We start from the raw sequence: 55,696 nt of genomic DNA on the forward strand, positions 1-55,696 counted from the left end.
GGGCGCGTCCGCCTACGACGCGTCCAAGCACGGCCTGGGCGGCCTGATGAAGACACTGGCGCTCGAGCTTGCAGAGCACGGCATCACGGCCAACAGCGTGGCGCCGGGCGAGATCGCCACTCCCATGACCGGGCAGGAGGACGAGGACCCCACCACCAAGGACCGGCCCGGCGTGCCCTTGGGCAGGCCCGGTGATGCCCGGGAAATTGCGGCCGTCATCGCCTTCCTGGCTTCGCCCGCTTCCAGCTACGTCAACGGCGCGTCCTGGGCGGTGGACGGCGGCATGCTGCAGATGGGGCCGCAGGCCGGCTCGCACATCACCAGCCACGAGTGGCGCGAAGGGTAGCCTTCCGGGCAAGGTGACCTGCAGTCCGCATTACGAGCCGGGCAAGCGCTTTCCCCCGGGGCTGCTGGCATGATGGAGCGCATGCGCATTCTTATTGCTCCGGACAAGTTCAAGGGTTCCCTCACGGCAGCCGAGGCCGCAGCTGCCATTGCCGAAGGTGCCTTGCGGGTCTACCCTGACGCCGTCGCCACGCAGTTCCCCATTGCCGACGGCGGCGAGGGAACCCTCGAAGCGGCGGTGGCGGCGGGTTATGAGGAGCGCCTCAATGCGGTCGTGGGCCCCATCCTTGCGCCAATCGGGGCCGCGTGGGCGGTCAGAAAGGCCGACGACGGCAGGGTCACCGCCGTCATCGAGACGGCCCAGGCCTCCGGCCTTGCGGAAATGGAGCCCACCCCCGCCAACGCCCTCCGGGCCCACAGCTACGGTTGCGGGCAGCTCATTGCGGCCGCCCTGGAGGCCGGCGCCACCGAGATTGTGCTGGGCCTGGGCGGTTCGGCCATGACCGACGGCGGCAGCGGGGCACTGCGCGCCTTGGGCCTCAAGCCGCTGGACTCCGCGGGGAACGTGGTGCCCCTGGGCGGCGGCTCCCTCGCGGACGTCGCGGCGCTGGACACGAGCGGGCTGGATCCCCGGCTGGCCTCCGTCACCTTCCGCATCGCCGTCGACGTGCGCAATCCCCTCTACGGGCCGGAAGGTGCCGCCCATGTCTTCGCTCCGCAAAAGGGCGCGGACCCGGACGCTGTGGAACTCCTCGACGCCGGCCTCCGCAACTGGTCATCGGTCCTGCGCGAAGCAACCGGCCGGGACGTGAACGTCCCCGGGGCGGGCGCCGCCGGCGGCTTCCCGGCGTCGTTCCTTGCCTTCACCGACGCCGCGCTGGAAGGTGGCTTCTCGCTGGTTGCCGGACTTACAGGCCTGGCCGGACAGCTGGGCGGAGCGGACCTGGTCATCACCGGCGAAGGGTCCATGGACTCGCAGTCCCTGACCGGAAAAGCACCCATCGCGCTCGCGGACGCCGCCCGGGAGCGCGGGATTCCGGTGATCGTGGTGGCCGGGAGGATCCTGGTCACGCCCGGGGAGCTCGCAGAACACGGCGTGGTGGCCGCCGCGCAGCTGCTGGACGTGGCACCCACCCCGCAGGATGCCATCGAAAACGCCGCCAAGTACCTGGCCTGGGCAACAAGCCAGGTACTTGAGGGCGCCTAGCGAGCTAAACGATGGTGGTGTTGCGGCGCCGGCGCCAAATGAGCACCACAATCAGCGTTGCAAGGGCGATCGCACCGATAACCCAAGGGGCGAAATTGACCCTGGTGGACTCATTCTGCGCGGATTCCCCGGTTCCCGGATTTGCGGGGCCGGTGGAGGCGGTATCCCCGGGAGACGGCGTGGGAGAGGAAGCGCCCATGGCCCACACTCCTCCGGAGGATCCCGTACTTCCTTCGACGGCTGCAGGTGCGGAACCCGCAGCTGGGGAGGCGTGGGCCGCTCCCAGCGGGAGTACCGGGGCGGAGATCAGCAGCAGGGCAAAAAGGGTGGTTCTCAGGATGGTTCGCATGCGGTTTTCCTTTCGGCTGGTCCGGGCTTAGGCGCCGGTCTCGTAGTGTGGCTCGGCAACGGGCTTGGACTCCGGCGATCCCTTTTCCCGGAGGTAGACGGACGCGCCCACCAGGACGGCGACGGCCAAAAACTCGCTCTGCCAGTTTTGGAAGGACTCAAACCAGAAACGGCTGGTGCCCACGTATTGGAGCACGGTGACGCCGGCCTCCCCGTGGCTTTGCTGTTCCTCGTTGTACGCCGCGGTGCCGCCCAGGGCGTGCGCGGTGAATGAGCCCAGGAAGAGCAGGAACAGGAGGATGGACAGGGAGTGCTCGTAAAGCTTGAGGACTGCGCCCCCGTGCTTCACAGGCCACGGTGTGGCCTGCTTGATGGCCGCCTGGCGCGGATCCTCGTCCTGGGGTGCCTCCTTGCCCACGGGCTTGGATTCGGAGGAACCCTTTTGGAACAGGAAGACCGTCAGGACCACGTACATGGCCATCTGCAGGAATTCCGATTCCCAGTTCTCAAAGGTGGCCTCGACGAAATCGCCCGTGGCCAGGAACTCGAATACCGAGACGGCGGCTTGGCCGTGAGCCTGCTGCTCCTGGCTGTAGTTCGCCGCCCCCGTCAGGATCATCCCGCCGAAAAACGCGAGGAACAGTCCGGCATTCGCCAGGAACAGCCCGTGTTCCCTCATCCATTTGCCCATGGTCATCCTTCCTTCGAGCCGTCCGGCGCCGTGCCTTCAGCGGCGCGCTTGTTGAGGTGGATCGGGATGTAAACGAGCAGGACCACCATCACTGCCATCAGCGCCCCGCCGGCGGTAAGACCGGCCGACCGGCCGGCTGCCACATCGAAGACCAGCGCAGCCGTCCCTGCGCTCAGCAGGGCGATTCCGGCAAGGGTTATTTTGGCGATGGTATCCCCGCTGGACACAAGCGTTTCCTTGAGCCGCTTCCGGAACAGCCTGCGGTGCACGCTCACGGGCAGGAGGATGAGCGCCGTGGTCAGCGCCGCGATCACCACGTTGGTCAGGTACAGGCCCACCTGGAAATCGTCGAGGTCCTCAAACCGCTGCTGGAAGGGGAGCGTCAGCAGGAAACCGGCAAGGATCTGCACGCCCATCTGCAACACCCGCAACTCCTGCAGCAGTTCTGCCCAGTTGCGGTCCAGTTGCTCCTCACGGGTCTCATTCCGGCCCGACCGGCCCGTGTAATCCTCAACCTCGGACATCGCCTCTCCTTCCCGTGCCAGCCCCCTTGTTCTCTTTCTACTCTTCCCGTACCCAGAAACAAGGCCGACGTTGCGCCTGCGCCAACATTTGATAAGTTTACTGATTATTCGCACCGAACGGTGGACTTTGCTCCTCCGGCCGGGATAGCTTCGAAGGACCGGTGCACGGCGGGGCTCTTCGAAAACCGACACAGTGAGCAGGCGGACTATGAGCGACACAGACAAGCAGGCAGACCAGCCAAAGGATCCCCGGGGCGGCTACCACTCAGGCCCGTTCCCGGAGCAGGAACAGAAGCAGCCCGGCCTGACGGCCCCGATGGAACCCAAGCCGGACCACGGGGAATTGAGCTACGAGGGGCACGGGAAACTGCAGGGCAAGGCGGCCCTCATCACGGGCGGTGATTCCGGAATCGGCAAGGCCGCCGCCATCGCTTTCGCCCGGGAGGGGGCCGATGTGGCCATCTCCTACCTCCCCGAAGAGGAGGAGGACGCGCAGGACACCGCGGACTGGATCCGCAAGGCCGGCCAGCGGGTCCTCCTGTTTGCCGGAGACGGCCGGGAAGAGGAATTCAGTACGCGCATTGCAGAGGAGACCCTGTCCGGGTTCGGGCGGCTGGACGTGCTGGTGCTCAACGCGGCCTACCAGAAGAACCGCGAGAGCCTGGAGTCCCTGCCCACCGAGGAGTTCGACCGCGTCTTCAAGACCAACCTCTACTCGCTGCTCTGGACCGCGCGGGCAGCCGTGCCGCACCTCAAACCAGGTGCCTCCATCATCACCACGGCATCAATCCAGGCCTTCAACCCGTCGCCCGGCCTGATTGACTACGCCATGACCAAGGCCGCGCAGGTGGCCTTCACCAAAGCGCTGGCGCAGGAGCTTGGTCCCAAGGGCATCCGCGTTAACGCAGTGGCCCCCGGCCCCATCTGGACTCCACTGATCCCGGCAACGGAATGGCCGGAAAAGCTCCCGAAGTTCGGGCAGGACACCCCGTTGGAGCGTGCTGGCCAGCCGGCAGAACTTGCCGCCGCGTATGTACTGCTGGCTTCCGAGGACGGCTCCTACATCTCGGGGGCAGTCCTTCCGGTGACCGGGGGCAAGGGGCTCTGAAGCCGGGCTCCACAAAAATGAACGGGACCCAGCAGGCCAGCTTCATCCGACCAGACAACAGGAGGAAACCATGACGCAGGAAAACCAGCATGCCCAGCCCGAAACGGACCCGGGCGGTTACGGCACCCCCACCGCTGAGCAGGAAATGGGCGGGGTCCAGGGCTCAGGAGGCGGCTCCGGCACCGGCACGGAAGCTTCGGGAGGCGTGGAAACCAACGAGCCCCAGTCGGACGCCAGCGGGGATCCGGTACCCCACGACGTCGACCTTCCCTCCAGCGCCGCTGAGATCGACGAGTCCAACGATGACTCCCAGGGCTCCGCTCCCGTCTCGTCCGAGTCAGGGCAGGAAGCTGCCGGAATTCCGGACGGCAGCGGCAACGACCTCCCCAAGGAGAAGTCGCCCAATGACGAGGGCGGCGAGAGCTTCGACGCCGGATAGGCGCCTTCCGGGGCCGTCCGCGCCGGACGTTCTGGAGCTTTGGGACAGTCACTGAACGGAGGCCTCCGCCCCTGTGGTTCCCCGGGAACCGCAGGGGCGGAGGCCTTCGGCGTGCCGGGCATAGATCCGGGCGATGTGGGTAAAGAACAGGGCGGACCCTATTCGCAATCCATGCCGAGTGCAGGCGCCAGGAGGTTGGCTGTGAGCAGGAAATCGTCAGAACAGTGGGCACGGCGCGTTGATGCGGAGGCAAGCGTGGAAGTGGACGTCCTGCTGCCCACGTGCAACCGCCCGGCTGAACTTGCCGTAACCCTCGCGGGACTTGCCGCGCAGGCCGAGCCCGCGTTCGCCGTCGTGATCAGTGACCAGTCAACCGGGACCCCCGGCTGGGAGCACCCTGCCGCTGCCGCCATGGTGCGTGTCCTGCAAGCCCAGGGCAGGCCCGTCACCCTCCTCCGCCACCTGCCGCGGCGGGGCCTGGCGGAGCACCGCCAGTTCCTGCTGGAACAGTCAACCGCTGAAAAGTGCCTTTTCCTTGACGACGACGTGTGGCTGGAGCCCGGGGCGCTGGACCGGCTCAGCTGCGCCCTGGACAAGCTTGAGTGCGGCTTCGTGGGGATGGCGCCGCAGGGCCTGTCCTACCTGGAGGACAGGAGGCCCGAACAGACAGCGGTGTTCGAGGCATGGGAAGGGCCCGTCACTGCCGAGCGCATCCGCCCCGGGGACCCGGGCTTCGAACGGTGGCCCCTCCACAGTGCCGCAAACCTCAGCCACATCAGCGCCGACCTGGCCCTCCAGCCGGGGCAGTGGGTGCCCTATCGGGTGGCCTGGCTGGGCGGCTGCGCACTGTACCGCCGCGACGCGCTCAGCGAAGCGGGCGGGTTCGCGTTCTGGGACAGCCTGCCGCCCGGCCACGCCGGGGAGGACGTGGTGGCCCAATGGCGCGTGATGGAACGGTTCGGGGGTGCCGGGATCCTGCCTTCCGGGGCCGTCCATCTGGAGTCACCCACCACGGTGACCGACCGGCAGGTGGAGGCATACGACGTCGTGCTCGGCCAGGAACAGGCAGGCTGACAGGGCCTGCCCCTCCCTTCAGCCGCACAGGGGACGTATTCTTAGAAATAGGTTTTGCAGTAGGCCGGAGCGCTTCAACCAAGGCGTGGATCATGGCCGCTGAACCCACAGGGCAGCTAGGCTGGGGACCCTTTCCAGTACCCCCGGAACAGGTGTTTGACAGCAAGGACGTCGAAACCTATCTCTGGGATGTCACCCGTGACTTCATGGCGGACATCAAGGGCGACCAGCGCGGCATAACCTGGGCAGCCACGCTTTTCCGCCTGGGCCAGGCCCGCACCGTTGCCGCCAGCACGGAGAAGGCGCGCGAGGCTGACCAGGAGCAGTGCTCCTTCGCCGACGGGCCTGTTATGGAGGCCATCCGCAGCGGCGAGTTTGTGCTGCTGTCAGATGTCAGCCGGGACCGGCGCTGGCCGGGATATGCGAGTGCGGCTGCCAGCCACGGCGTGCAGTCGCTCCTGTCCATGCCCATCGCGTCCGAGGGCGGGACAAGCGCCGCCATCAACCTGTATGCGGCGTTTCCCCACGCCTTCACCAGTGACGACCTTCTCCGCAGCCGGAACTACGCTCACCAGGTGGCGCGTGCACTGCGGGTAGTGGTGCGCGTGGCGGAACGGGCCGAAGCGACGGCGGGGATCGCCGTCGTGCAAAGCTCCCTGGTCCTGGTGGACCTGGCGGTGCGCAGCCTCATGGATGAGTACGGGCTCAGCCGGGAGGGGGCGCTTCGGTTCCTGCAGACCCAGGCCCTGCACCATGAGCTTGACCTGCGCGATGCCGCCCTGAACGTTGTTGCGCCCGGCTCCGCAAGGGAAAGCCCCACGGCAGGGGATTCAGGCAGGGAACCCACAGGGCTGAGGCAGGGAACGCCCGACGGCGTGGCGGACTTCCGCCTGCTGCCCCCTGCCGAGCTGGACCAGCAGGCGGAAGCACCGCGCGGCAAGGCCGGACCGCGCAAGAAGTCATCGCACCCAGAAGGGAGGACGGCATGACCGCGCAGAAGCAGGAGCATCCGGCATGGGCTTCAGACGCCGGACATCATCCCTGGCACCGCTTTGTTGCACTCGGCGACTCGTTCACCGAGGGCGTCGGGGATCCCGAGCCGGGGAGCCAGGGCGGGCTGCGGGGCTGGGCCGACCGCGTGGCCGAGGAACTCAGTGTTGGCCAACCGGATTTTGCCTATGCCAACCTAGCGATCCGGGGCCTGCGGCTGCAGGAGATCCTCGACCAGCAGGTGGGCCCGGCGCTGGCAGCCAAGCCTGACCTGGTTACGCTGTCCGCCGGCGGGAACGACATCGTGTTCCGCCGCAGCGACCCGGACAAGTTGGCCGAAAAGATCGATGCCGGCGTGGAGCAGCTCGCCCGATCCGGGGCCACCGTGGTCCTTTTTGCCGGCCCCGATTGGGGCGCTACCCCGGTCTTCGGCCAGATACGCGGCAAGGTGGCAATCTTCAACGAGAACCTGCACATAGTGGCCGCCCGGCATGACGCTGTCATCGTTGACCTGTGGTGCCTGCGCGACCTCACCAGGCCCGGAATGTGGGATCCTGACCGGCTGCATTTCTCTCCGCTGGGCCACCACACCATAGCCATAGGGGTGCTGCAGGCACTCGCCGTTCCCCATGGCCTTGAACCGTTGCAGCCCAAGGCGCTCCCGCCTCGCAGCTGGAAGGAATCCCGGGCGCAGGACCTCGCCTGGGCCCGTGAATACCTTGTTCCCTGGGCAATCCGCCAGGTCAGGCACCCGACGGTGGCCCCGCCCGCTCCCAAACGGCCCCGGCCCGGGCCGGTTGTTGGCCATGGGCATTCGGCTGTGGGCCATCCGGGGGCCCTGCCCGCCGAGCCCCTGTCCCTGAAGAAGGCTTAGCGCTTCTTCGGAGCCCGCTTGGCGGCAGCGTTCACGGCTGCCTTGACGGCAGGGGGAAGGCCAGCCTGTTCCGTCTCCGGCTCTGCCACCGTGCCCCGGGCTTTCGCGATGGCCTTCATGCCGTGGTAGATCACCAGGGCTGCCGCCGAACCCAGCGCGATGCCGGTGAACTTGAGGTCGCCGATGGTCCAGGTGTAGTCCGCGATGCCAATGATCAGGGCCACGGCGGCGGTGGTCAGGTTCACCGGGTTGGAGAAGTTCACCTTGTTCTGCACCCAGATCTTCACGCCCAGGATGCCGATCATGCCGTAGAGCATCGTGGCTGCTCCGCCCAGGACGCCCGGCGGGACGGTGGCGATCAGTTCGCCGAACTTGGGGGAGAAGCTCAGCAGGATGGCGAAGGTGCCCGCCACCCAGTACGCCGCCGTCGAGTACACCTTGGTGGCGGCCATGACGCCGATGTTCTCAGCGTAGGTGGTGGTGCCGGAACCGCCGCCGAAGCCGGCAAGGACGGTGGCGGCGCCGTCGGCCATCAGCGCACGCCCGGAGACGCCGTCGAGGTTCTGCCCCGTCATGGCCGCGACCGACTTCACGTGGCCGATGTTCTCCGCCACAAGTACCAGGACCACGGGCACGAACAGTCCGAGCACGCCGATGTGGAACTCGGGGGTCTGGAACTGCGGGAGGCCGATCCAGGCTGCGGCGTCCATCTTGTCGTAGCTCACCTCGCCGCGCAGCATGGCCACGAGATAGCCAACCACCACGCCCACCAGGATGCTCAGGCGGCCCAGGATCCCGCGGAAGAGGACGCTGACCAGGATGATGGTGGCCAGCGTGACCACGGCGGTGACGGGCGCGGCGTCGAAATTGTTTTTCGCCGCAGGGGCAAGGTTGAGCCCGATCAGGGCCACGATTGCGCCCGTGACGATGGGCGGCATCAGCCGGTTGATCCAGCCCGCGCCGAATTTCTGCACAATGGCGCCCACCAGGGCCAGGGCGGCGCCGGCCAGCACCACGCCGCCCAGTGCCCCGGGGACGCCGAACTGCTGCTGGGACGCCATGATGGGCGCGATGAAGGCGAAGCTTGAGCCAAGGTAGCTGGGAACCCGGCCCTTGGTGATCACCAGGAACAGCAGGGTGCCGATGCCGGAGAAGAACAGGGTGGTGGCAGGCGGCATGCCCGTGATGATGGGCACCAGGAACGTGGCTCCGAACATGGCCACCACGTGCTGCATGCCGACGCCAATGGTGAGCGGCCAGGCCAGCCGCTCATCGGGGGCCACCACATGGCCGGGCTTAATCGACTTGCCGGTGCCGTGCAGCTTCCATTTGATTCCGAGCATGCTCATGGGCGGAGGCCTTTCAAGGGGGATGCCGCGGAGGGCGGAGATTAACTGGGACAAGGATACCGCCAGCGCCGGCCCGCGGTCTGCTGTGGTGGACGTCACCTGCCGTCACGGGAAGAGGGCGGAACTGGTTGAAGTTGCAAGTATGGAAAGCAAATAAGGCCGGCCCCGGGAAGCGGGGAGGCGCAGCGAAAGGTAAGCCCATGACCATTGCCCACGAAGAAGCCGTTATCGATGCGGCCGCGGTAGACGCCATTTTCGCCCAGGCCCGCACTGCCAACTCCTTCACCGGAGAGGTGACCGAGGAGCAGGCGCAGGCCATCTACGAGCTGACCAAGTTCGGCCCCACAGCGTTCAACTCCCAGCCGCTGCGCGTGACCTACGTCCGTTCCGATGAGGCCCGCGCCAGGCTGGTGGAGGCCCTCATGCCGGGCAACCGCGCCAAGACCGCTTCCGCCCCGCTGGTGGCAATCCTCAGCTACGACACCGACTGGGCGGGCCAGTGGGACAACTTCCTCCCCGGCTACAACGCCCCCAAGGCCATGTACGATGCCAACCCCGAGCTCGCGGCCGCCACAGGCAACAACAACGCCCACCTGCAGGCCGGCTACTTCATCCTGGCCGTCAGGTCCCTCGGGTTCGCCGCGGGCCCCATGACCGGCGCGGACTTCGGCGCCATCGATGAGGCCTTCTTCCCGGCAGGCGACCAGAAGAGCTTCCTGGTGGTCAACATCGGCCAGCCGGCCGAGGACGCCTGGGGCGAAGCGAAGCCCAAGTTCGCCTACGAGGACGTCGTCCGCACCGTCTAACCCTGCCCGCGGCCCTCTCTCACTTAATGCGCCTTTTTTCCGGGCAGGTTCAAGGGGTCGTTGCAACACCTGAGTGATTGGGGTGTTGTTGTGGGTTTTGGTCGGCCTGAGCTGTTGCAGTCGGTGGTGCGGGTTTTCTGGGAGGCGCGGTCTTCTGGGGCATCTGATGAGGTGGCGGCGGCGGTGGCCGGTATGTCCCTGTCTGCGGCCAGGTTGATCGTCCGTCAGCATGGTGGGGTGGATCCTGCGAAGAAGCCCCCGTGCGCGCGGTTCCTGTCCTTCGATGAGCGCGAGTTGATCGCTGTGTGGCGGGCGGCCGGGTGCGGCGTGCGGGAGATCGGCCGGCGTTTGGGCCGGAACCCGTCCACTGTCAGCAGGGAGCTGGGCAGGAACATCCGGAACGGGGGCAACCGTCCGTACCTGGCGTCCTCGGCGCAGAACCGTGCGCAGAAGCTGGCGCGCAGGCCTAAGGCACGGAAGCTGGCTTTCAACGAGGCCCTGGCGCTTTACGTCGCCGGAATGCTGACGGCGCGGGAACGGTTGTCCCCGGAGCAGATCAGCGCCCGGCTACGGATTGATTTCCCCGATGATGAAAGCATGCGCATCAGCCCGGAGACTATCTATCAGTGCATCTACATCCAGGGCCGCGGCGGGCTGAGAGCCGAGCTCGCCGCTGCTCTGCGCACCGGCCGGGCCGTGCGCCAGCCAAACCGGCGCGCGGGCATGCGAAGGCCCCGGGTCCCGAAAGAGTTGCTGATCAGTGAACGCCCCGCGGAAGCCGATGACCGGGCAGTGCCCGGGCACTGGGAGGGCGATCTGATCATCGGTACCCCTGGCGCCGGGGCGATCGGAACCCTCGTGGAACGCAGCAGCCGTTTCGTGATGCTCCTGCACCTGCCTAACGGACATACCGGCGAGCAGGTGCTGGCCGCCATCGAGGCAACCCTTCCGACCCTGCCGGCCCAGCTGCGCCGGTCCCTGACCTGGGACCAAGGCGCTGAGATGGTCGGCATTCACGAACGCGTCAGGATTGCCACGGCGCCGAGGTCTACTTCTGCGATCCTCACTCACCCTGGCAACGCGGCACGAACGAGAACACCAACGGACTCCTGCGACAGTACTTCCCCAAAGGCATGGACCTCACCACCGTCACCCGCGCAGACCTCGACTACGCTGCCGCAGGACTCAACGGACGCCTACGCAAAACCCTCGGCTGGAAAACACCCGCACAAGCCCTCCAGCAAATACTGGAAGAATCAGCAGCATAGGACGTGTTGCAACGACCACTTGAATCCGCCCCTGACGCTCTCTCACGCCCTGAGAGAGCGTTGGCGCTTAAGCCGCGTTAAGTGAGAGAGCGTCGGAGGGGGTGGGAGACTGGGGCTATGCCGATGCGGAACCTTATCCTGGTGGCCTTTGTCGAGCCGGTGGCGGACGGGCTGGTTTTCCCCCGCAGCGAATGGCCGCTGCACATCACCCTGGTGAGGTTCGACGTCGGCAGTCCTGCAGGTGCCGACCCCGCCGAACGCCTCGCCGGGCTGGCTGAACCGCCAGTGCTGGCGGCCCTGGGTGCCGGGCTGACGGTGGGTGAGGACGCAGGTTTCGGCCGGAACGGCGCGGTCCCCGTGAACCTCATCCAGCCGCAGCCGGATCTCCAGGCCCTGCACGAGCAGCTGGTCGCCGCCGTCGGCGGCCTGGGCGGCACAATCCTCACGCCCGCCCACACCATGTCCGGCTACAGGCCCCACGTCTCACACCACGGCCACAAGCGGCTGGACCCGGGGGACGCCGTCGTGCTCGACCGGATCGCACTGGTGGACATGGCGCCGGACGGTGACCGAACCGTCCGGCGCATCCTGAAGCTGTGGACGCTGGCGGAAACCGGGAACAGCGCCTAGGCGATGACGCTGTCCACCAGGGCCTTGGCTTCCGCCTGGACCTGCTTGAGGTGCTCCTCGCCCTTGAAGGACTCGGCGTAGATCTTGTAGACGTCCTCGGTGCCGGAGGGGCGCGCGGCGAACCAGGCGTTCTCCGTGACCACCTTCAACCCCCCGATGGACGCGCCGTTGCCGGGCGCCTCGGTGAGCTTGGCGGTGATCTCCTCACCTGCCAGGGACGTCGCCGTGACATCCGCGGCGGAGAGCTTGCCCAGCTTCGCCTTCTGCTCCCGGCTGGCCGCGGCGTCAATGCGGGCGTACACGGGCGCGCCGAACTGGTCCGTCAGGCCCTTGTAGAGCTGCGAGGGGGACTTGCCCGTGACCGCGGTGATTTCCGAGGCGAGCAGGGCGAGCAGGATGCCGTCCTTGTCCGTGGTCCAGACGCTGCCGTCCTTTTTGTTGAAGGAGGCGCCGGCCGATTCCTCGCCGCCGAAAGCGCCCTCGCCGGACAGCAGGCCGGGCACGAACCACTTGAAGCCGACCGGAACCTCCACAAGCTTGCGGCCCAGGCTTTCCGCCACGCGGTCGATGATCGAGGAGGAAACCAGGGTCTTGCCCACCACGGAGGCCGGGTTCCAGCCGCTGCGGTTGCGGTAGAGGTAGTCGATGGCCACCGCCAGGTAATGGTTGGGGTTCATCAGGCCGGCATCCGGGGTGACGATGCCGTGCCGGTCGGCGTCGGCGTCATTTCCGGTGGCGACGTCGAAGGCGGAGCCGTTGCCGCCGTCGGACATCCGCTTGATCAGCGACGCCATCGCGGACGGCGAGGAGCAGTCCATCCGGATCTTCTCGTCCCAGTCCAGGGTCATGAACGCCCACTGCGGATCCACGGTGGGGTTCACCACGGTGAGGTTGAGCTGGTGCCGCTCGCCGATCTCGCCCCAGTAGTCGACTGAGGCGCCGCCCATGGGGTCGGCACCGATGCGCACGCCGGCCTCGCGGATGGCGTCCAGGTCAAGGACGGACGGGAGATCGTCCACGTAGCTGCTGAGGAAGTCGAATTTGCCGGTGGTGTCCGCAGACTGGGCTTCAGCCAGGGGAACGCGCTTCACGCCGCGGAGGTCATTCTCGAGCAGTTCGTTGGCACGGTTGGCGATCCACCCGGTGGCATCGGAATCGGCCGGGCCGCCGTGCGGAGGGTTGTACTTGAAGCCGCCGTCGGCCGGCGGGTTGTGGCTGGGGGTGACCACGATGCCGTCCGCCTGGGGGGCGCCGGCCGCGGCCTTCCGGTTGTAGGTGAGGATGGCGTGGCTCAGGGCGGGCGTCGGCGTGTAGCCGTGCCGGGCGTCCACGAGGACCTGGACGCCGTTGGCCGCCAGGACCTCAAGCGCGGAGTTCTGCGCCGGCTCGCTCAGGGCATGCGTGTCCTTGGCCAGGAACAGCGGGCCGGTGATGCCCTGCCCCGCCCGGTACTCCACAATGGCCTGGGTGATGGCAACGATGTGTTTCTCGTTGAAGGACGCCTTGAGGCTGGAGCCGCGGTGCCCCGAGGTTCCGAAGACCACGCGCTGCCCTGGATCACCCAGATCCGGCGAGATGTCGTAATACGCATCGAGGAGCGCAGTGATGTCAACAAGGTCCTGGGGTTGGGCAACTGTGCCCGCGCGGCTAGCCATGCCACCAGCATGCCAGACGGCGGCCGGAGTCAAAACGATCCGTCCGGAATGCGGCCCGTGTGTCCGGCCTGTGACGAAATTACGTCATCAACCGAGTAGTCAAACTGAGTACCGACCCCGGAAAGTACTTATATACCGCCGCCTGCGTGCCCTGTTACGTTCGAGAAAATCCGGAAAAACATCCGCAAGCAGGGCACGACGGCGGGCGGCCGCCGTCGTCCTTCCGGCAGGGAAGCAGGGACGCCATGGGGGCAGGGGACGGGGCAGCCGAGCAGTCCAGGCTGGCCGCGGAGAGGGTGGCCAGGCTCAAGCGCCGGCTCGACGAAGCGGAGCGCGCCACGAAGCCGTGGGACGCGGGCGCAGAGGGCACTACGGCAGTGGCCGAGAAGCTCAGTGAACTGGTGCCGCGGGGCTGGTATGTGCTGAATGATGTCTACTGGCCAGGCCGGCCAAAGGCCAGCCTGGACCATGTTTTGGTGGGGCCGGGCGGCGTGGTTGTGGTGGATTCCAAGAACTGGACGGGCGAGGTCCGCGTTGCCTCGGGCGTGCTGTGGCAGGGGCGCTACGCCCGGACCCAGGCGGTGGAGGGGGCCCTTGCCCAGTGTGCGGCCGTGACGTCCGTGGTTGCTCCGGCGCACCGGAGGCTGGTGCGCCCGTTGATCTGCATGGCTGCCCAGCCGGACCTCTTTGGGGTGACGAATTCTGACGTGGCAGTGGCCGGAACCGGGCGCGTGGTGGGGGCCATAGAAGCCCTGCCCCCGGTCCTGGACCCTCAGGCCGTGGCGGGACTCTACGAACACCTCGGCCAGGAGCTGACCCACGAACAGGAGCCCGGCATCACCGCGCTGCGGAGCGTACGGCCCGGAACCGTGGTCCCGCCCGCCGGAACCACAGTCCCGCCCGCCGAAGCGACAGGAAGTGACCCAACAGGTCCTGCAGGTGGTGTCCGGAGGGCTGGCTCGCCGCCCCGGCCGGTGGTCCGGGGAAACTCCTCCGGGACCACGCCGGCCGCGAACAGCAGCCCGGTCCCGCCACACACTCCGGCCCTGCATGGTTCCCCCCGGCATGGTTCGCCCCGACGCAGTCCGGCCCGGCACGGTTCGGCCCGTCGTGGTTCGGCCCTGCACGGTGCCGGCCCGACCTCGCGCCAGCACGGTGCTGCCGGCGGGGGACGGCTGGCCCTGCTGGCCGCTTTTGTGATTTTTGCCGTGTACGTCTTGCCCTACTGGGGACAATAGATCCCCCAACCGGCCGGGAGTAGGCTGGATCAAAATCCTAGGGGGAAACCATGTCCGACCAGCCAAGCCAGCGTCCCGAATCCGGGCAGCCGGAGTCCCCGGCGCCGCCCGGCTTTGAGCCGCCCCGATCCGCCGGGCCATCCGGCAGCGGGATGCCGTCGCAGCCGCAGCACGGGCAGTACGGGCAGGGCGGTGATGGGCAAAATTCTTATGGCCAGGGCGGCTACGGGCAGGGCGTCTATGCACCGGACGGTTCCGGGCAGGACACCTACGGCGAGCCGGGCCAGTACGGCACACCGTACGGTCAGCAGCCAGGCCCGTATGCGCAGCCTGCCAGCCCCTACGGCCAGCCTGCCAGCCCGTACGGCCAGCCTGCCAGCCCCTACGGCCAGCAGCCGTACTACTACGGTATGCAGGCGGAGCCGAAGACGCTGAGCATTGCCAGCATGGTGTGCGGCATCGCCTCGGTGATCATGGGCTGGATCCTGATTCCCCAGGTCGCCGCGATCATCACCGGACACCTGGCCCTCAAGCGGGAACCGGCCGGCAGGGGCATGTCCATCGCCGGCCTCGTCCTGGGGTACCTGTGCCTACTGGGCTACGGCGCACTCTGGCTGCTGGCCATCATCGGCCTGACCGTCGCCAGCACCAGCGGCGGTTCAACCTACTCATACTGAACCGCACGTCTTCTGACCCCCAAGTCCTCAGCCATGCTCAACAGCCTGAACCAGCCGCCCACGCCGCCCGGCGCTCCGGCGCACGTGCCGCCGTCGCCCGCCTAGGCCTTCATGCGACTAAGCGCTTGTGAGCCTAAAGCGCTGGGACTAGCCTGGCGGCGGCTGCGTCGGCGGGATGTTGTGGTTAAGGCGGAAGACGTTGTGGGGGTCGTACCGGTCCTTGAGGGCAACAAGCCGCTGGAACTTCTCCGGGCCGTACGCCGCGCGGGCAGCGTCCGCCTCCTTCAGCCCGACTTCGGCACCCAGGAAATTGACGTACTCGCCATGCTCGGCGAACGGCTGCATGAGTGCATAAGCCTTGCGGGCAAAGGCTGTCAGCCGGTCGTCCTCGGAACGGTCGCGCCAGAATCCGTACACGTTGAGCCAGTAGCGGGCGGACCGGTTGGGGAACGCCGTGGCGTCCTCCGGCACCCGACCGAACGCTCCCTCCATGTGGTGGATGTCGATGCCGGTTCCCTCCCAGGTCACCTCGGACGCGAAACCCAGCAGGACATCCACCGTCTCCTCGTCGAGGCGGGAAAAGGAGACGTTCTTCCAGTAGCCGCGCGAGCCCTTCGGAAAAACGCTGTCCATGGCGCTCTGCCAGTCCAGCCACGAGGCAGGGCCAACCTCCTGTTCGTCGGGCGGTGCCGCGGCCGTCAGTTGCCCAACGCGGTCGAGGCCGGCCTGGTGGTCCTCGCCAACCCACATGAACCCGAGGATCATCCACGGGTCCCCGCCCATCCCGAACTCGGGCGGGAAGACCAGGAACGAGACGATCGGGTTCATTTCCTCGGGCAGGGTGGGGGTCCAGGCGGCAAAGGCGAGCAGGGCGTTCCGCCAGTGTTTGCGCCGGTAGAACAGGTTTCCGCCCAAGGGAGCCGCCGGCAGGGGACGGGCGCGGAAGGTGAACGAGGAGGCAACGCCGAAGTTGCCGCCGCCGCCGCGCAGCCCCCAGAAGAGCTCCGGGTTCTCCTGGCCGCTCGCATGCAGGTGCTCTCCGGCGGCGGTCACGACGTCCACCGATTCCAGGTTGTCTAAGCTGAGGCCGCCGGTACGGGTCAGCCAGCCCACCCCGCCGCCGAGGGTAAGGCCCGCAACGCCTGTCCCGCTGATCACCCCCAGCGGAACGGCGAGGTTGTAGGGGGCAGTGGCCCGGTCCACGTCGGCAAGTGTTGCTCCCGGCTCAACCGTGACGAGCCGGGATCCAGCATCGACCTGGACGCGCTTCATCGGCCCGAGGTCCAGGACCAGTCCGCCGTCAACCGTTCCGTGACCGGCCACATTGTGGCCCCCGCCGCGGACCGCCAGGGCCAGGCCGGTCCGCTGGACAGCGTCCAGCACCACCTCGATGTCGGTCAGGGCCCCGGCGCGGACCACGGCCCGCGGCCGGAGGTCCACCATGCCGTTCCAAACAGCACGGGCATCGTCGTAGAGCGGATCCCCGGGCTCGATCAGGGATCCTGACAGCTTCCCGCGCAGCTCGTGCAGTGCCTGTTGCAACTCCCTGGCGTTGTCATGAACTGTGGACATCGTCCGTGCTCTTCCGCTTAAGGGCTGAACCCTAGGGGATAAGGAAGATGTGGGAGGCGTTGGCCGCCTTCCACGAGGAACTGCCGGCACATCGAGCCGGAAGCCTCACGCGATGTCCAGAGTGTAAAACCGCCGCCGGGCGGGGTCAATACGCTCCCGTCAGCGGAGCAGCTCCACGTCCGACACCAGCTCGATGTGCGCAAGCATGGCTTCGGCGGCACCTTCGGCATCCTGCGCCCTGACAGCGTCGGCGATCTTGCGGTGGGAGGCAAGGGACTGCTCGGGCCGTCCGGGCTGGCCAAGGGATTCCATCCTGGTTTCAAGAATCATTTCCGCGATGAAGGCCATCAGCTGCGCCAGCACGGAGGAATGCGCTGCGGCCGTAATGGCCTGGTGGAAGAGCTCGTCACCGTGGGTTCCGCGGTCGCCGTCGCTGATTTCCTTCGCCATCACCTCAAGGGCGTCATCAATGGCAGCCAGGTCTTCGTCCGTGCGCCGGGCAGCGGCGAGGGCGGCAAGCTTCACTTCCAGCGTGCTTCGCGCTTCCACGATCTCCGGCAGCCTGCTGCGGTGCTCGCGCAGGCCCTTTATCACGGAGGCGACACTCGGCCGGCGCGCCAGGACGGCTCCGGTCCCGTGCTGCACGTCGATCACCCCCAGCACCTCGAGGGCCACGAGGGCCTGGGCGAGCGTGGCACGGGAAACGCCGAGGCGCTCGGCAAGGTCACGCTCCGCCGGCAGCAGGTCGCCGGGCCTCAGCTGGGCGGACTCGATGTAGGACAGGATCTGCTCCACGAGCTGTTCGTACAGCCGGGGGCGCGTGATTCGTTCCAGTCCCAGCCGTGATGCCTTCTCCACAAAGCCCTCGCTACGTCGTCGGTCCTTCCAGAATAGCGCCTCCTGCTATTGACATACAGACTGGGTGTCTAGGAGGCTAGTCCAGTGAGCCAGTAACTCACGTCACACTCCCATCCCCAATGGAGGACCAACGATGTCCGCTCCTGTTTTATCCATCCTCATCCTGGCGGCGATGTTCCTGCTCGCCACCGTCCTTCCCCTGAACATGGGCGCGCTGGCCTTCGTTGGCGCCTTCCTCCTGGGCAGCGTTGTCCTGGGGATTTCCACCAGTGACATCCTGGCCAACTTCCCCGGCGGTCTGTTCCTTACCATCGTCGGCGTCACGTACCTTTTCGCCATCGCCCAGAACAACGGCACCATCGACCTCCTGGTGAGGGGCGCCGTGCGGCTGGTGGGCAACCGCGTAGCCCTGATTCCCTGGGTCATGTTCGCCATCACGGCGCTGATTACCAGCGTCGGTGCCCTGTCCCCGGCCGCGGTCGCAATCATCGCCCCGATCGCGCTCAGCTTCGCCGGGAAGCACAAGATCAGCCCGCTGCTGATGGGCATGATGGTGATCCACGGCGCCCAGGCCGGCGGGTTCTCGCCGATCGCCGTCTACGGCGTTACGGTCAACGGACTGATTGCCAAGACTGAACTCGCCGCGAGCCCGATGGCTATCTTCCTGGCCAGCTTCATCTTCAACCTTGTCGTGGCAGCGGTCCTGTTCATCGTCCTCGGCGGCAGCAAACTCCTCTCCTCCAAGGCTGGCCGGATCGTTGAGCAGGCAGCCGAGAGCCGCATGAAGGTGAGCGTCGGCGCCCGCGCGGCCGGTGTCACCCTGCAGGGCTCCGGTTCGGACATTCCCCCTTCTGGCGTCTCGGCCAAGGGCACCACTGGTGGGTCCTCCGCAGCCGGTGAGGCCGGGGTCAGCTCCGCAGGTGCCCGCGCCACCGTGCCGCAGCTCGTGACCATCCTTGGTCTCATCTCCCTCGCCGTCATCTCCCTCGGATTCAAGGTCGACGTCGGCTTCGTTTCCATTACCATCGCCATCATCCTGGCGCTGGTGTCACCGGCCGCCCAGAAGGGCGCCGTCAACAAGATCAGCTGGTCCACCGTGCTGCTCATCTGCGGCATGCTGACCTTTGTTGGAGTCCTCGAAGAAGCCGGCACGATCAAGTTCGTCTCCGATGGCGTCGCCAACCTCGGCCTGCCCCTGCTGGCAGCGCTGCTGATCTGCTACATCGGCGGAATCGTTTCGGCGTTCGCATCGTCCACCGCAATCCTCGCGGCACTCATTCCGCTGGCGGTTCCGTTCCTTGCCGCCGGCGAAATCGGTGCCGTCGGAGTCATCGCGGCACTTGCGGTCTCCGCAACCATCGTGGATGTTTCGCCCTTCTCCACCAACGGCGCACTTGTGCTGGCCAATGCGCCCGACGGCGTGGACAAGGAACGCTTCTACAAGCAGATATTGACCTACAGCGGCATCGTCGTGGTCGCCGGACCCGCAATCGCCTGGCTCGTCATGGTCGTCCCGGGCTGGATGTAGCCGGTTGAACGCACCCCGGCAGCGCCGAACCGGCAGCCGCGAGATCAGCAAACGAAGGAAACCAGGCAATGAGCAGAACCGATAGTACGCAGGGGCCCCTGTCCGGCCACCTGATAGTGGACCTGAGCCGGGCTTTGGCTGGACCGCATGCCGGAATGATGCTGGCCGACCTGGGCGCCCGCGTCATCAAAGTGGAGAACCCCGGGACGGGGGACGATACGCGGGGTTGGGGTCCGCCCTTCGTGGGCCCCGCCGACGATCCGCAGTCCACCTACTTCATGTCCTGCAACCGCAACAAGGAATCCATCAGCCTGGACCTGAAGAGCGGAGACGGGCAGGCGGTGCTGCGGGGGCTGCTGGAGCGGGCCGACGTGGTGATCGAGAACTTCCGCCCCGGCGTCATGGACCGGCTGGGCTTCTCCACCGCTGCCATGCACGAACTAAACCCGCGCCTGGTGGTCCTCTCCATCACCGGCTTCGGCCATGACGGGCCGGAATCCCAGCGCAGCGGCTACGACCAGATCCTCCAGGGCGAGGCGGGGCTGATGTCCCTGACAGGCTCCGGACCGGACGATCCCCAGCGGGTCGGCGTCCCCATCGCGGACCTCCTCGCCGGCATGAACGGGGCATTCGGAGTGCTGGCGGCGCTGGTTGACCGGGACAAAAGCGGCCGCGGGCAGGTGGTGCGGACGTCTCTGCTGGCATCACTGATCGGGGTGCACGCCTTCCAGGGCACCCGCACCACGGTGGCAGGGGAAGTTCCGCAGGCGCAGGGCAACCACCATCCGTCCATCGCGCCCTATGGCCTCTTTGCCTGCAGGGACGGGAGCGTGCAGATCAGCGTCGGCAGCGAAAAACTGTGGGCCTCGTTCGCTGCGGCCTTCGGCCTGGATCCGGCGGCGCCGGGCTTTGCCAGCAACGCCGAAAGGGTGCGGAACCGCGCAGGGGTGATTGCCGCCGTCGAACGCGTCTTTGCCCGCTACGGGGCAGCAGAGCTGCTGCAGAAGCTGAACGACGCCGGGATCCCCGCCGGCAAGGTGCGCTCGCTTGACGAGGTGTACGCGTGGGAACAGGTTGCGTCCCAGGGGCTGGTGGTGGATGTGGAGCATCCGCTGCTCGGCAAGGTCAGCCTGCCCGGGCCGCCGCTGAGGTTCTTTGCTCCCGGCGACGCCTCGGAAACCACGGTCACCGAACACGACGCGCCGCCCTTGCTGGATGAGGACGGGCAGGCCATCCGCGAATGGCTGGGCCTGTGGGCCGTGGCCGCCGGGGCGAAATAGCATGGCGACGACGGAAAAGGTGCGGCACCTGGGCGCCGCCGAGTTGCTGGACAACGTGGTGGATGCGGGGTCCTTCGTCTCCTGGGACATGCCGGCGCAGGAGCCGCCGCTGTCCGCGGAGTACTGCCGCGACCTTGCCAAGGCGCGGGAGCGGAGCGGTACGGACGAATCCGTGATCACGGGCGCCGGGCTCATCCGGGGTCGCCGGGTGGCGGTGATCGTGAGTGAATTCTCCTTCCTGGCGGGATCGATCGGCCACGCGGCGGCACAGCGGATCGTGGCGGCCATCGAACGGGCAACGGCTGAGGGGCTGCCGCTGCTGGCCGGCCCGGCGTCCGGGGGCACGCGGATGCAGGAAGGGACGCTGGCCTTCCTGTCCATGGTGAAAATCACCGGGGCCGTGCGGGCGCACCGCCAGGCCGGCCTTCCCTACCTGGTCTACCTGCGGCACCCCACCACCGGCGGCGTCATGGCCTCCTGGGGATCCCTGGGCCACATCAACGTGGCTGAACCCGGCGCCCTCCTGGGGTTCCTGGGCCCCCGCGTTTACGAGGCGCTGCACGGCGAGGCCTTCCCGGAGAACGTGCAGACAGCGGAGAACCTGTTCAACAAGGGACTGATCGACGGCGTGGTGGAGCCTGCCGACCTCGCTGACCTGGTGGCCAGGGCCTTGGACATCCTGTGCGCGGAGCGGGCCGGCGTTCCGGCGCAGCCCGCGACGCTCGGCGTCCGGCCCGCTCCCGTGGACGCGTGGACGTCCATTGGCATCTCCCGGCGTGCCCGGCGTCCGGACCTGCGGCAGCTCCTGAAGTACGGGGCAGTGGACGCCCTGCCCTTGAACGGGACGGGGCAGGGTGAGAAGGACCCCGGGCTGCTGCTGGCCCTGGCCCGTTTCGGCGGGCAGTCCTGCATCGTCCTGGGCCACGCGCGGCCGCTTCGCAAGGAAGCAGCCGGGATGGGGCCCGGATCCCTGCGGGAAGCGCGGCGGGGCATGAAGCTGGCGGAGGAGCTGCGGCTGCCGCTGCTGACCGTCATCGACACCGCGGGTGCGGCGCTCTCGCAGGCTGCGGAGGAAGGCGGCCTGGCGGGCGAGATTGCGCGCTCGCTGCACGAACTGATCGGCCTGGCCGCCCCGTCGGTCTCTGTGCTGCTCGGCCAGGGTGCCGGGGGAGGGGCGCTGGCACTGCTGCCGGCGGACAGGACCATCGCGGCCCAGCACAGCTGGCTCTCACCGCTGCCCCCCGAGGGTGCCAGTGCCATTGTGCACCGGACAACTGCGCTGGCCCCCGCGATGGCGCAGGCGCAGGGCGTCAACGTCGCGTCGCTGTACGCTCACGGACTGGTGGACCACATTGTGGATGAGCGGGACGACGCCTCTTTGGAGCCGCGCGCATTCTGCCAGCGCATGGCAAAGGCCATCGAGTATGAGCTGGGCTCGCTCTCCGGCCTTCCCGTCGCCGGGCTGGTTGCGGCGCGCTCCGAAAAGTACCGGAGCCTGGGCGCGGGGTGACCTGGCCGCAGCCTTGCTGCGGCGGCGCTACCTCCGCTGCTGGACCCTTGCGCGGTGGGCGTTCCTGCGGAGCTGGAGGATGCGGGCGCCGCCGGCCATGGCAACCAGGACGCCGCCGGTCACGCTGGCGATGAACAGGGCCATGCCCAGCGGGACCATGCCCTCCAGCCCCAAGTAGCGGACCACCACTTGGTCCTGGTTCTGCAGGATGAAGATGATCAGCAGGATCAGCACCACCAGGGCGGCAACGACGGCAGCCCACACCACCCCTGCCCGGGTCACCCGTGGCTGCTCCGCAGCGGGAACCTGGGCCGTGGGGCCAGGGGAGACGGGCCGGGCGTCTGCCGGCCGCGCGTTCGGCACCGCTGCTGTACCGGTCCGGTCCGGCGGCATCCCGTTGCCGCCCTGCTCCGGCTGCCCCTCAGGCCCAGGCGTGTACTGTCCAGCACTCATTGCGTCCCCTTCCCAAATGCTAAGCATGCTTACTGATGCCACCTTAGCGGTCGGGGTTCAGGCGGCACAACGCGGGGGCTGCTAAGTCCCGGCGATTCGGCGACCATGCCCGCGCTCCTCCGCCGTCAGCCCGGCCGGTCCAGCTGCCACCAGAGTCCACCGGACAACCGTGCCGTCCGGGCCGGCCTGTGAGCCGTGGGCCAGGGCGCCATCAATACGACGGCGGACCTCGGCTTCCCGCTGCGGGTCGGCAGTGAAGATGGTTCGCAGCGTCACGGTTTCACCGTCACGCTGCGCTGCTGTGTGGTGGGCGGCCAGCGGGCAGGGCGGCGGATGCTGCCAGCTGCCGCACAGGGCAACGGTGATGGCTGCCCCGGGCGCCCCGGTTCCGGAGCCGGCGTCCATCAGGACGGTGGCTTCATGTACATAGATCCCGGGCATGCCGTCCTTTCTCCTGCGGGGTTTTCCTGCGCGGGCCCGCGTAGGGATACTGTGTCCGCATGCGGCCGGAGGCTGTGTCCGAACGGGTGGGGAGGCTGCGTCCGGAGCCCGCGTCCGCAGTCCGCGTCCGGAGACAGCGGAAGGGCCTTCCGTGAAGACCCTTCCGTTGACTTTGCCACGCCGGCGTCAGACCCTCTCCTTGCTCCGATCAGCAGGTGTGGTGCGGGGCTCTGGCGTCTTCCACCAGGCCGGGAAAGCCCAGAACGTGAAGTCCTGCGCCCTGACTGGCTTCTCAGGCGTTTCTACCGGGGTTTCCGGGGTGTCCTGCTTGGCTTCAGGCCGGCGGTGGGTTTCCTTCCTGGCGCCCCACCCGAAGTCCTTGCTGGATGAATAGCACATCACAGACCTCCTCACAGTGACTGCCCTTTAATCGTCCTCCCGTTTCGGTGGGGAGTCGACACCCTGGCGGGTGCATTTGCTGCGTCGTCCGGCTCCGGCGTGCCCGCGACGGGGTGGCTATCCGCCGGTGATCACGTCCTCGGCCTCCTGAGGGCGGTGGAACTCGCACGGGCCATGGTGCCGGAGGGGAAGGAGGCAGGTCCGGCCCGTGGGCAAATGGACCATGCCGCAGCGGCCCCTCTCCGCGAGGTCCTCCCTGATATTTGCGTTGTTCAGGTCCGGCCGGGCCAGGTTCGCTTCGTGGGTGTTGCTGGGAGCGGTGCGGGAGTGTTCAGCGTTCATGATCGGCAACTCCTCGTTGAGTGATGGCCAGATTAGGGGAAGCGAAAGCCGTGTGGACTCTGCCAGTCTGGTCCCACACGGTTACGGGAAAATTAAACCGGTGTTAGATCCAGGTCAACAAGACCCCCATCAAGGCTTTTAGTGCCCCAATTGCCTGGCTAGTACCCCAACTGGTTGGCCACCTGCAGGAGCAGGGCCTCGGAACCCGCCGGCCCCACCAGTTGGATGCCCATCGGCAGTCCCAGGCCGGGTGTTCCGCCCGTCCAGTGGACAGGAAGGGTGATGGCCGGCAGGCCACAGACGTTGATCATGGAGGACCAGGGCGCGTATTCGCACTGCTTGCGGTAGTCGCCGTCGGCGTCCCCCGGCCAGTGGGCCGCGGGCCACCGTTCGCCCCCGTGCAGCCCGGTGAACCAGCCCACCGGGCGGGGTGTCTGCGCAAGTGCGGGCATCAGCATGAGGTCCCACTGGGCGAACTGCGCCACCGTATCGTGCTGGAACTGCCGCAGGAAGGCCAGCGATTCAGCAAGTTTCGCCGGGCTGCGTTGCTGGGCGCGGCGCCGGAAAGTGCGGGTCAGGGGAGCCAGCAGCGCTTCGCGGTGCGGGCTGATCCGGGCCGTCCCCACTGCCGCCGTCCAGGCCGTGGTGAAGGCATCGGGGTAGCGGTTGTCATAGCGCATGGAAGCCTCCCCTAGGGCGTGTCCGGCATGTTCCAGCAGGCCGATGCCCGCCTGGAGGGCATCCAGCGCTTCCTGTTCCGGGCTGAAGGGAAAGGTACTGGACCACGGGCTGTCCAGCGTCACGCCGATGCGGAGCCTCGGCGGATCCTGCTCCAGCGCCTCAAGGTAGGCGCCCTCCCCTCGGGCAACTCCCCCGGGCGCCGCGCGTGTGGAGGCAGGGAGGCTGCGTGCAGCGGGCGTGGACAGGGCGGGGGAGGACCCAGGTACAAGAGCGTCCATCATGAGTGCGGCATCGGCGGAGGTCCTGGCGATGGGGCCGGCAACCACCAGCCGGGCCGGATCCCCCAGGCTTTCCCCCGCAGGGACCAGGCCGCGGCCGGGCTTGAGGCCCACCAGCCCGCAGGCGGCAGCGGGAATCCGGACCGATCCGCCGCCGTCAGATCCCGGCGCGAAAGGCAGCAGCCCGGCGGCCACGGCGGCGGCGCTGCCGCCGGAGGATCCCCCCGAGCTCCTGCTGGGGCCATGGGGATTGCGCGACGGCGGCGCGATCCGGTTTTCGCTGTAGGCAGTCAATCCGAACTCGGGCACCTGGGTCTTGCCCAGGGAAATTGCGCCGGCTTTCCTGAGCAGCGCCACCAGCGGGGCGTCGCTGAGGGCCGGCTTGTGGTCCAGCGCCGCGCTGCCATGCGTGGTTGGCACCCCTTCCACGTCGGTCAGGTCCTTGAAGGCCAGGGGCATGCCGTGCAGCAGTGGCAGCTCTCCGGCCGGAGTCCGGGATCGCCGGGAATCCGCGGAGCGGGCGTGCTCCATGGCCTGGTCCACCGTCACCGTGATGAACGCGCCCAGCAGTGGGTTCTTCTGTTCTATCCGCTGCAGGAAATGGGCTGCCGCCTCCGCTGCCGACACCTTTCCCTGCCGCAGCTCGTCCCGGAGGGCCACCGCGGACAGCTCGTGGAGTTCAGCCACGGGATCCCGCGGCCAGCGCAGGGCGGCAGCGGCTGCCCGGCCTGCCCCGGCCAGCGGCCGCCACGGCAAAGTGTGCAGGGAGCAATTTTCCTCCTTGGGTCACACAGAAGCTTAACGTGGCTGCGCGAGCTTAACCTGGCGGCCAAGAGGCCCCTGCCGGACGTAAAGCACTAGGCTTAAAGCCGACCCCCGATCCGCGAAGGCAGGAATCACCGTGAGCGATTTCGACAACGTCCCCGTCAACGACATCCCCGACGATGCCGTCATCCTGGATGTCCGTGAGGATTACGAATGGGTGGCAGGCCACGCAGACGGCGCCCTCCACATTCCCCTGGACCAGCTTCCGGGCCGGCTGGAGGAACTCGATCCCGACGAGGACGTCTACGTCATCTGCCGCACCGGGGGCCGGTCCTTCCGCGCGGCGCAATGGCTCACAGGCCAGGGCTACACCGCCATCAACGTCGCCGGCGGCATGGACATGTGGCTGGAGGCCGGTAAGCCCCTTGTCTCGGACAACGGGCTCAAGCCCATGGTGCTGTAGGCGAAGGGCACCCATGTCTGCGTCCTCCGTCACCTATGCCTTCCTCGGGCCCGAGGGTACCTTCACCGAGGCTGCCCTCATGCAGGTGCCGGACGCCGCGCAGGCCACCCGCGTGCCGTCGTCGAACGTCAACGCTGCGCTGGACAACGTACGTGACGGTGCGGCATATGCAGCCATGGTGCCCATCGAAAACTCCGTGGAGGGCGGGGTTACCGCCACCCTCGACGCCATCGCCAGCGGCGGGGAACTGAGGATCATCCGCGAAGTCCTGGTGCCCATCAGTTTCGTCCTGGTGGCCAGGCCGGGAGTCCGTTTGGCCGACGTGCGCCGGGTATCAACGCATGGACATGCCTGGGCGCAGTGCCGCCTCTGGACGGACAGTAATATCCCGTCAGCGGAATATGTCCCGGGCTCATCCACCGCCGCGGCGGCAATGGGGCTCCTCGAGGAGGCCTGCCATTATGAGGCCGCCATCTGCGCTCCACTGGTGGCGCAGGGGCAGCCGGGCCTGTCCGTCCTGGCGGAGGACATTGGCGACAATCCTGAAGCCGTGACGCGCTTCATCCTGGTCAGCCGCCCGGGCGTGCTGCCCGCGCGCACCGGAGCGGACAAAACCACCGTGGTGGTGCCGCTTCCGGAGGACCGTCCGGGAGCCCTGATGGAGATTCTGGACCAGTTTGCGAGCCGCGGAGTAAACCTCAGCCGCATCGAGTCCCGCCCCACGGGACAGTATCTCGGGGACTACTTTTTCAGCATCGACGCCGACGGGCACGTTGGCGACGAGCGGATGGCCGATGCCCTGGCAGGACTCCACCGCATCAGCCCGGCCACACGTTTCCTCGGCTCATATCCCAAGGCGGACATGCAACGCACAGTGGTGGAGCGGCACACCGCTGACCAGGCGTTCCAGGCAGCGCGGGCGTGGGTGGGAGACATTCTCCGGCCTGCATGACAGGGCAGCGAAAGCGGTTCCGCCGCTTCGCCCAAAGCGTACGCAAATGCCCTCCGAAGTACTTTCGCGGGCTGTGGACAATGCGTATGCTTGCTTGATCCACATGGGGGATGGCCCCTAGTGAAGGGAGCGCGTCATGACTACCAGCAGCACCGAAAACGATGGCCAGGGGATGATCGTCAACCCCCGGCCTACCGCCGACAACCAGGACTGGGACGGCGACGAAGCCGACCGTGCCGACCGCCTGCGCTTTGAAGAAGAGCAAGCCATGATCCGCGAGCAGTCCGAGGCCCACGCCGCCGCAAAAGCTGCCGAGGCCCACAGGGACAGCCACTGACCCTTCCGGGTTCCCGTGCCCTAGTCCCGGCCCTTGACCCTCACCAATAGAGACCGCGGCTCCACGTGGACGGTGAGCTTGGTGGCCTCGCCGGCGGTGTCGCCGTCCAGCTGGGTGGGCATCGGTTCCGGACACTTGATGACCACTTTCCCGGAGCGGTAGACGGTCATGACGGGCAGCTTCCCGCTGTGCTTGAACATGATCTTGACGTACATGAGCAGCCAGCCAAGGGCGCTGCGGGGACTCATCACCACCACGTCCAGCATGCCGTCGTCGATCATGGCCTGGGGGATGAAGTCGATGCCGCCCGGGATCAGGCCGCAGTTGGCGAACAGCACGCTGCGGATGTTCCGGACCTGGGCCGGGCTGCCGTCCAGGGAAATCGAGACCTTCTTCCGGCGTCCCGGCAGGTGCCGCATGCCGGCCTCGGTATATGCAAGCCACCCCACAGCCTTTTTCAGGCCCGCATTGGTGTCGGCCAGGATCTCGGCGTCCATGCCGATGCCCGCGATCACCAGGAACGAATGCTCGGATGATTCGCCCGTCACGGAGTTTTCGATGTCCATCCGGGCGGTGTCGATGTACCGCTGCCGGCCGAACAGCGCAGTGTTCACATTGGCGTGAAGGTCATTGACGTCCAGGTCAAGGTTCCGGGCCAGGAGGTTGCCCGTCCCCAGCGGGACCAGTCCCATGGCCACACCGCTGTGCGCGAGGGACTCAGCCACAACCCGGACGGTGCCGTCACCGCCCCCCACCAGGACGACGTCGGGCTTGTACGCCAGCGCGGCCCGCACCTGTGAATGGCCCGGGTCTTCCGCCGTCGTCTCGAAGAAGACGGGATCTTCCCAGCCTGCCGCCAGGCAGCCCCGCTGGATTTTGCCCTTGGCTTCCATCGACCCTGCCTTGATGGGGTTCAGGATCACGGCGACGCGCTGTTCCGCAAGCCCCGATTCCTGCGCCTCCCCGCCCACCGTACTGCGGATGTGCAGCGCCTTGAGCCTGCGCACGCCCCACCAGCTTGAGATGGCAAACGCGAGGGCCACCCCAATCAGCAGGTACAGGATCCAGTCGCTCATGGTGGTTCAACAGTAGCCCGGCGAAGCCTTCCGGTCCGGCACGCCCGCCTCCGCCCGCCGTCGTCCGCGGGATTGGATACCCTTGTCTGGTGATCGACGTAAAAGACCTCAGCGAAAACCCGGATAAATACCGTGCCAGCCAGCGTGCCCGCCGCGCGGATGAATCAGTGGTGGACGCGATCATTTCCGCGGACTCCGCCCGCCGTGCCGCGCTGATCCGCTTCGAGAACCTCCGTGCCGAGCAGAACGCCTTCGGCAAGAAGGTGGCACAGGCCAAGGGCGACGAAAAGAAGGCGCTGCTGGCAGAGGTCAAGGAACTGGCCAACTCGGTCAAGGCTGCCTCCGCCGAGGCTGATGCCGCCCAGGCGAAGCAGGAAGAACTGCTGCGCAGCATTCCCAACCTGATTGAGGACGGCGTTCCCGAGGGCGGCGAGGATGACTACGTGGTGGTCAAGACTGTCGGCACCCCACGTGAATTCCCGGACTTCGAGCCGAAGGACCACCTGGAAATCGGTGAGCTGATCGGCGCGATCGACATGGAGCGCGGCGCCAAGGTCTCCGGCGCGCGCTTCTATTTCCTCCGCGGCGTGGGCGCCCGGCTGGAGATGGCGTTGCTGCAGATGGCCATGGACCAGGCCATCGAGGCCGGTTTCGTTCCCATGATCACACCCACCTTGGTGCGTCCGGAGACCATGCAGGGCACGGGCTTTGACGTAAAGCACGACGCCGAGATCTACCGTCTCGCCGAAGACGACCTTTACCTGGTGGGCACCTCCGAGGTGGCCCTGGCCGGCTACCACGCGGACGAGATCCTGGACTTCGCCGCCGGCCCCATCCGCTACGCGGGCCAGAGCTCCTGCTACCGCCGCGAAGCGGGTTCGCACGGCAAGGACACCCGCGGCATCATCCGCGTGCACCAGTTCAACAAGGTGGAGATGTTCATCTACACCACCGTTGAGGAGGCTGCGGCCGAGCACCAGCGGCTGCTGGCGTGGGAAGAGGAGATGCTGGCCAAGTGCGAGCTGCCGTACCGGGTGATTGACACCGCCGCCGGCGACCTTGGCACCTCCGCAGCGCGGAAGTACGACTGCGAGGCCTGGGTTCCCACCCAGGGCGCGTACCGCGAGCTGACCTCGACGTCCAACTGCACCACCTTCCAGGCCCGCCGGCTGAACATCCGCGAACGCGTGGTGAACGCAGAGGGCGTGGCGAAGGGCACCCGGGCCGTGGCCACCCTGAACGGAACCCTGGCCACCACCCGCTGGATCGTGGCACTGCTGGAGCACCACCAGAACCCGGACGGCTCGGTCAACGTGCCCAAGGCCCTGCAGAAGTACCTGGGCGGGCTTGAGGTCCTCCCGGTCCTCTAGTTTGCTGTTCCCGGGCTTCTTCGCGGATCCGAACCTTGAAGGCTCGGATTCGCGAACAAGCCTCTGATCCGCGGGCGGATTTCCACATAGGCCTGCCCGCGTACTGACGCTGCAGCCTCGTTCCGCCAGCATTGTGGCATGGAGATTCCGCCCGGACTTATTGATTCCGCCGCCATCCTTCGGACCCAGGGGACCACTGATGTGATCCACCGCGGGTTCCGGGCTGGGCGGCTGGTCAGGATCCGCAGGGGTTTCTACGTCCGGACGGCTGACTGGCTTGGCGCCCGTCCGTCGGAGCGCTTTGCATGGTCGACGGCGGCAGTGGCCAGGTCGGTAAAGGGCGCGGTGTTGTGCGGGGAGACGGCGGCCCTCGCCGCTGGATTGCCTACGCTGCGGACACCTGCATGCGTGGAACTGGCCACAACGCTGCCGGGTCGAAGCGGAGTGCGGCGCTCGCCCCTGACGGTACTGGGCGAGGACTCAGCTGCCCAGCAGGTCCGGGGCAAACGCTCGTATCCCCTCAAATACTGCCTACGGCCCGCCTCTGAGACTGTGGTCCACGGCGAATTCCGGTGTACCAGCCCCGTACAGACAACCCTTGACCTGATGGTTTCCGGCAGGTTCAGCGAGGCCCTGGTGGTGGCGGATGGGTTGGCCCGGATGATGCATCATGGGGGCGTCTTGCCGGCTGAGGACAGCCTGATGGCCGTTCCCGCGATCGCCGCCGGCATCTCGGCTCACGCCTACTCGGCCGCGCGACTCCGTGCAGTACGTGTGGCGTCCCTCGCCAGCCCGTTGGCCGAGTCCGTCGGTGAGTCCTACAGCCGGGCCGCCTTTGAGCTCCTTGGATTCGAGCAGCCCGTACTGCAGCATGTGTTTCGGGACATGGAAGGCTTCATTGGCAGGGTGGACTGCTGGTGGCCGCGGCAGCGGGTTGTGGGCGAGTTCGACGGCAAGGCAAAGTACCTTGATGCAGCTGTCCGTGGTGGTGCCTCACCGGAGGAGGCGGTTTACCGGGAGAAGCTCCGCGAAGACCGGATCCGCGCCCTCGGGCTTGGTTTCGTGCGGTGGGGCTGGGCGGATGTGGAGCAGCCGGAGCGGTTGCGGCGGAAACTCCTTGCGGCCGGGCTGCGGCCACGTGTCCCAGGCTTCTTCGCGGATCCGAACCTTGAAGGCTCGGATTCGCGAACAAGCTTGGAAGTGGGCGAATACACAGGCGATGGTTAGCACTCATGCCGGGGACAACCTGTGGGTATTTACCAACTGTTCAATAACACTGTGGTGCGCGTCCTAGCGGCGTTTAGGGGCGTCTGGTTCACTATTGGAATGACAACGCTGACTGAAACCTCAGTCGCCGGCAACGATGACCGGCGAGACAACGAAAACAACAACGGCCGGAAGCTGATGGTGGCCCTGGACGTGGACGGCACCCTGGTGAACCACGACGGCCACATGTCCCCGGGTGTCCGGGAATCGGCGCAGGCCGTCGTGGCCGCCGGGCACGAGGTAATGATCGCCACGGGCCGCTCGCTCAACGCCACGCTGCCCATCATCGAGAAAATTGGAATTGAGCGCGGCTATGCCGTCTGCTGCAACGGCGGTGTGACCCTGCGGCTCCACCCAGGACTGGACAGCGGCTACGAGGTCATCCACAAAGCCACGTTCGACCCCGGACCTGCGCTCCGGGCACTCCGCGAGCGGCTTCCTTCGGCCAAGTATGCGCTGGAGGATGCGGACGGCAACTTCCTGTCCACCGAGCGCTTCCAGGACCCGAGCTTTGGCGTCGAGGCCATCGGCGTGGATTTCCACACCATGCTTGAAGCCACAGCCGTGCGCGTGGTGGTCTTCAGCACCGAAAACACGCCGGAAGAGTTCAACGAGGCCATTCAGCACGTAGGCCTGGCCGGCGTCACCTACTCTGTGGGCTGGACCGCGTGGCTGGACATCGCCGCCGCCGGTGTGACCAAGGCAAGCGCGCTGGAAAGCCTCCGCGGCAGGCTCGGCATCGAACGGCACCTCACGGTGGCCATCGGCGACGGTCGCAACGACATCGAGATGCTCACCTGGGCAGGACGTGGAGTGGCCATGGGGCAGGCGCCGGAGGAAGTCATCGCCGTCGCCGACGAGGTCACCCACTCAGTGTTCGACGACGGCGCTGCCCACGTGCTGCGCAGCCTGCTGTAGCGCCGGCGGACCACCCGTGCCTATGGTCCCGCGGCCGGCGGAAGCCCGCCGTCGGGCAGAATGGAAGCCATGACCCTCACCACCTTCGCCCTCATCCGCCATGGCCAGACTGACTGGAACGCCCAGCGGCGGCTGCAGGGATCCACTGACATTCCGCTGAACGACGTCGGCCGGGCCCAGGCGCGTGACGCCGTCGCTGTTTTGTCCGCTTACGAATGGGACGCGGTGGTGTCCTCCCCGCTGAGCCGTGCCGCCGAGACCGCCGACCTGATCGCCAATGGGTTGGGGCTCGCCGATGTACGGCACGTGCCGGAGCTGACGGAACGGAGTTTCGGCCCGGCTGAGGGCATGCAGGCAGGGCCGGAACTGGACGCGCTGCGCATTCCGGGAGGTTTCCGCGGCGCTGAAAGCGAGGACGAGGCGGCCGACCGGGGGCTGGCGGCCCTGGAGGCACTGGCCGAAGAGTTCCGCGGCCGCCGACTTCTCGTCGTCGCCCATGGGACGCTGCTCAGGGTGAGCCTCAGCCGCGCGGTGGGAACCACGCTGGCCAGTATCGACAACGCCGTGCTGAACCTGGCGCACCACCACGCGATCGACGGCTGGCAGCTCGAGTACTTCAACGGCGAGCCGGTAATGGCGGCCACCCAGGCCTGAGTGGGGCCAGCCCCTAGCGCACCTCGAGGATCAATGCCAGCAGCCGGGCCGCGGCAGGCCGGGCCGCATGCTCCTCGTTCCACTGGGCCCGGGCCACGGCCTTGCTCACAGCCTGCGTGGTGATACCGAGCTCCTGGGCCACCGCCTTCTGCTGCCCGCGCACGCCGGGGGTCAGGAGGTCCAGCACGCGCCACTCGGCCTCGGACCGGTTACGGACGATGTGCCCGAGGAGGCGCAGCACGGCCTCGGCGTCGTGGGCAATATCCGCCAGTGGGCCCTCCACGGCCACCGGCACGCGCTCCTTGCTGCCGTGGAGGCGGTCCACCGCACGCCGGGCATACACCAGCCCGTGGCCGGACGCGTCCTTGATCTGGTTCGGCAGCGGCTCGTTGACGGGCCCGACGCCAATCCCCACGTACCAGGAACCGCACCTCAAGGCGATTAGGGCAGCTTCCACCGCCTGGTGGGGGCAGTCGACAATGCCCTGGACCTCGTCTTCCACCGAGCGGTCGAAATCCAGGCGCGCAGGAATGTGCCGCAGGTCCTTGAGCAGCTGCGGTACCCGGTCACCGTCGCGCCGGCTGTCCGTCTGGTTGATGGTCAACGTGAACATTCTGGGTCCACACTACCCGGAAGTAGGAATTGCGGAACGCCCCGGATTGCAGGCGGCTCTGCCGCCCAGATCCACAAACCTGGTTCATCAAAAGGGAGGGGCCCGCACCGTGCTGGTGCGGGCCCCCGTCCCCTGCTGGCGGAACAGCCGGCCGGCGTCAGTTCCCCTGGGACGGCTGGCCCGTGGCCGGGAAACGGTCCCACGCGCGGTGGGCGGCGAGCAGGCTGGAGATGCCGGCTGCCACCGGGGCGCCGGCGTCGCCCGCACTGATACCGGGCGCTTCCGCCGGGATGCCGGCCGCGGCCAGTACATCGGATCCGGAACCCCAGGCGCCAATGGCTTTAGCGTGGCGGTAGGCCTCGGACAGCATGATGGCGACGCGCGGATCAGGGGATCCGGCTGGGTTCCCGGCTTTGGCGTCACGTCCCGCAGTGGCGTCCGGCGCGGGCACCTGGCCGCCGGCGACGATCAGCGCGTCGAACTCAGTGGACCGCGCCGTCAGGAAGGTCCGCTGGACCGTGAGGGAGAGCCCGTCACCTGACAGCGTGCCACCCGTCGGGGCGATGACCAGCGGGACCATGCCCTCGCCGTCGAGCGCTGTGCGGGCGGCAGCCACCTGGGCCAGGTCGCTGGAAGAATCGGTGATGATGCCCACCACCCTGCCTGCGACCGGCCAGGTTGCGCCCAGCTGGGACAGCGCCGGGCTAAGGTCCCGGTCGGGGACCTGTTCGGTGGCTTCCGGTGCGGGCATGCCCAGGCCGGCAGCCACCGCAGCGCAGAGCCCTGCATCGATGTTGGCCAGTGCCTGGAGCTGGCGCTCCCGGATGGGCGTTTCGAAGCACTTGCCGAGCTCGAACGTGTAGGCCTGGATCACGTGGTCCTGCTCCACAGCGCCCAGGCTGCGGAAGAACAGCCGGGCCTGGCTGTAGTGGTCATCGAAGGAGGCCGGGGTGCGCCGCTCCTTGATGGATTCCGCCACGGCTTCTGGTACGTCCACGAACGCCCCCATGTCCTGTCCGGCAAGGAAAGGGCACCCGCCGTCCAGGGAATTGGGCCGGTACGGGGCAACTCCGGCGTGCACCGCGGTCTGGTGCATGCCGTCACGGAGCATGTCATTCAGCGGCGCGTGCGGCCGATTGATCGGAATCTGGGCGAAGTTGGGGCCGCCCAGGCGTGAGATCTGGGTGTCCAGGTAGGAAAACAGGCGGACCTGCAGCAGGGGATCGTTGGTGACGTCGATTCCCGGTACCAGGTGCCCGGGATGGAAGGCCACCTGCTCGGTTTCGGCGAAGAAGTTCGTTGGGTTCGCATTGAGGGTCATGAGGCCGACGGGCTGTACCGGTGCGAGCTCCTCGGGGACGAACTTGGTGGGGTCCAGGAGGTCGATTCCTTCGAACATCTGGTCTTCGGTGTCCGGGAAAGCCTGGATGCCAAGCTCCCACTCCGGGTAGGCGCCGGCCTCGATGGCGTCGGCAAGGTCGCGGCGGTGGAAATCCGGATCCATCCCGTTGATGATCTGGGCCTCTTCCCAGACCAGGGAGTGCACACCCTGTTTGGGTTTCCAGTGGAACTTCACCAGCGTGGTGTCGCCGGCGGCGTTGACCAGCCGGAAGGTGTGGACGCCGAAGCCCTCCATGGTCCGGTAGGAACGGGGGATGCCGCGGTCGGACATGTTCCACATCGTGTGGGCCTGCGCCTCGGTATGGAGCGAGACGAAGTCCCAGAAGGTGTCGTGCGCGCTCTGGGCCTGCGGGATTTCCCGGTCCGGATGGGGCTTCGCCGCGTGCACAACGTCGGGGAACTTGATGCCGTCCTGGATGAAGAACACGGGGATGTTGTTCCCCACCAGGTCGTAGGTTCCTTCATCCGTGTAGAACTTCGTCGAGAATCCGCGGGTGTCCCTGACCGCGTCGGCGGAACCGCGGGAGCCGAGCACCGTGGAGAACCTCACGAACACCGGAGTTTCAACGTCCGGGGCCAGGAATCCGGCCTTGGTGACCTTTGCCGCTGTCCCGTAGGAGCGGAAAACGCCATGCGCTCCGGCGCCCCTGGCGTGCACCACGCGCTCCGGGATGCGCTCGTGGTCGAAATGGGTGATCTTTTCGCGCAGGTGATGGTCCTGCAGCAGGATGGGACCACGCGCGCCGGCTTTCAGGGAATGGTCCGTATCCTGCAGTCGAAGCCCCTGCGCGGTGGTCAGGTACTGGCCGGACTGCGCCCGTGAGGCAGTCGGCGCACCGGTGGGGCTTCCAGTGGGGGACACGGCCTCGGGACCTCGCTGGTCCGGTTTCGGCGGCAAGGGCTCCCGCGGGGTGGTGGGTTCTTCGAGGGCCGGAGGTTCGCTGGCCGGAGCCCCTGGAATTACAACATCGTCTTCGGCTGGCATGTCTTGATCTCCCCACAGTTGTGTTTTCCCAGCTCCGCCAGGCGGAAGCTAAGCTTGCTTAGTACTCTACAGGGCCGCAATCTGGCGCTCTGTTGTGGGGACGGCAGCGATGGCCGCGGCGGGGACGGGTGGATCAGGGCGGCCGACGGCGGGGCTTGCCTGCGTGCCCCTCCATCTGTTGCGATGGGAGGACGGCCGCCTGCAGCGGCACACCCCGACGTGAGGATGGTTATGGCCGGCAGCATTGGGCAGGATGGGACGCGGCAGGACCAGTTGCGCCAGGACGAAATCGAACTTGTGGACCGCTGGTGGCGCGCCGCGAACTACCTCTCCGTCGGGCAGATCTATCTCCGTTCCAATCCGCTGCTGCGCGAACCGCTGAAGGCCGAACACACCAAGTCCCGGCTGCTGGGCCACTGGGGCACCACCCCAGGGTTGAACTTCGTCTATGCCCACCTGAACCGCATCATCCGCCGCGACTCCGCCGAGATGCTCTTTGTGGCAGGTCCCGGCCATGGCGGCCCCGCCGTCGTCGCCAATACCTGGCTGGAGGGCACCTACTCCGAGATCTACGGCCACGTGGGCAACGACGGCGACGGCATGGCGGAGCTGTTCCGCCAGTTTTCCTACCCCGGCGGCATCCCCAGCCACGCGGCGCCGGAAAGCCCGGGCTCCATCAGCGAGGGCGGCGAACTCGGGTACTCCCTGGCGCACGCGTACGGCTCGGTCCTCGACAACCCCCAGCTGGTGGCCGCCGTCGTGATCGGCGACGGTGAGGCGGAGACCGGCCCGCTCGCGGCCAGCTGGCACTCGCACAACTTCCTGGACCCCGCCACGGACGGCGCCGTGCTGCCCATCCTGCACCTGAACGGCTACAAGATCGCCAACCCCACCATCCTGGCGCGGATGCCCGAAGCCCAGCTGGAGCAGCTGTTGCGCGGCTATGGGCATGAGCCCTGCTTCGTTACCGTGAAGGACCCCGACAACACGGAGCAGGCGCACCGCGACTTCGCGGACGCGCTGGAACGCTGCATGGCCGGCATCCGCGCCATCCAGGACAGCCGGCGGACGCGCCAGGCAGACGCGGCCGAGACGGACGTCGAAGCGCCCCGCTGGCCCATGATCGTGCTGCGCTCGCCGAAAGGCTGGACCGGGCCGCGGACGGTGGACGGGCTGCAGGTTGAGGGTACCTGGCGCAGCCACCAGGTCCCGCTCTCCGAGGTCCGCACCAACGGGGAGCACCTGAAGCAGCTGGAAGAGTGGCTGCAGTCCTACCGGCCGGAGGAACTGTTCGACGGCGACGGCAGGCTTCGGCCCGACGTCGCCGAGGCCGCGCCCACGGGCGCTTTCCGGATGAGCGCGACGCCGCACGCCAACGGTGGACTGCTGCGGAAGGCGCTGAAGCTGCCGGCCTACCGGGACTACGCCGTCGAGGTCCCGGTGCCGGGGACCGAGCGGGTCAGCCCCATGGTCACGCTGGGCTCGTGGATGCGGGACGTCATCGCGCAGAACATGGAAACGTTCCGGCTGTTTGGCCCCGACGAGACCGCGTCCAACCGGCTGCAGAACGTCTACGAGGTCACCGACAAGGTGTGGCAGTACCGGATTGACGACGCCGACGAGCACCTTGCGCGGTCCGGCCGGGTGATGGAGGTGCTCAGCGAACACCTGTGCCAGGGCTGGCTGGAAGGGTACCTCCTGACCGGCCGGCACGGCGTCTTCAGCTGCTACGAGGCCTTCATCCACATCGTCGACTCCATGTTCAACCAGCACGCCAAGTGGCTGAAGGTGCACCGGCAGCTGCCGTGGCGCCAGCCGGTGGCATCGCTGAACTACCTGCTGTCCTCGCACGTGTGGCAGCAGGACCACAATGGCTTCTCGCACCAGGATCCGGGCTTTATCGACCACGCCGTGAACAAGAAGGCAGAGGTGATCCGGGTGTACCTGCCGGCGGACGCCAACACACTGCTGTGCGTGATGGGCCACTGCCTCGCCTCCACCGACTACGTGAACATCGTTGTCAGCGGAAAGCAGCCCTCACCCACCTGGCTGGGCCCGGCCGACGCCGCCAACCACTGCCGCCGGGGACTGGGGATCTGGGAGTTCGCGGGGTCCGAGGTGCCCGGCGAGGAGCCCGACGTCGTTATGGCCTGCGCAGGTGACGTGCCCACGGTGGAAACCGTCGCGGCAGCCGAACTGCTCCGCGAGGGCGCGCCAGGACTGAAGGTCCGGGTGGTAAACGTGGTGGATCTGATGCGGCTGCAGGATGTGAGCGAGCACCCGCATGGGCTCCCGGCGCGGGACTTCGACGGGATCTTCACCACGGACAAGCCCATCATCTTCGCCTATCACGGCTACCCTGCCCTGATCCATCGGCTGGCCTACCGCCGCTCCAACCAGGACGGGCTGCACGTGCGCGGTTACAAGGAAGAGGGGACCACCACCACGCCGTTCGACATGGCCATGCTGAACGGGATCGACCGGTTCCAGCTGGCCATCGACGCCATCGACCGGGTGCCCGGGCTGGCCGAGAGGCACTCCCTCCTCCGGCAGCACCTCCAGGACCGGCGGATGCGGGCCCGGGAACACACCAGGCTGCACGGGGAGGACCCGGAGGAGATCCGGAACTGGAAGCTCGGCTAGCCCCTCTGGCCGACCAGTCCGTCGAGGCTGCACGAGGGCAGGTGGATCCACCCCTCCGTGAGGGCGGCTGCGGCGTGCGCGGCATCAGGGGGAACGGTAAGCCTGACGGCGGCCGCGCGGGCGGTGAGGGACGCAACGACGGCGTCGAACAGGTCGTCCGAGGCCGCCAGCCTGCCCTCCTGGCCAGCCAGGTCCAGCCAGGGAGCCTGCTCCCGCAGGGTCGCGAGGAGCACGGAAAGCCGTTCGGCTTCGGAAGTTCCCCGCCCCTTGTAGCCGCGGGCGGCCAGTCCCCAGAGCTTGAGTGAAGCGGCCGGATAGACCTCCGCGAGGCGTCCGGACCCGTCCCTGGGCTGTGGCCCGTGGAGCGCCGCGATCTTGGCCTGGATCACCGCGCACCGCATGGCCGGGTGTGCCAGCCGGTCCGCCGAGACGCTGAGGGGAATCAGCCCGGTCCGGCCGGTGACGAACCTGTCCGTGTCACGGTAGGCAAGCAGCCGCCGGCCCTCGATACCGTCGTGCTCGAGCACAGGGCCGGCGTCGAAATTGAGGTGCCCGGTGAGGAACGGGACCAGGGCCTGCGGCCACCCCACCGGGCAATCGATTCCCGTCATGGCGGCGCCGCCAAAGATCTCCACGATCTCCTGGTCGCCCACATCCAGCGCCAGGTGCACCAGCTCGGCGGAATCCTTGCCCCATTCGAGGACGGCCACAGCTGTTTTCCTGGTGGCGGCGGCCAGGTCCACGCCTAAGGTCCGCATGGGGCCCTCACGCCGCCCGGTAGTGCAGTGTTCCCGGGATGGTGCCGCTTTCGCCGAGGCTGTCACCGCGGGCGAAACCAGCCCAGAGCGCCCGCAGCTGGCGACCGGCCGCGTTGACCTCTTCCCAGCCGGCGCCCGCGATCAGGCCCACGCCCTCCCACGTGCTCCGGTTGCCGAAAAGCAGCGGCAGGTCAACGGTGTGGGCAGCGCCGAAGATATTTCCCGGGGCATGCCAGGTCAGGACGTAACGGTGGGCCTTCCCTCCGGCCCGGACGTGGCGCCGTGCGAACTTCCGTGCCGCCCGTCCATAGACCGTCTCGGTGACCACCCAGTCAATGGCGCGGACAGCCGGAGCCCCCACCAAGGGGACGCGGGCCAGTCGACTCAGGTAGGGGCTGCGGGGCAGGAACAGCCGGGCTTCCTCTGAGGTATGCCCGATCAGGACCTCAATGCCGGGGGCGGCGCGGTTCCAGGCGGCTTCAATATCCTTTTCCTCCGGCAGTGGTGTATGGCCGTACTGCGTTCCGAACGGCATGGCGGCCAGCATGCCGAATTTTCGGGCCACCTGCGCCACGTGGTCCTCCCGTTCCACAACGTCCATGGCGGGGGTCTCCTCGTCCACAGCCTCGGCAACGATGCCCATGGCGTGGTTCATTTTGGCCCTGCCGCGGGAGATTCCCAGGGGCGCGCTTTGGATGATGGCCCGCTGGAAGAGGGACGGCGCTTCGGCGGTGGCCATGAGGTGGGCGATCGCATCGCCCCCTGCGGACTGGCCGAAGGCGGTCACCCGGCCGGGGTCGCCGCCGAATGCCGCGATGTTCCGCTGCACCCAGCGGAATGCCTCGAGCTGGTCCAGGAGGCCCAGGTTGCCGGGCCGGCCGGAGCGGGTGGCCAGGAACCCAAACAGCCCCAGGCGGTACGTCACCGAGACAACCACCACCCGGTTCTCGGCCACCAGTGCCGCGGGATCGAAGATGGCGAGGTCGCCCGAACCGGTGGTGTAGGAGCCGCCGTGGATCCAGACCATCACGGGCAGCTGTTCGCCGGGGTCCACATCGGCGGGCATGGTGATGGAGAGGTTCTGGCAGTCCTCGCTCCCCGGCAGCTCCCCGTAGCGGGTGCCCAGGACGTCGTCGAGGAACGGCACCGGCCCCTGCGGGCAGGCAGGCGCGGGGGAGGTGGCGGCAAGCGGTTCGGTCCAGTCAGGTGCCGGGGCGGGAGGCTGGAAACGCCCGGCGGTGGCGTAGGGGATCCCGGTTGCCCGGAGGACGTCCCCGTCCCGCCTGCCTGTGACGGGACCACAGGGCGGATAGAACGAAGGCTCGAAGTTCACCAATCCACAATGTCACACCTCCCTAAAAGTACGACGGCGGGTGCGCGGCTCTTGCAAGCCGGGCACCCGCCGTCGTACGCGGGAAAATCAGTGTGCTGTGGGCACGTAACGCTTGATGGAGGCTTCCAGCTCGGCCTCGGCGGCGGCGCGGTCGCCCCAGCCCTCGGCCTTGACCCACTTGCCGGGCTCCAGGTCCTTGTAGCGGGTAAAGAAGTGCTCGATCTCCTTGATCAGGAAGTCGTTGACGTCGCTGACCTCCTGGATGTGGTCAAAGCGGGCATCCACGGGTACGCAGAGGATTTTGGCGTCCCCGCCGCCGTCGTCCGTCATGTTGAAGACGCCGATGGGGCGGGACTCAACGATGACGCCGGGGTGCAGGTCGAAGTCCTGCAGCAGCACCAGTGCGTCCAGCGGGTCGCCGTCCTCGCCGAGGGTGTTCTCGAAGTATCCGTAGTGCGTGGGGTACTGCATGGAGGTGAAGAGGACGCGGTCCAGGCGGACGCGGCCGGTCTCGTGGTCAACTTCATACTTGACGCGTGATCCCTTGGGGATCTCGATGGTCACGTCATGCTTCATGGAATGCTCCTCGGCAATTGCAGGGGGTTCGCGGCACTTCTGACGGGCAACAAAAAGGACTGTCAGTGCCGCCGACTATTATTGAGGATATAGCGAGAGGCCCTGGAATCAGGAACTTGTGGGGAAATTTCAGGACTTGAGGACCGGCACCAGCATGACCAAAACAATCGGCACGGACCAGCAGCACGGCCGTGTCCGGCAGGCCGCGCGGAGGGCCGTCACCGGCCTGCGGAGCTCGTGGCCGCTGGTCCTCCTTTCGGCCCTCCTGGTTGCCCTCGCCCTCCCCGCTGCCCTCTTGGTGGCCCCCGGGTTCCTGGGTCCCGAAGCCCCTGCCCCCGCTCCGTCCGCGCCCGCGTGGCAGCAGGCACCCGCCACGCTCTCCGCCCGGCAGGGCCTGGCCGCCCTCGACGCGGCGGCAGAGATCCCGTCCCAGCCCGCCGTCACTGCGCAGCTGGATCCGCTGTTGAAGGCCGACGGCGGCGGGACGTTCACCGGGATGGTCCAGGATGCGTGGACCGGCCAGGTCCTGTTTGACCGCGGCGGGTCGGAGGGCCGCGTGCCGGCGTCCAACATGAAGCTGCTCACCGCCGTCGCCGCCCTGCGGTCCCTGGGCCCCGGGCACCGTTTCAGCACAACCGTTGTTGCCGGGCCGGCGCCCGGGCAGGTGGTGCTGGTGGGCGGCGGCGACGTCCTCCTGGGGCCCGGCGACTCCAACCCCGAACGGGCCCTGGGACACGCCGGACTGGCAACCCTGGCTGCCGCCACGGTGGAGGCCCTGACGTCGGACGGCGCGTCCGGGGAGCTCAAGGTCCTGGTGGATGATTCCCTGTTCTCCGGGCCCGCGCTGAATCCGGCCTGGGACAGCGGGGATGTGGCGGCCGGCGAAGTGGCGCCGTTGTTCCCCCTCGCCCTGAATTCGGGCCGCTACGATCCTGCCGTCACCACCGGTCCCCGGCCCCAGGACTCCGCCATAGCTGCCGCCGAGGAGTTTGCCGCCCGGCTGCGGACGGCAGGCGCCGCCGCGGGACTCACTGTAGCCGCCGGCGTCGAACGTTCACCCGCCCCAGCCCGGGCGGCAGGCGGGGAAAGCGAAAAGCCAGTGGTGCTGGCGGAGGTGCAGTCCGCCACCGTGGCCGAGCAAGTGGACGTGATGCTGCAGGACTCGGACAACTATTTGGCGGAAGCACTGGGGCGGCTGACGGCACTGGCGGACGGGCTGCCGGGCAGCAACGACGGCGCCACAGCGGCAGTCCGCGCACAGCTCTCCGCAGCGGGCCTCGCCACCGATGCCATGAAGCTGGTGGATGTCTGTGGATTGGCCATGGGCAACCAGGTCCCGGCTCGGCAGTTCTCAGAGGTGGTGCGGGCCATCACGTCGGGCGCGGACACCAGGCTGCGGGCCGCGCTGGACGGATTCCCGGTGGCAGGCCTCACGGGAACCCTGGACACGCGCTACGGCGGCGGCGCAACGGCGGGCGGTGCCGGCCTGGTGCGGGCCAAGACCGGCACATTGAACACAGTCCTCGCGCTCAGCGGCTATGTGGTTGACGCGGACGGCAGGCTGCTGGTCTTTTCCTTCATCGGCAACGGGCTGACGCCCGGGGCCGCCGGCAACAAGGAAGCGCTGGACCGCGCGGCCACCGCGCTCGCCGGCTGCGGCTGCCGGTGAGGTATTAAGTGCGGCAGATGGAAAAAACGAGTAGCGGCTACTCGTGACCCTGGATTGCGGGCCGCCCTACACTCGACCACACGTGCGGACTCCGGGGTTGGCAACGTAACGAACTTCCGGCGTCGAACCGTCATGAGGGGGTGGGGTTTGGTGTCCATAGCCAACCGAATTACGTGATGGCGCGCCTCGTTCGCTCCAGCCAAACCGCGGCCAGGCCCAGCGTTGTGCCTCGAAGCCGCGCGTTTGGCAGGACACTGCTCCTACAGATGTAAAAACCTCACGCCAAAGGCCACAACGATGTTCCACGCAAATACACGATTATCAGTGTTCGGTTCCGCTTTCACGCTGCTTCTGGCCATGCCGGCCGTAGCCACGTGCGCAGACCCGAAGGCCGGGCAGATGAAGCCCGGATCCACCGGCACTTCGGCGCCGGTTGCGCCTTCCAGCGCACCGCCGGGGCCGCCCACCCTGGCGCCCGCAGCGGTGCCGCCGGCGCCGGAACTGTGCGGGCCGGGGTCTGCCATCAAGTTCGACAAGACGGCCTTCCCGGAGTCGCCCGTCATCGACAACAAGTGGTTTCCGCTCAAGCCGGGGATGAAGTACACCACCACCGGCACGGTGGAAAGTGAAGGTGGAACCACTGAGCGGCGGGTCACGCACACCGTCACTGGCCTGACCAAGGTCATTGACGGCGTGAAGACCCAAGTGATGTGGGACCGCGATTACCAGGATGGCGCGCTGGTGGAATCGGAACTTGCCTTCTTCGCGCAGGATAACGCCGGGACGGTGTGGCTGTTCGGCGAGTATCCCGAGGAGTTTGAAGAGGACAAGTTCATTGGGGCGCCCAATACGTTCATCCACGGCATCTCCGGCAGCCAGGCCGGAATTGCCATGCAGGCGGCGCCCCGGACCCGAACGCCGGCATATGTCCAGGCTCACGCCGCTTCCGTGGGGTTCCTCGATTGCGGGCTTGTTTTCGACGACAATATAGCGCTTTGCGTGCCCAAAGGCTGCTACGGAGACGTGTTGGTGATTGATGAGCACAATCCGTTGGAACCGAATGTAGGCCATCAGCGCAAGTACTACTCAGCCGGAACCGGGCTGGTTAAAGTGACGGCCGAGGGCGGGGTGAACCAGGAAACCTTGGATCTCACCAGAGTTGAACATCTCACGGACGGACAACTGGCGGAAATCAACCAGCAAGCGCTCGAACTCGACCAGCACGGCTACGAGGTCAGCAAGGACGTCTACGCCAACACGGCGCGTGCCGAAATAACGACGACGACGTCGGGACGCAAGAAATAGGATCTGCTGGCCGGACAGGATGCTTCGGGAGGTTCGCCGGTCAGCGAACTTAAGGACTATCCGCAGCATGCTGTGTTCTGATGGGAACCATGGAGCCCACTGCACGCGAGTCGTCATCCCAGACGTTGTCCGCCACGGCACAGTCCCTGATCAACTGGGACCTCGCCGCCTCCACCGCCGCACGCCTGGCCCCCGCCGGGCCCGTGCTCAGCGGGGCCGAAATCGGCGAGGCCGTGGACAGCCTGCGCCGCCTGGCCGATGTGTCCGTTGAACACGTCCACGAAATCACCGGGCTGGAGGCGGCACGCGACCTGCGGGATTCCTCCGTGCTGGTGGTGGACCGGGCGTCCTGGGCAAAAGCAAACACCCAGAGCTTTGCAGTGATGCTCAAGCCCGCCATGGAAAAGATGCTGGAAAACAGGCGTGGCACCCTGAGCCCCGGGGCTGCCAGCGTCAGCGGGGCCATCACCGGAAGCCAGCTCGGCGCGGTCCTGGCGTTTCTGGCGAGCAAGGTCCTGGGACAGTACGATCCCTTCGCGGCGCTCGCGGAAGGCTCCGCCGCCCCTCCCGGCGGCAGGCTCCTCCTCGTCGCCCCGAACATCGTGGCCGTGGAGCGCGAACTCAACGTCGCCCCGGAGGATTTCCGCCTGTGGGTGTGCCTTCACGAGCAGACCCACCGCGTGCAGTTCGCCGCGGCCCCGTGGCTGCGGCACCACATGCTTGAACAGATCGACGAACTCAGCGTGCACCTGCTGGGCAACGTCGACTCCCTGATGGAGCGGGCCACAGCCGCCGCCCGCTCCCTCAAGGACCGCACTGCCTCGGGAAACACTCCCGGGCGCGGTGCCATCCTGGATCTCCTGCAGGACCCGGAGGAAAAGGCGGCCATCTCGCACCTCACGGCCGTGATGAGCCTCCTCGAAGGCCATGCGAACGTGGTGATGGATGCCGTGGACGCGAGCATCATCCCGTCCGTGAAGACGATCCGGCAGCGGTTCAACGACCGCGGCAAGGACCGTGGGGTCATCGAAAAGTTCATCCGCAGCCTCCTTGGGCTGGACGCCAAGATGCGCCAGTACTCGGACGGTGCCCGGTTTGTGCGGGCGGTGGTGGACGCAGCCGGCATGGAGGGCTTCAACAAGGTCTGGGAGTCCGCGGACCACCTGCCCACCGAACCGGAGATCCACGACGCCAAGCTGTGGCTTGAGCGGATGGGACTCTGATTGCCGCGGAGCGAATCTCCCGGGAGCGGCTTCCAGGGCGGACGACGACGGCCGGGCAGGCTGGCGCCCGTCGTCGGCAAAGCGCGGAAAGCGCTCCAGGACGCCTTGGCCCAGGCCGGTTATCCGCGCCACGTCCTGGTTGCCTGCAGCGGCGGACCGGACTCCCTGGCGCTGGCCGCCGTGGCCGCGTACTTTGCCCGGCGCGGCCATGTGGACGGCCACCCGGTGACTGTGGGCGCGGTAGTGGTGGACCACCAGTTGCAGGAAGGGTCCGCCAGCGTGGCAGAGGAAACCGCCCGGGCCCTCCGTGACTTGGGACTCGCCCCGGTGGAGATCCGTGCGGTGACCGTGGCAACGGCCGGCATGGGTCCTGAGGCAGCGGCCCGGGAGGCCAGGCACGAAGCGCTTGAGGCCGCGGCTGCCGGCCAGGGCGCCGGAGCCATCCTGCTGGGGCACACGCTGGACGACCAGGCGGAACAGGTGCTCCTCGGCCTGGCCCGCGGTTCCGGCACACGCTCCCTGGCAGGCATGAGGCCGGAGCGGGGCCTCCTGTTGCGGCCGTTCCTGGGGCTCCGGCGGGCGGACACGGAAGAGATCTGCGAGGTGGAGCAGCTGGAGCCCTGGCATGATCCCACCAACGCGGACCCGGCCTTCGCCAGGTCTCGTACCCGGGTGGAAGTGCTCCCGCACCTGGAAGAAAAACTGGGCCCCGGCGTCGCCGAATCCCTCGCCCGGACCGCATCAATCCTCCAGCTGGACGCCGACTACCTTGAGGACGTGGCAGAAACCACGTTCGCAGCACTCGTTGAACGGGACGGCGCCGAAGTGAGCCTTCCTGAGGAGGCGTTGCGCGCCCTGGCCCCGGCCATCAGGTACCGCGTCATCGCCAAGGCCGCGGCCGACGTCGGCGGGCAGCAGCCCAGCTACCAGCGCCTTTTGGCGGCGGAGGCGCTGCTGCGGCGGCAGGGCTCGGCGGGTCCGGTCGAGCTGCCGGGCGGGGTGAGCGCCTACCGGCTGTCCCTGGCGCAGCTGGAGGCGGCGGGGACCGGCGGGAGTTCCGGGGGCCCGGATAACCCCAACCCCGTTCCCCGCGAAGGGGCCCGCTGTGGGAAGCTAGTATTCCGGCCTCAAAAACCGCCCGCAAAATAGTCGCACCCCGCATCTACACAGGAGCCATTGGTGGATTCAAACGACGTCCAGGCAGACCTCAAGCACGTTCTCTACACCAAGGAACAGATCCAGCAGCGCATCACGGAGCTGGCTGCGCAGATCGACAAGGACTACGAGGGCCGCGAGATCCTCATCGTTGGCGTGCTCAAGGGTGCCGTGATGGTCATGGCGGACCTGGCCCGGGCCCTGCACAGCCACATCTCCATGGACTGGATGGCTGTGTCCTCCTACGGCTCGGGGACCCAGTCCTCCGGAGTGGTGCGGATCCTGAAGGACCTGGACACGGACCTGATGGGCAAGGACGTGCTGATCGTCGAGGACATCATCGATTCCGGCCTCACGCTGTCCTGGCTCAAGACCAACCTGGAATCCCGCGGCACGGCCTCCGTGGAAATCTGCACCGCCTTCCGCAAGCCCACGGCTGCCAAGGTGGAGATCGACGTTAAATACGTCGGCTACGACATCCCCAACGAGTTCGTGGTGGGCTACGGCCTGGACTACGCCGAGAAGTACCGCAACCTGGACTTTGTGGGCACCCTGGCGCCGCACGTCTACGAGTAAGCCCCCGCTGCGCGGGATGGCACCTAACCGCAGTGTTGCAGGCCCGGACTGCCGCCGCATGCCATCCCGCGGACGCTGCCGGTTGCTGCCGCCCGCCCTCGCCCAGCTACGCCCACAGGGAACTTTTGCCGTCCATCATGCGTGATCTACTCCGGACGGTGTATAGCTAGAAGCTGACGCAGCACCATCACGCGCGCAGACTACTCGCCGTGCAGCACTACCAGAAGGGACGGGGCCAGCCCCCGAACAGATGAAAGCTAAGAATTTCTTCAAAGGCCCGGGCATCTGGATCGTCGTCGTGGTCGGTCTGCTCCTGGTGGCCTTTGCAACGCTGGCCCCCGGCGGTGCGGCACGGATCGACACTGACAAGGGCCTGGAACTGCTCTCCGGAAACCAGGTGGAGCAGGCCAAGATCTTCGACGGCGAAAACCGCGTGGACCTGACTTTGAAGGACAACCTGCAGCTTGACGGGCAGGACAAGGGCAAGAGCGTCCAGTTCTTCTTCGTGGACGCCCGTGCGCAGGACGTGGTCAAGGCCGTAACGGACGCCAAGCCGGCCCAGGGCTACACGGACCAGCCCATCGAGAGCAACTGGTTCTCCGGCCTGCTGTCCCTCCTGATTCCCGTCATCCTCCTGGGCGCCCTGTTCTGGTTCCTCATGACCCGCATGCAGGGCGGCGGCTCCAAGATCATGCAGTTCGGCAAGTCCAAGGCCAAGATGGTCAGCAAGGACATGCCGCAGGTGACCTTCGCCGACGTCGCAGGATCCGATGAGGCAGTGGAGGAACTCCAGGAAATCAAGGAATTCCTGCAGGAGCCCGCCAAGTTCCAGGCCGTCGGCGCCAAGATCCCGAAGGGCGTGCTGCTGTACGGCCCTCCCGGTACCGGCAAGACCCTCCTGGCCCGCGCCGTCGCGGGTGAGGCCGGCGTCCCCTTCTTCTCCATCTCCGGCTCGGACTTCGTGGAAATGTTCGTCGGTGTCGGCGCCTCCCGCGTCCGCGACCTCTTCGAGCAGGCCAAAGCCAACTCCCCGGCCATCATCTTCGTGGATGAGATCGACGCCGTTGGCCGCCACCGCGGTGCCGGCATCGGCGGCGGCAACGACGAACGCGAGCAGACCCTCAACCAGCTGCTGGTGGAGATGGACGGCTTCGACGTCAAGACCAACGTCATCCTCATCGCCGCCACCAACCGTCCCGATGTGCTGGACCCCGCGCTGCTCCGCCCGGGACGCTTCGACCGCCAGATCGGCGTGGAAGCGCCGGACCTGATCGGCCGCGACCAGATCCTTCAGGTCCACTCAAAGGGCAAGCCGATGGCGCCCGGCGTGGACCTCAAGGCCGTAGCCAAGAAGACCCCCGGCTACACCGGCGCGGACCTGGCCAACGTCCTGAACGAGGCCGCCCTGCTCACCGCCCGCTCCAACGCGAACCTCATCGACGACCGCGCGCTGGATGAGGCCATTGACCGCGTCATGGCCGGCCCGCAGAAGCGCAGCCGCGTCATGAAGGAGCATGAGCGCAAGATCACCGCCTACCACGAAGGCGGCCACGCCCTCGTCGCAGCCGCGCTCCGGAATTCCGCCCCGGTCACCAAGATCACCATCCTTCCCCGCGGCCGCGCCCTGGGCTACACCATGGTGGTCCCGGACAACGACAAGTACTCCGTGACCCGCAACGAGCTGCTGGACCAGATGGCTTACGCCATGGGCGGCCGCGTGGCCGAGGAGATCGTGTTCCACGATCCGTCCACCGGCGCTTCCAACGACATCGAGAAGGCCACCGGCACCGCGCGCAAGATGGTCACCGAATACGGCATGAGCGAGCGGGTGGGCGCTGTCCGGCTTGGCCAGGGCGGCGGCGAGCCGTTCCTTGGCCGCGACGCCGGGCACGAGCGCAACTACTCGGACCAGATCGCCTACGTGGTGGACGAGGAAGTGCGCCGCCTTATCGACCAGGCCCATGACGAGGCGTACGCCATCCTCACCGAGAACCGGGACGTCCTGGACCGGCTGGCCCTGGAACTGCTGGAACGCGAAACACTGAACCAGGCCGAGATCGCCGACATCTTCAGGGACATCCGCAAGCGCGACTTCCGTGAGGTGTGGCTGTCCAAGGAGAGCCGCCCGGTCCAGATGGCCGGCCCCGTGGAGTCCCGCCAGGAGAGGGCGGAGCGCGAAGCCCAGGAAGAGGCCAAGAAGGCCCGCCTGGACGAGCCGCTGGACGCCCAGCCACCGCACCCGCAGGGTGTTCCGGAGGACGCACCGTTCCAGGGCGGGGTAACGGACGCGGGGCCTGACGCCCTTCGCGGCTAAGCTTTCTTACGTGACCCACTTCGACGACGACGACCTTTCCGCCTCCGCCGGCTACCCGGCGGAGGGCGGCGCCCACCACTCAAAGCACCACAAAGTGGACCGGCCCCGGATCGAGGCAGCCGTCCGCGAGATTCTCCTGGCCATCGGAGAGGACCCGGACCGCGGCGGCCTCGTAGACACCCCCAAGCGGGTGGCCAAGGCCTACGCCGAGGTGTTTGCCGGGCTCCACCATGACCCCGCGGACGTCCTGTCCACCACCTTCGACCTGGACCATGAGGAACTGGTCCTGGTCAAGGACATCCCCTTCTATTCCACGTGCGAGCACCACCTGGTGCCGTTCCACGGCGTGGCCCATGTTGGCTACATTCCGTCGCACGACGGCAAGGTGACGGGGCTCAGCAAGCTGGCCCGGCTCGTGGACATCTACGCCCGCCGCCCGCAGGTGCAGGAACGCCTCACCACGGAGATCGTCGAAGCGATGGTCCGCCACCTCAAGCCGCGTGGCGCCATCGTCGTTGTTGAATGCGAACACATGTGCATGTCCATGCGCGGTATCCGCAAGCCCGGAGCGAAGACCGTCACCAGTGCGGTCCGCGGGCAGCTTCATGACCCGGCCACCCGCGCCGAAGCCATGAGCCTCATCCTCGGAAGGTAATCAACAGACCATGGATTCACTCGCTGCAGCGCCGGGAACCGGCCCGGCAACCTCACCACTGCCCGTCCTGCGCAAACCGCGCCCGGCAGCCCGGTTCGAAGACCTGCCCACCGGCCGCACCCTGGTGATGGGCATCCTGAACGTCACCCCGGACTCCTTCAGCGACGGCGGCAGCCACGCCACGCCGGACACCGCCATCGCGGCTGGGCTCCGGATGTTCTACGCGGGAGCGGACATCATCGACGTCGGGGGCGAATCCACCCGCCCCGGCGCGGAAGACGTCAGCCCGGAGGAAGAACAGCGGCGCGTGGTTCCGGTGATCGAGGCGCTGGTGAAGGCCGGCGCCCTGGTCAGCATCGACACCACCCACGCGTCCACCGCCGCGGCCGCCCTGAAGGCCGGCGCCGCCATCATCAACGACGTCTCCGGGCTCACCATGGAACCGGAAATGGCCGAGCTCGCGGCGGCCTCCAACGCGCCCTACATCCTCACGCACCGCCGCGGCGACGCCCGCACCATGAACTCGCTCGCCGAATACAAGGAGGTGGCGGCCGAAGTGGTGGCCGAGCTCGCCGGGGTGCGGGACAAGCTGTATGCCGCGGGCGTCAGCCAGGAACAGATCATCATCGATCCTGGCCTGGGGTTTGCCAAGAATGACGCCCAGAACTGGGAGCTCCTGCAGAACCTGGACCAGCTGGAAAGCCTGGGCCACCGGATCCTTGTGGGGGCTTCCCGCAAGCGGTTCCTGGGCACCCTGCTCACCGTGGCCGGCAAGTCCGCCGCCCCGGAGGAACGTGACGGGGCCACCGCCGCCATCACTGCCATCAGCGCCTACCGCGGCGCCTGGGCCGTCCGCGTGCACGACGTCGGCCCCAGCCTTGACGCCGTCAAGGTTGCCGCGCGCATGGCCGCGCCGCGCGCCGGCAGCTAGCGCAGCCATGGACAGGATTGCGCTGAGCGGCGTGACCGCCGTCGGCCATCACGGCGTGTTTGATTTTGAGCGCCGCGAGGGCCAGCCTTTTGTTGTGGACGCAGTGTTGTACCTGGATTTCGCCAAGGCGGCGGAGTCCGACGACGTCCGGGACACCGCACACTACGGTGAGGTGGCGCAGCGTATTACCGAGTGGATCGCCGGAGAGCCGCTGAACCTGATCGAGGCGCTGGCAGTGCGGATCGCGGAGGGCCTGCTGGCCGAATTCCAGCTTCAGGCCGTGGACATCACCGTGCACAAGCCGCAGGCCCCCATCGAGGTTCCCTTCGGCGACGTTTCAGTCAGCGTCCACCGCGCCCGGAATGACGGGACCCGGACTGACGGTCACGGCACCGGCGAAGAAAGGCAAAGCCAGGGGGAGGGGCCATGAACGGCGGCTACACCAAGGCGGTCCTTGCGCTCGGCAGCAATTTGGGCGAGCGCAACGACACCCTGTCCGGGGCCGTTGCGGACCTCGTTGACCCGCCGGAGGTGCGGCTGCTGGCGGTATCGCCGGTGGTGCAGACGAAGGCAGTCGGCGGTCCGGCCGGGCAGCCGGACTTCCTGAACATGGTGATCACGGTGGAAACCAGCCTCACCCCACGGCAGCTGCTGGAGCACTGCCAGGCGGTGGAAAACAAGCACCACCGCGTGCGGGAGGTGCGCTGGGGGCCGCGGACGCTCGACGTCGACATCATCACCTATGGTGACGTCCGCAGCGACGATCCCGTCCTGACCCTGCCGCATCCCCTCGCGGCGAGCCGGGCGTTCGTCCTCTATCCGTGGTCGCTCATCGAACCCGGGGCCGTCCTGGACGGTGAACGGATCACGGCCCTGGCGGCCAAGGCGGCGGACTTCGATGACCTTGCCCCCTTTGACGGCTTCGGCGACTTCGACGGAATGCCCACCGCCGGGGCGGTGGAGGAACGATGAAGCCCATCAACCCGCTGCGACTCCTGCTGATCGGCTTCATCCTGGCCGTGGCCGGCTGGTCCGCCACCGTGGTGACCAGCCGGTACAGCATGTCCACCCCGGTGCTGCCGCCCACGGCGCTGGCAACCATGGGCGTGATCGTGGCCATAACGCTGATCCTCGGAATCAAGGTCCTCAGGTGGCGGAACAGCCTCAAGGACAGCAGCAAGAAGAAGACGGTCCTCGATCCCCTTCTGGCCGCGCGCACCCTGGTCCTGGCGCAGGCATGCGCCTACGCCGGGACGGTGCTGCTGGGCTGGCACGTGGGCATCTTCCTGGACCAGCTGCGCATCTGGAGCCTGCGCAGCGACCAGGGCATCACCTGGCTGGCGCTTGCCATGGCCGGTGGGGGACTGGTGATGATCGTGGTGGGCCTGCTGGTGGAACGGTTCTGCAGGATTCCGCCGGAGGACGGCGAAACGAAGGGCCTCGACGGGAAGCCCGGCCGCGCCGTCGGTGAGGCGTCGGGGGAAGGCGAATATGCATACCGGGGCGATTGACCCTCCCGGCATCACGTGGCAGCGGGTATCCCCCAAATACGTCACCGTCAGGGTGGTGCAGTGGGCCCTGGGAAACCTGGCCGCCGTGCTGGTCCTCTCCCTGCCGCTGGTCCTCGTCGTCGCGGACGTGTGGGCCTGGCCGCCGCTGTGGCTTGCCGCCACCGTGCCCGCCGGCATGCTGGTGGTGGCCCTCTGGCGGCTCGCGCTCATCCCGCGGCAGGTCCGGGCCATCGGCTACGCGGAACGGGACGACGACCTCCTTATCAGGACCGGCATTTTCTTCCAGCGCACCATGGCCGTCCCGTACGGCCGGATGCAGTACGTGGACATCGGCGTGGGACCGGTGGAGCGCAGTCTTGGCCTGTGCACCCTCAAGCTCCACACGGCCTCGCCGGGCACGAACGCGCAGATCCCCGGCCTGCCCGCCGCCGAGGGGGCCCGGCTCCGCGAGCAGTTGGCGGCCCGCGGTGAAGCCAGGCTGGCAGGACTGTGACGGCAGAAGGACCTCCGCGGCCCGGTGCCCCGGCCGCTGCGCTGGGCACCGGCGCGCCTGAACCGCTGCCGGGCACCGGTGCCCCCGGCCAGCTGCCACGCACCGCGCCCGACGGCGAATGGCTGCGCGTGCACCCGGCGTCCCCTTTTGTCCGCGGCTGGGTTGCCCTGGCCGCCATCGGCTTCTTCTTCGGCCGCGACGTCTTTGAACGCGCGCTGCAGGGCCGGCCCCTTCTTGACGGGGACCTGGCCGGCCGTGCCCCTTTTCTGCTGGTGGGCGGCGGAGCCGTGCTGCTGGCGTCGGTGCTGGGGTTCATCCTGACCTGGTACTTCACCAAGTACCAGGTGTCCGGCGGCTACGTAAGGGTGAATACCGGGTTCCTGTTCCGGCAGCAGCGCCAGGCGCGGCTGGACCGGGTGCAGGCCATCGACATCGTGCAGCCGCTGCTGGCCAGGATCTTCGGCCTGGCGGAACTCAAGTTCGAGGTGGCGGACGCCGGGGAGTCAGCCGTGCGGCTCGCCTACCTGAAGGTCGACGACGCCCGGCAGCTCCGTGCCACCATCCTCGCCCGGGCCGCCGGTGTCACCACAGGCCCGGACCGCCCGGGCGAACCCGCGCCCGAGGCGCCGGAATATCCGGTACTTTCGGTGCCGCCGTCGCGCCTTGTCGGTTCCCTGCTGCTCAGCGAGCAGAGCTTCTTCGTGGTGCTGGGCGGCATTGTGTCCGTGGTGCTCTCAGCCATCACCGAACACCAGGGGTTCATTTTTTACCTGATTCCGGCCGCCGTGGGCCTCGCCGCGAGCTACTGGGGACTGTTCAACAAGGGCTACAACTTCAGCGCCGCGATCTCCCCGGACGGCATCCGCCTGCGCTACGGCCTGCTGGACACCCAGGCGCAGACGTTGCCGCCGGGGCGTATCCAGGCTTTGAAAGTCACCCAGCCGCCGTTGTGGCGGCCGCTGGGCTGGTACCGGATGCAGGTCAACGTGGCGGGTTACGGGATTGTGGAGAACGCCGGCGAGGGCTCGGCCCGGACCACGCTGCTGCCCGTGGGCAGGCTCGAAGACGTGCTGGCCATGCTGGCGCTGGTGCTGCCGGACCCCGGTACAGCGCAGCCCGCCGCCGTCTTCGGGGCGGGGCTCACCGGGCTGGATTCCGACGGCGGTTTCGTCACCACTCCGCGCACCGCACGCTGGCTTGCCCCGCTGGGCTGGCGGCGGAACGGGTTCACGGCCACGGACACCGCCCTGCTTCTCCGGTCCGGCCGCTGGTGGCGCCAGCTCGTGGTGGTTCCGCACCAGCGCACCCAGTCCATGGCCCTGCACCAGGGCCCGCTGGCGCGCCGCTTCGGTGTGGCAGACCTGGTGCTGCACACCACGCCCGGGCCCGTTGCGCCCCGGCTCACGCAGGCCGGTACGGCCCAGGCGCTGGCACTGTTCGATGAACAGTCCGCACGCGCCCGGCTGGCCCGGAAGCGGCAGACTACGGAGCAGTGGCTTCGGCAGGTAGCCCCGGATGCCCCGGTGGTTGATACAACGCGGGCGGGGGAGCCTGCCGAAACCCTGAAGCCCCAACAACAGGAAGGCGGGCAGCATGCCTAAGCCCGGACGCCTCGGCGTCGGAATCATTGGCGCGGGCAAAGTGGGGGCGGTGCTCGGTGCGGCCCTGCGCGCTGCCGAACATGCCGTCGTCGGGGTCTCGGCCGTTTCCGAGGCGAGCCGTGAGCGGGCCGGGACGCTGCTTCCCGGCGTGCCCGTCCTGGAGGTCCAGGAGATCGTGGAGCGTGCGGAGCTCGTCCTGCTCGCCGTACCGGACGACGCCCTGCCGGGTTTGGTGGAGGGCCTCGCCAAGCTCGGCGCCTGGCAGCCGGGCCAGCTGGTTGCCCACACCTCCGGCCGGTTTGGAGTGGGTGTCCTGCATCCGGTGCGCGCTGCCGGTGCCGTCCCGCTGGCCCTGCATCCCGCCATGACGTTCACGGGGATGAGCCTGGACCTGACCCGGCTGCTGGACTGCACGTTCGGTGTGACAGCGGATGCCGCCATGCTCCCCATCGCCCAGGCCCTGGTGGTGGAGATGGGCGCGGAACCGGTGGCCATCGCCGAGGCGGACCGGACGCTCTACCACGCAGCCCTGGCGCACGGTTCCAACCACCTGGTGACCCTCGTGGCGCAGGCATCGGAGCTGCTGCGGGACGTGGGAGTGGAGCTGCCCGAACGCATGTTGGGTCCGCTGCTGCGGGCAACCCTGGAGAACGCGCTGGCTTCGGGCGAATCCGCCCTGACCGGGCCGGTAGCCCGCGGCGACGTGGGAACGGTTGCCGCCCACGCGGCGGCGTTGCGGGAGTTCGACGGCGGCGGTCACGGCGATGTGCTCGCGGCCTACCTTGCGATGGCGCGCGCCACGGCGCTGCGCGCCGAAGGGCGCGGGCTGCTGAAGGCCGGCCAGCTGGAGGGGCTGCGCCAGGCCCTCGAACCGAAGGAGGACTGAAGATGCCCATCAAACTCGTCACCACGGTGGCCGCCCTGCACGCTGAGGGAGCCCGGCTCCTTGGCTCCAAACAGGGAACCTCGCAGGGCCTGGTGCCCACGATGGGTGCGCTGCATGAGGGCCATGCCGCCCTGGCGCGTACCGCCGTCGAACAGAATGACGTGGTGGTGGCAACAATCTTCGTCAACCCGCTGCAGTTCGGCGACGCAGTGGACCTGGACCGCTACCCCCGCACCCTGGACGCGGACCTGGCGCTGCTGGAGGCTGAAGGCGTGGACCTGGTCTTTGCGCCGTCGGTGGACGAGGTCTACCCCGGCGGCGAACCGCTGGTGCGCATCACCTCCGGCCGGCTCGGGGAAAAGTGGGAGGGCACATCCCGGCCCGGGCATTTCGACGGCGCCCTCACCGTGGTGGCCAAGCTGCTCCACTACGGGATGCCCGCGGCAGGACTGCCGGCCGGCGGGGCAACGGGTGCCGCCCTGCCCGCCTACAGGGCGTACTTCGGCCAGAAGGATGCCCAACAGTTGGCGCTGGTCCGGCGCATGGTGGCTGACCTGGACTTCCCGGTGGACATCGTGGGGGTGCCCACCGTACGCGCCGCTGACGGGCTGGCGCTGTCCAGCCGCAACCGCTTCCTCTCCGACGAAGAACGAGCGGCGGCGCTTGTGCTTTCCAGGGCCCTTCGCCTCCTGGAGCAACGGG

General features: G+C 67.7%; 54 protein-coding genes and 1 pseudogene (2 of these 55 only partly in view). 38 read left to right on the forward strand and 17 right to left on the reverse strand.

Features of this window, described 5'->3' with window-relative positions:
• A protein-coding gene (locus KTR40_RS01070; RefSeq protein ID WP_139027439.1) for an SDR family oxidoreductase crosses the window boundary here: on the forward strand, window positions 1-346 show its 3' portion. Its footprint begins 464 nt before the window's first position; 346 of the gene's 810 nt are visible here — the last part of the coding sequence; its start codon lies off the left edge, out of view; its stop codon occupies window positions 344-346.
• An 81-nt stretch (window positions 347-427) separates the two neighbouring features.
• Window positions 428-1,552 (forward strand): glycerate kinase, encoded by a 1,125-nt coding sequence (locus KTR40_RS01075; RefSeq protein ID WP_139027440.1) that lies wholly within the window; start codon window positions 428-430, stop codon window positions 1,550-1,552.
• 4 nt (window positions 1,553-1,556) lie between these two features.
• Here KTR40_RS01075 and KTR40_RS01080 read toward each other — a convergent pair whose 3' ends face one another.
• Genes KTR40_RS01080 through KTR40_RS01090 form a run of 3 tightly spaced genes read right to left on the reverse strand, consistent with a single transcriptional unit; the run spans window position 1,557 to window position 3,115 of the window.
• Complete coding sequence (locus tag KTR40_RS01080; RefSeq protein WP_228405013.1) at window positions 1,557-1,901, reverse strand: LuxR family transcriptional regulator; 345 nt, start codon at window positions 1,899-1,901, stop codon at window positions 1,557-1,559.
• A 27-nt stretch (window positions 1,902-1,928) separates the two neighbouring features.
• Window positions 1,929-2,591, reverse strand: coding sequence for a DUF6766 family protein (locus KTR40_RS01085; RefSeq protein ID WP_139027442.1), 663 nt, complete (start codon window positions 2,589-2,591; stop codon window positions 1,929-1,931).
• A 2-nt stretch (window positions 2,592-2,593) separates the two neighbouring features.
• Window positions 2,594-3,115 (reverse strand): DUF6328 family protein, encoded by a 522-nt coding sequence (locus KTR40_RS01090; RefSeq protein ID WP_228405014.1) that lies wholly within the window; start codon window positions 3,113-3,115, stop codon window positions 2,594-2,596.
• A gap of 208 nt (window positions 3,116-3,323) precedes the next feature.
• Between KTR40_RS01090 and KTR40_RS01095 the strand changes: the two genes are divergently transcribed.
• From KTR40_RS01095 to KTR40_RS01115, 5 genes are all read left to right on the forward strand, one after another.
• Complete coding sequence (locus tag KTR40_RS01095; protein ID WP_139027444.1) at window positions 3,324-4,223, forward strand: SDR family oxidoreductase; 900 nt, start codon at window positions 3,324-3,326, stop codon at window positions 4,221-4,223.
• Window positions 4,224-4,293: 70 nt separating this feature from the next.
• A complete protein-coding gene (locus tag KTR40_RS01100) occupies window positions 4,294-4,662 on the forward strand; it encodes a hypothetical protein (RefSeq protein ID WP_228405015.1) in 369 nt (122 codons plus the stop codon).
• Between the two features lie 201 nt (window positions 4,663-4,863).
• On the forward strand, window positions 4,864-5,736 hold the full coding sequence (locus tag KTR40_RS01105; protein WP_228405016.1) for a glycosyltransferase family 2 protein: 873 nt from the start codon (window positions 4,864-4,866) through the stop codon (window positions 5,734-5,736).
• A 92-nt stretch (window positions 5,737-5,828) separates the two neighbouring features.
• A complete protein-coding gene (locus KTR40_RS01110) occupies window positions 5,829-6,725 on the forward strand; it encodes a GAF and ANTAR domain-containing protein (RefSeq protein ID WP_228405017.1) in 897 nt (298 codons plus the stop codon).
• Complete coding sequence (locus tag KTR40_RS01115) at window positions 6,722-7,600, forward strand: SGNH/GDSL hydrolase family protein (RefSeq protein ID WP_228405018.1); 879 nt, start codon at window positions 6,722-6,724, stop codon at window positions 7,598-7,600. The genes KTR40_RS01110 and KTR40_RS01115 overlap by 4 nt, the downstream gene beginning before the upstream one ends.
• Here the strand turns inward: KTR40_RS01115 and KTR40_RS01120 are convergent.
• Window positions 7,597-8,949 carry a uracil-xanthine permease family protein gene (locus KTR40_RS01120; protein WP_228405019.1) on the reverse strand — a complete coding sequence of 451 codons (1,353 nt, stop codon included), beginning with the start codon at window positions 8,947-8,949 and terminating at the stop codon, window positions 7,597-7,599. The two genes, KTR40_RS01115 and KTR40_RS01120, sit on opposite strands and share 4 nt — an antisense overlap.
• A gap of 200 nt (window positions 8,950-9,149) precedes the next feature.
• Here KTR40_RS01120 and KTR40_RS01125 point away from each other — a divergent pair, with 200 nt between their 5' ends.
• The 3 genes and pseudogenes from KTR40_RS01125 (at window position 9,150) to KTR40_RS01135 (ending at window position 11,653) form a co-directional block, all read left to right on the forward strand.
• Window positions 9,150-9,755: a malonic semialdehyde reductase gene (locus tag KTR40_RS01125; RefSeq protein WP_228405020.1), complete on the forward strand. Its 606-nt coding sequence runs from the start codon at window positions 9,150-9,152 to the stop codon at window positions 9,753-9,755.
• 60 nt (window positions 9,756-9,815) lie between these two features.
• Window positions 9,816-11,023 (forward strand): annotated as a pseudogene (locus KTR40_RS01130) (IS30 family transposase).
• Between the two features lie 123 nt (window positions 11,024-11,146).
• On the forward strand, window positions 11,147-11,653 hold the full coding sequence (locus KTR40_RS01135) for a 2'-5' RNA ligase family protein (protein ID WP_228406212.1): 507 nt from the start codon (window positions 11,147-11,149) through the stop codon (window positions 11,651-11,653).
• Here KTR40_RS01135 and pgm read toward each other — a convergent pair.
• Window positions 11,650-13,308, reverse strand: a complete 1,659-nt coding sequence (gene pgm, locus KTR40_RS01140) for a phosphoglucomutase (alpha-D-glucose-1,6-bisphosphate-dependent) (RefSeq protein WP_228405021.1) — start codon at window positions 13,306-13,308, stop codon at window positions 11,650-11,652. The two genes, KTR40_RS01135 and pgm, sit on opposite strands and share 4 nt — an antisense overlap.
• 245 nt (window positions 13,309-13,553) lie before the next feature.
• Between pgm and KTR40_RS01145 the strand changes: the two genes are divergently transcribed.
• Window positions 13,554-14,546, forward strand: a complete 993-nt coding sequence (locus KTR40_RS01145) for an NERD domain-containing protein (RefSeq protein WP_228405022.1) — start codon at window positions 13,554-13,556, stop codon at window positions 14,544-14,546.
• 50 nt (window positions 14,547-14,596) lie between these two features.
• On the forward strand, window positions 14,597-15,223 hold the full coding sequence (locus KTR40_RS01150) for a DUF4190 domain-containing protein (RefSeq protein ID WP_228405023.1): 627 nt from the start codon (window positions 14,597-14,599) through the stop codon (window positions 15,221-15,223).
• A gap of 147 nt (window positions 15,224-15,370) precedes the next feature.
• Here the strand turns inward: KTR40_RS01150 and KTR40_RS01155 are convergent, their stop codons facing one another.
• Window positions 15,371-16,795 carry an FAD-binding oxidoreductase gene (locus tag KTR40_RS01155; RefSeq protein WP_228405024.1) on the reverse strand — a complete coding sequence of 475 codons (1,425 nt, stop codon included), beginning with the start codon at window positions 16,793-16,795 and terminating at the stop codon, window positions 15,371-15,373.
• 159 nt (window positions 16,796-16,954) lie between these two features.
• Window positions 16,955-17,653: a FadR/GntR family transcriptional regulator gene (locus KTR40_RS01160; RefSeq protein WP_228405025.1), complete on the reverse strand. Its 699-nt coding sequence runs from the start codon at window positions 17,651-17,653 to the stop codon at window positions 16,955-16,957.
• A 133-nt stretch (window positions 17,654-17,786) separates the two neighbouring features.
• On the opposite strand from KTR40_RS01160, the gene KTR40_RS01165 reads away from it, so the two are divergent.
• From KTR40_RS01165 to KTR40_RS01175, 3 genes are all read left to right on the forward strand, one after another.
• Window positions 17,787-19,181, forward strand: a complete 1,395-nt coding sequence (locus tag KTR40_RS01165; protein WP_228405026.1) for an SLC13 family permease — start codon at window positions 17,787-17,789, stop codon at window positions 19,179-19,181.
• A 68-nt stretch (window positions 19,182-19,249) separates the two neighbouring features.
• On the forward strand, window positions 19,250-20,461 hold the full coding sequence (locus tag KTR40_RS01170) for a CaiB/BaiF CoA-transferase family protein (protein ID WP_228405027.1): 1,212 nt from the start codon (window positions 19,250-19,252) through the stop codon (window positions 20,459-20,461).
• A gap of 1 nt (window position 20,462) precedes the next feature.
• Window positions 20,463-21,971: an acetyl-CoA carboxylase carboxyltransferase subunit alpha/beta gene (locus KTR40_RS01175; protein ID WP_228405028.1), complete on the forward strand. Its 1,509-nt coding sequence runs from the start codon at window positions 20,463-20,465 to the stop codon at window positions 21,969-21,971.
• Between the two features lie 27 nt (window positions 21,972-21,998).
• On the opposite strand, the gene KTR40_RS01180 is transcribed toward KTR40_RS01175, so the two are convergent.
• From KTR40_RS01180 to KTR40_RS01195, 4 genes are all read right to left on the reverse strand, one after another.
• The gene (locus KTR40_RS01180) at window positions 21,999-22,424 is read right to left on the reverse strand and encodes a lipopolysaccharide assembly LapA domain-containing protein (protein WP_228405029.1); all 426 of its coding nucleotides are present in this window, start codon (window positions 22,422-22,424) and stop codon (window positions 21,999-22,001) included.
• Between the two features lie 81 nt (window positions 22,425-22,505).
• A complete protein-coding gene (locus KTR40_RS01185) occupies window positions 22,506-22,865 on the reverse strand; it encodes a hypothetical protein (protein WP_228405030.1) in 360 nt (119 codons plus the stop codon).
• A gap of 516 nt (window positions 22,866-23,381) precedes the next feature.
• Entirely contained in the window at window positions 23,382-23,606 is a 225-nt protein-coding gene (locus KTR40_RS01190; RefSeq protein WP_139027463.1) for a hypothetical protein, read from the reverse strand.
• 158 nt (window positions 23,607-23,764) lie between these two features.
• A complete protein-coding gene (locus KTR40_RS01195) occupies window positions 23,765-25,252 on the reverse strand; it encodes an amidase (protein WP_228406214.1) in 1,488 nt (495 codons plus the stop codon).
• Window positions 25,253-25,466: 214 nt separating this feature from the next.
• Here KTR40_RS01195 and KTR40_RS01200 point away from each other — a divergent pair, with 214 nt between their 5' ends.
• From KTR40_RS01200 to KTR40_RS01210, 3 genes are all read left to right on the forward strand, one after another.
• Window positions 25,467-25,793 carry a rhodanese-like domain-containing protein gene (locus tag KTR40_RS01200; protein ID WP_139027464.1) on the forward strand — a complete coding sequence of 109 codons (327 nt, stop codon included), beginning with the start codon at window positions 25,467-25,469 and terminating at the stop codon, window positions 25,791-25,793.
• A gap of 13 nt (window positions 25,794-25,806) precedes the next feature.
• Window positions 25,807-26,745, forward strand: a complete 939-nt coding sequence (gene pheA, locus KTR40_RS01205) for a prephenate dehydratase (RefSeq protein WP_228405031.1) — start codon at window positions 25,807-25,809, stop codon at window positions 26,743-26,745.
• A gap of 136 nt (window positions 26,746-26,881) precedes the next feature.
• Window positions 26,882-27,082, forward strand: coding sequence for a hypothetical protein (locus KTR40_RS01210; protein ID WP_139027466.1), 201 nt, complete (start codon window positions 26,882-26,884; stop codon window positions 27,080-27,082).
• 20 nt (window positions 27,083-27,102) lie between these two features.
• Here the strand turns inward: KTR40_RS01210 and KTR40_RS01215 are convergent, their stop codons facing one another.
• Complete coding sequence (locus KTR40_RS01215) at window positions 27,103-28,158, reverse strand: diacylglycerol kinase family protein (protein WP_228405032.1); 1,056 nt, start codon at window positions 28,156-28,158, stop codon at window positions 27,103-27,105.
• An 89-nt stretch (window positions 28,159-28,247) separates the two neighbouring features.
• On the opposite strand from KTR40_RS01215, the gene serS reads away from it, so the two are divergent.
• From serS to KTR40_RS01235, 4 genes are all read left to right on the forward strand, one after another.
• Window positions 28,248-29,528, forward strand: a complete 1,281-nt coding sequence (serS, locus tag KTR40_RS01220; protein WP_139027468.1) for a serine--tRNA ligase — start codon at window positions 28,248-28,250, stop codon at window positions 29,526-29,528.
• Window positions 29,529-29,666: 138 nt separating this feature from the next.
• On the forward strand, window positions 29,667-30,755 hold the full coding sequence (locus KTR40_RS01225; protein ID WP_228405033.1) for a hypothetical protein: 1,089 nt from the start codon (window positions 29,667-29,669) through the stop codon (window positions 30,753-30,755).
• Between the two features lie 99 nt (window positions 30,756-30,854).
• Window positions 30,855-31,712 (forward strand): HAD family hydrolase, encoded by an 858-nt coding sequence (locus KTR40_RS01230; protein ID WP_139027469.1) that lies wholly within the window; start codon window positions 30,855-30,857, stop codon window positions 31,710-31,712.
• Window positions 31,713-31,781: 69 nt separating this feature from the next.
• Window positions 31,782-32,366 (forward strand): histidine phosphatase family protein, encoded by a 585-nt coding sequence (locus tag KTR40_RS01235; protein ID WP_228405034.1) that lies wholly within the window; start codon window positions 31,782-31,784, stop codon window positions 32,364-32,366.
• Window positions 32,367-32,379: 13 nt separating this feature from the next.
• Here the strand turns inward: KTR40_RS01235 and KTR40_RS01240 are convergent, their stop codons facing one another.
• The gene (locus KTR40_RS01240) at window positions 32,380-32,979 is read right to left on the reverse strand and encodes a hypothetical protein (RefSeq protein WP_228405035.1); all 600 of its coding nucleotides are present in this window, start codon (window positions 32,977-32,979) and stop codon (window positions 32,380-32,382) included.
• 157 nt (window positions 32,980-33,136) lie between these two features.
• Entirely contained in the window at window positions 33,137-35,365 is a 2,229-nt protein-coding gene (locus tag KTR40_RS01245) for a catalase (protein WP_228405036.1), read from the reverse strand.
• A 231-nt stretch (window positions 35,366-35,596) separates the two neighbouring features.
• Between KTR40_RS01245 and KTR40_RS01250 the strand changes: the two genes are divergently transcribed.
• Window positions 35,597-38,008 (forward strand): phosphoketolase, encoded by a 2,412-nt coding sequence (locus KTR40_RS01250; RefSeq protein ID WP_228405037.1) that lies wholly within the window; start codon window positions 35,597-35,599, stop codon window positions 38,006-38,008.
• On the opposite strand, the gene KTR40_RS01255 is transcribed toward KTR40_RS01250, so the two are convergent.
• The 3 genes from KTR40_RS01255 to KTR40_RS01265 all read right to left on the reverse strand — a co-directional run bounded on the left by KTR40_RS01255 (window position 38,005) and on the right by KTR40_RS01265 (window position 40,675).
• Window positions 38,005-38,766 (reverse strand): DUF429 domain-containing protein, encoded by a 762-nt coding sequence (locus KTR40_RS01255; RefSeq protein ID WP_139027474.1) that lies wholly within the window; start codon window positions 38,764-38,766, stop codon window positions 38,005-38,007. The genes KTR40_RS01250 and KTR40_RS01255 overlap by 4 nt on opposite strands.
• A 7-nt stretch (window positions 38,767-38,773) precedes the next feature.
• On the reverse strand, window positions 38,774-40,099 hold the full coding sequence (locus tag KTR40_RS01260) for a carboxylesterase family protein (RefSeq protein WP_228405038.1): 1,326 nt from the start codon (window positions 40,097-40,099) through the stop codon (window positions 38,774-38,776).
• Window positions 40,100-40,186: 87 nt separating this feature from the next.
• Window positions 40,187-40,675 carry an inorganic diphosphatase gene (locus tag KTR40_RS01265; RefSeq protein ID WP_104996439.1) on the reverse strand — a complete coding sequence of 163 codons (489 nt, stop codon included), beginning with the start codon at window positions 40,673-40,675 and terminating at the stop codon, window positions 40,187-40,189.
• 154 nt (window positions 40,676-40,829) lie between these two features.
• Here KTR40_RS01265 and dacB point away from each other — a divergent pair, with 154 nt between their 5' ends.
• The 15 genes from dacB to panC form a co-directional block, all read left to right on the forward strand.
• Window positions 40,830-42,344 carry a D-alanyl-D-alanine carboxypeptidase/D-alanyl-D-alanine-endopeptidase gene (gene dacB / locus KTR40_RS01270; protein WP_228405039.1) on the forward strand — a complete coding sequence of 505 codons (1,515 nt, stop codon included), beginning with the start codon at window positions 40,830-40,832 and terminating at the stop codon, window positions 42,342-42,344.
• Between the two features lie 297 nt (window positions 42,345-42,641).
• Window positions 42,642-43,649, forward strand: coding sequence for a hypothetical protein (locus KTR40_RS01275; RefSeq protein WP_228405040.1), 1,008 nt, complete (start codon window positions 42,642-42,644; stop codon window positions 43,647-43,649).
• Window positions 43,650-43,738: 89 nt separating this feature from the next.
• Window positions 43,739-44,872 carry a zinc-dependent metalloprotease gene (locus KTR40_RS01280; RefSeq protein WP_139027477.1) on the forward strand — a complete coding sequence of 378 codons (1,134 nt, stop codon included), beginning with the start codon at window positions 43,739-43,741 and terminating at the stop codon, window positions 44,870-44,872.
• 60 nt (window positions 44,873-44,932) lie between these two features.
• The gene (tilS, locus tag KTR40_RS01285; protein WP_228406216.1) at window positions 44,933-46,021 is read left to right on the forward strand and encodes a tRNA lysidine(34) synthetase TilS; all 1,089 of its coding nucleotides are present in this window, start codon (window positions 44,933-44,935) and stop codon (window positions 46,019-46,021) included.
• Window positions 46,022-46,051: 30 nt separating this feature from the next.
• Window positions 46,052-46,603 (forward strand): hypoxanthine phosphoribosyltransferase, encoded by a 552-nt coding sequence (gene hpt / locus KTR40_RS01290; RefSeq protein WP_041651844.1) that lies wholly within the window; start codon window positions 46,052-46,054, stop codon window positions 46,601-46,603.
• A gap of 250 nt (window positions 46,604-46,853) precedes the next feature.
• Window positions 46,854-48,917, forward strand: coding sequence for an ATP-dependent zinc metalloprotease FtsH (ftsH, locus tag KTR40_RS01295; protein ID WP_139027478.1), 2,064 nt, complete (start codon window positions 46,854-46,856; stop codon window positions 48,915-48,917).
• Window positions 48,918-48,927: 10 nt separating this feature from the next.
• A complete protein-coding gene (gene folE / locus KTR40_RS01300) occupies window positions 48,928-49,572 on the forward strand; it encodes a GTP cyclohydrolase I FolE (protein ID WP_139027479.1) in 645 nt (214 codons plus the stop codon).
• Window positions 49,573-49,582: 10 nt separating this feature from the next.
• Window positions 49,583-50,503: a dihydropteroate synthase gene (gene folP, locus KTR40_RS01305; protein ID WP_228405041.1), complete on the forward strand. Its 921-nt coding sequence runs from the start codon at window positions 49,583-49,585 to the stop codon at window positions 50,501-50,503.
• A 7-nt stretch (window positions 50,504-50,510) separates the two neighbouring features.
• Entirely contained in the window at window positions 50,511-50,933 is a 423-nt protein-coding gene (gene folB, locus KTR40_RS01310; protein ID WP_139027481.1) for a dihydroneopterin aldolase, read from the forward strand.
• Window positions 50,930-51,475 carry a 2-amino-4-hydroxy-6-hydroxymethyldihydropteridine diphosphokinase gene (gene folK, locus KTR40_RS01315; RefSeq protein ID WP_139027482.1) on the forward strand — a complete coding sequence of 182 codons (546 nt, stop codon included), beginning with the start codon at window positions 50,930-50,932 and terminating at the stop codon, window positions 51,473-51,475. The genes folB and folK overlap by 4 nt, the downstream gene beginning before the upstream one ends.
• Complete coding sequence (locus KTR40_RS01320; RefSeq protein ID WP_139027483.1) at window positions 51,472-52,014, forward strand: DUF3180 domain-containing protein; 543 nt, start codon at window positions 51,472-51,474, stop codon at window positions 52,012-52,014. The genes folK and KTR40_RS01320 overlap by 4 nt, the downstream gene beginning before the upstream one ends.
• Window positions 51,995-52,507: a PH domain-containing protein gene (locus KTR40_RS01325; protein ID WP_228405042.1), complete on the forward strand. Its 513-nt coding sequence runs from the start codon at window positions 51,995-51,997 to the stop codon at window positions 52,505-52,507. The genes KTR40_RS01320 and KTR40_RS01325 overlap by 20 nt, the downstream gene beginning before the upstream one ends.
• Window positions 52,508-52,548: 41 nt before the next feature.
• Entirely contained in the window at window positions 52,549-54,108 is a 1,560-nt protein-coding gene (locus tag KTR40_RS01330) for a PH domain-containing protein (RefSeq protein ID WP_370633203.1), read from the forward strand.
• Window positions 54,101-54,994, forward strand: coding sequence for a Rossmann-like and DUF2520 domain-containing protein (locus tag KTR40_RS01335; protein ID WP_228405043.1), 894 nt, complete (start codon window positions 54,101-54,103; stop codon window positions 54,992-54,994). The genes KTR40_RS01330 and KTR40_RS01335 overlap by 8 nt, the downstream gene beginning before the upstream one ends.
• 2 nt (window positions 54,995-54,996) lie before the next feature.
• Window positions 54,997-55,696: the 5' portion of a pantoate--beta-alanine ligase gene (panC, locus tag KTR40_RS01340; protein WP_228405044.1), read on the forward strand. Its footprint extends 218 nt past the window's final position; 700 of the gene's 918 nt are visible here — the first part of the coding sequence; its start codon is at window positions 54,997-54,999; its stop codon lies beyond the right edge, outside the window.

This window comes from Pseudarthrobacter sp. L1SW (genome assembly GCF_020809045.1).
GTDB lineage: Bacteria > Actinomycetota > Actinomycetes > Actinomycetales > Micrococcaceae > Arthrobacter.

Bases quoted from the DNA above. Each gene is read 5' to 3' on its own strand.
- KTR40_RS01320 (WP_139027483.1), top strand. From the start codon at position 51,472: ATGAAGCCCATCAACCCGCTGCGACTCCTGCTGATCGGCTTCATCCTG.
- KTR40_RS01265 (WP_104996439.1), bottom strand. From the start codon at position 40,675: ATGAAGCATGACGTGACCATCGAGATCCCCAAGGGATCACGCGTCAAG.
- KTR40_RS01215 (WP_228405032.1), bottom strand. From the start codon at position 28,158: ATGAGCGACTGGATCCTGTACCTGCTGATTGGGGTGGCCCTCGCGTTT.
- KTR40_RS01325 (WP_228405042.1), top strand. From the start codon at position 51,995: ATGCATACCGGGGCGATTGACCCTCCCGGCATCACGTGGCAGCGGGTA.
- KTR40_RS01280 (WP_139027477.1), top strand. From the start codon at position 43,739: ATGGAGCCCACTGCACGCGAGTCGTCATCCCAGACGTTGTCCGCCACG.
- KTR40_RS01235 (WP_228405034.1), top strand. From the start codon at position 31,782: ATGACCCTCACCACCTTCGCCCTCATCCGCCATGGCCAGACTGACTGG.
- KTR40_RS01185 (WP_228405030.1), bottom strand. From the start codon at position 22,865: ATGCCCGGGATCTATGTACATGAAGCCACCGTCCTGATGGACGCCGGC.
- KTR40_RS01170 (WP_228405027.1), top strand. From the start codon at position 19,250: ATGAGCAGAACCGATAGTACGCAGGGGCCCCTGTCCGGCCACCTGATA.
- KTR40_RS01190 (WP_139027463.1), bottom strand. From the start codon at position 23,606: ATGAACGCTGAACACTCCCGCACCGCTCCCAGCAACACCCACGAAGCG.
- KTR40_RS01250 (WP_228405037.1), top strand. From the start codon at position 35,597: ATGGCCGGCAGCATTGGGCAGGATGGGACGCGGCAGGACCAGTTGCGC.
- KTR40_RS01110 (WP_228405017.1), top strand. From the start codon at position 5,829: ATGGCCGCTGAACCCACAGGGCAGCTAGGCTGGGGACCCTTTCCAGTA.
- folP (WP_228405041.1), top strand. From the start codon at position 49,583: ATGGATTCACTCGCTGCAGCGCCGGGAACCGGCCCGGCAACCTCACCA.
- pheA (WP_228405031.1), top strand. From the start codon at position 25,807: ATGTCTGCGTCCTCCGTCACCTATGCCTTCCTCGGGCCCGAGGGTACC.
- KTR40_RS01145 (WP_228405022.1), top strand. From the start codon at position 13,554: ATGGGGGCAGGGGACGGGGCAGCCGAGCAGTCCAGGCTGGCCGCGGAG.
- KTR40_RS01335 (WP_228405043.1), top strand. From the start codon at position 54,101: ATGCCTAAGCCCGGACGCCTCGGCGTCGGAATCATTGGCGCGGGCAAA.
- KTR40_RS01275 (WP_228405040.1), top strand. From the start codon at position 42,642: ATGTTCCACGCAAATACACGATTATCAGTGTTCGGTTCCGCTTTCACG.
- KTR40_RS01180 (WP_228405029.1), bottom strand. From the start codon at position 22,424: ATGAGTGCTGGACAGTACACGCCTGGGCCTGAGGGGCAGCCGGAGCAG.
- KTR40_RS01080 (WP_228405013.1), bottom strand. From the start codon at position 1,901: ATGCGAACCATCCTGAGAACCACCCTTTTTGCCCTGCTGCTGATCTCC.
- KTR40_RS01240 (WP_228405035.1), bottom strand. From the start codon at position 32,979: ATGTTCACGTTGACCATCAACCAGACGGACAGCCGGCGCGACGGTGAC.
- KTR40_RS01125 (WP_228405020.1), top strand. From the start codon at position 9,150: ATGACCATTGCCCACGAAGAAGCCGTTATCGATGCGGCCGCGGTAGAC.
- KTR40_RS01135 (WP_228406212.1), top strand. From the start codon at position 11,147: ATGCGGAACCTTATCCTGGTGGCCTTTGTCGAGCCGGTGGCGGACGGG.
- KTR40_RS01095 (WP_139027444.1), top strand. From the start codon at position 3,324: ATGAGCGACACAGACAAGCAGGCAGACCAGCCAAAGGATCCCCGGGGC.
- KTR40_RS01245 (WP_228405036.1), bottom strand. From the start codon at position 35,365: ATGCCAGCCGAAGACGATGTTGTAATTCCAGGGGCTCCGGCCAGCGAA.
- KTR40_RS01115 (WP_228405018.1), top strand. From the start codon at position 6,722: ATGACCGCGCAGAAGCAGGAGCATCCGGCATGGGCTTCAGACGCCGGA.
- KTR40_RS01210 (WP_139027466.1), top strand. From the start codon at position 26,882: ATGACTACCAGCAGCACCGAAAACGATGGCCAGGGGATGATCGTCAAC.
- KTR40_RS01175 (WP_228405028.1), top strand. From the start codon at position 20,463: ATGGCGACGACGGAAAAGGTGCGGCACCTGGGCGCCGCCGAGTTGCTG.
- KTR40_RS01085 (WP_139027442.1), bottom strand. From the start codon at position 2,591: ATGGGCAAATGGATGAGGGAACACGGGCTGTTCCTGGCGAATGCCGGA.
- KTR40_RS01230 (WP_139027469.1), top strand. From the start codon at position 30,855: ATGACAACGCTGACTGAAACCTCAGTCGCCGGCAACGATGACCGGCGA.
- KTR40_RS01075 (WP_139027440.1), top strand. From the start codon at position 428: ATGCGCATTCTTATTGCTCCGGACAAGTTCAAGGGTTCCCTCACGGCA.
- KTR40_RS01100 (WP_228405015.1), top strand. From the start codon at position 4,294: ATGACGCAGGAAAACCAGCATGCCCAGCCCGAAACGGACCCGGGCGGT.
- ftsH (WP_139027478.1), top strand. From the start codon at position 46,854: ATGAAAGCTAAGAATTTCTTCAAAGGCCCGGGCATCTGGATCGTCGTC.
- folK (WP_139027482.1), top strand. From the start codon at position 50,930: ATGAACGGCGGCTACACCAAGGCGGTCCTTGCGCTCGGCAGCAATTTG.
- KTR40_RS01155 (WP_228405024.1), bottom strand. From the start codon at position 16,795: ATGTCCACAGTTCATGACAACGCCAGGGAGTTGCAACAGGCACTGCAC.
- KTR40_RS01165 (WP_228405026.1), top strand. From the start codon at position 17,787: ATGTCCGCTCCTGTTTTATCCATCCTCATCCTGGCGGCGATGTTCCTG.
- KTR40_RS01090 (WP_228405014.1), bottom strand. From the start codon at position 3,115: ATGTCCGAGGTTGAGGATTACACGGGCCGGTCGGGCCGGAATGAGACC.
- KTR40_RS01150 (WP_228405023.1), top strand. From the start codon at position 14,597: ATGTCCGACCAGCCAAGCCAGCGTCCCGAATCCGGGCAGCCGGAGTCC.
- dacB (WP_228405039.1), top strand. From the start codon at position 40,830: ATGACCAAAACAATCGGCACGGACCAGCAGCACGGCCGTGTCCGGCAG.
- KTR40_RS01225 (WP_228405033.1), top strand. From the start codon at position 29,667: ATGGAGATTCCGCCCGGACTTATTGATTCCGCCGCCATCCTTCGGACC.
- KTR40_RS01255 (WP_139027474.1), bottom strand. From the start codon at position 38,766: ATGCGGACCTTAGGCGTGGACCTGGCCGCCGCCACCAGGAAAACAGCT.
- KTR40_RS01120 (WP_228405019.1), bottom strand. From the start codon at position 8,949: ATGAGCATGCTCGGAATCAAATGGAAGCTGCACGGCACCGGCAAGTCG.
- folB (WP_139027481.1), top strand. From the start codon at position 50,511: ATGGACAGGATTGCGCTGAGCGGCGTGACCGCCGTCGGCCATCACGGC.
- pgm (WP_228405021.1), bottom strand. From the start codon at position 13,308: ATGGCTAGCCGCGCGGGCACAGTTGCCCAACCCCAGGACCTTGTTGAC.